This window comes from Paenibacillus sp. YIM B09110, from assembly GCF_037167145.1.
GTDB lineage: Bacteria > Bacillota > Bacilli > Paenibacillales > Paenibacillaceae > Pristimantibacillus.
Genome location: NZ_JBANSP010000018.1, coordinates 1 through 57,671, shown reverse-complemented (window position 1 = coordinate 57,671; position 57,671 = coordinate 1). Strand labels below are relative to the sequence as shown.

At 49.6% G+C, this 57,671-nt stretch carries 51 protein-coding genes and 16 tRNA genes (1 of these 67 running past the window's edge); 12 read left to right on the top strand and 55 right to left on the bottom strand.

Going from position 1 to position 57,671, the window contains the following annotated elements; genetic code table 11:
- The 5 genes from V8F51_RS22625 to V8F51_RS22605 all read left to right on the top strand — a co-directional run.
- On the top strand, positions 1 to 527 hold the 3' portion of the coding sequence (locus V8F51_RS22625) for a right-handed parallel beta-helix repeat-containing protein (RefSeq protein WP_337102767.1). 1,543 nt of this gene lie to the left of the window's left edge; 527 of the gene's 2,070 nt are visible here — the last part of the coding sequence; the start codon falls outside the window, past its left edge; the stop codon is at positions 525 to 527.
- A 31-nt stretch (positions 528 to 558) separates the two neighbouring features.
- The gene (locus V8F51_RS22620; RefSeq protein ID WP_337102766.1) at positions 559 to 2,943 is read left to right on the top strand and encodes a helix-turn-helix domain-containing protein; all 2,385 of its coding nucleotides are present in this window, start codon (positions 559 to 561) and stop codon (positions 2,941 to 2,943) included.
- Between the two features lie 211 nt (positions 2,944 to 3,154).
- Positions 3,155 to 4,135, top strand: coding sequence for an ABC transporter permease (locus V8F51_RS22615; protein ID WP_337102765.1), 981 nt, complete (start codon positions 3,155 to 3,157; stop codon positions 4,133 to 4,135).
- Positions 4,136 to 4,152: 17 nt separating this feature from the next.
- On the top strand, positions 4,153 to 5,043 hold the full coding sequence (locus V8F51_RS22610) for a carbohydrate ABC transporter permease (protein ID WP_337102764.1): 891 nt from the start codon (positions 4,153 to 4,155) through the stop codon (positions 5,041 to 5,043).
- 50 nt (positions 5,044 to 5,093) lie between these two features.
- Entirely contained in the window at positions 5,094 to 6,653 is a 1,560-nt protein-coding gene (locus V8F51_RS22605) for an ABC transporter substrate-binding protein (protein ID WP_337102763.1), read from the top strand.
- 83 nt (positions 6,654 to 6,736) lie between these two features.
- Here the strand turns inward: V8F51_RS22605 and V8F51_RS22600 are convergent, their stop codons facing one another.
- The 5 genes from V8F51_RS22600 to V8F51_RS22580 form a co-directional block, all read right to left on the bottom strand.
- The gene (locus V8F51_RS22600) at positions 6,737 to 6,937 is read right to left on the bottom strand and encodes a hypothetical protein (protein ID WP_337102762.1); all 201 of its coding nucleotides are present in this window, start codon (positions 6,935 to 6,937) and stop codon (positions 6,737 to 6,739) included.
- 56 nt (positions 6,938 to 6,993) lie between these two features.
- A complete protein-coding gene (locus V8F51_RS22595; protein ID WP_337102761.1) occupies positions 6,994 to 7,500 on the bottom strand; it encodes a peptidoglycan recognition protein family protein in 507 nt (168 codons plus the stop codon).
- A complete protein-coding gene (locus tag V8F51_RS22590) occupies positions 7,497 to 9,941 on the bottom strand; it encodes a tetratricopeptide repeat protein (protein WP_337102760.1) in 2,445 nt (814 codons plus the stop codon). The genes V8F51_RS22595 and V8F51_RS22590 overlap by 4 nt, the downstream gene beginning before the upstream one ends.
- A 357-nt stretch (positions 9,942 to 10,298) precedes the next feature.
- The gene (locus V8F51_RS22585; RefSeq protein ID WP_337102759.1) at positions 10,299 to 11,156 is read right to left on the bottom strand and encodes a TrmH family RNA methyltransferase; all 858 of its coding nucleotides are present in this window, start codon (positions 11,154 to 11,156) and stop codon (positions 10,299 to 10,301) included.
- 13 nt (positions 11,157 to 11,169) lie between these two features.
- The gene (locus tag V8F51_RS22580) at positions 11,170 to 11,835 is read right to left on the bottom strand and encodes a potassium channel family protein (protein ID WP_337102758.1); all 666 of its coding nucleotides are present in this window, start codon (positions 11,833 to 11,835) and stop codon (positions 11,170 to 11,172) included.
- A gap of 149 nt (positions 11,836 to 11,984) precedes the next feature.
- Here V8F51_RS22580 and sspI point away from each other — a divergent pair, with 149 nt between their 5' ends.
- Positions 11,985 to 12,221, top strand: a complete 237-nt coding sequence (gene sspI / locus V8F51_RS22575) for a small acid-soluble spore protein SspI (protein WP_337102757.1) — start codon at positions 11,985 to 11,987, stop codon at positions 12,219 to 12,221.
- Between the two features lie 17 nt (positions 12,222 to 12,238).
- Here sspI and V8F51_RS22570 read toward each other — a convergent pair whose 3' ends face one another.
- The 9 genes from V8F51_RS22570 to V8F51_RS22530 all read right to left on the bottom strand — a co-directional run bounded on the left by V8F51_RS22570 (position 12,239) and on the right by V8F51_RS22530 (position 21,341).
- Positions 12,239 to 13,456 (bottom strand): alpha-D-ribose 1-methylphosphonate 5-triphosphate diphosphatase, encoded by a 1,218-nt coding sequence (locus V8F51_RS22570; protein ID WP_337102756.1) that lies wholly within the window; start codon positions 13,454 to 13,456, stop codon positions 12,239 to 12,241.
- Positions 13,457 to 13,601: 145 nt separating this feature from the next.
- The gene (locus V8F51_RS22565; RefSeq protein WP_337102755.1) at positions 13,602 to 14,003 is read right to left on the bottom strand and encodes a PucR family transcriptional regulator; all 402 of its coding nucleotides are present in this window, start codon (positions 14,001 to 14,003) and stop codon (positions 13,602 to 13,604) included.
- A 24-nt stretch (positions 14,004 to 14,027) separates the two neighbouring features.
- A complete protein-coding gene (allB, locus tag V8F51_RS22560; protein ID WP_337102754.1) occupies positions 14,028 to 15,440 on the bottom strand; it encodes an allantoinase AllB in 1,413 nt (470 codons plus the stop codon).
- A gap of 64 nt (positions 15,441 to 15,504) precedes the next feature.
- The gene (locus V8F51_RS22555; RefSeq protein WP_337102753.1) at positions 15,505 to 16,548 is read right to left on the bottom strand and encodes a DUF6282 family protein; all 1,044 of its coding nucleotides are present in this window, start codon (positions 16,546 to 16,548) and stop codon (positions 15,505 to 15,507) included.
- Between the two features lie 45 nt (positions 16,549 to 16,593).
- Positions 16,594 to 17,451, bottom strand: coding sequence for a carbohydrate ABC transporter permease (locus tag V8F51_RS22550; protein ID WP_337102752.1), 858 nt, complete (start codon positions 17,449 to 17,451; stop codon positions 16,594 to 16,596).
- Positions 17,451 to 18,350 (bottom strand): carbohydrate ABC transporter permease, encoded by a 900-nt coding sequence (locus tag V8F51_RS22545; protein WP_337102751.1) that lies wholly within the window; start codon positions 18,348 to 18,350, stop codon positions 17,451 to 17,453. The genes V8F51_RS22550 and V8F51_RS22545 overlap by 1 nt, the downstream gene beginning before the upstream one ends.
- A gap of 69 nt (positions 18,351 to 18,419) precedes the next feature.
- On the bottom strand, positions 18,420 to 19,766 hold the full coding sequence (locus V8F51_RS22540; RefSeq protein WP_337102750.1) for an extracellular solute-binding protein: 1,347 nt from the start codon (positions 19,764 to 19,766) through the stop codon (positions 18,420 to 18,422).
- 87 nt (positions 19,767 to 19,853) lie between these two features.
- Positions 19,854 to 20,516, bottom strand: coding sequence for a GntR family transcriptional regulator (locus V8F51_RS22535; protein ID WP_337102749.1), 663 nt, complete (start codon positions 20,514 to 20,516; stop codon positions 19,854 to 19,856).
- A 258-nt stretch (positions 20,517 to 20,774) separates the two neighbouring features.
- Positions 20,775 to 21,341, bottom strand: coding sequence for a GbsR/MarR family transcriptional regulator (locus V8F51_RS22530; protein ID WP_337102748.1), 567 nt, complete (start codon positions 21,339 to 21,341; stop codon positions 20,775 to 20,777).
- A 241-nt stretch (positions 21,342 to 21,582) separates the two neighbouring features.
- Between V8F51_RS22530 and V8F51_RS22525 the strand changes: the two genes are divergently transcribed.
- The 3 genes from V8F51_RS22525 to V8F51_RS22515 are packed head-to-tail and all read left to right on the top strand — an operon-like array spanning position 21,583 to position 24,530.
- Positions 21,583 to 22,782 (top strand): quaternary amine ABC transporter ATP-binding protein, encoded by a 1,200-nt coding sequence (locus tag V8F51_RS22525; RefSeq protein WP_337102747.1) that lies wholly within the window; start codon positions 21,583 to 21,585, stop codon positions 22,780 to 22,782.
- Positions 22,783 to 22,784: 2 nt separating this feature from the next.
- Complete coding sequence (locus V8F51_RS22520) at positions 22,785 to 23,624, top strand: ABC transporter permease (protein WP_337102746.1); 840 nt, start codon at positions 22,785 to 22,787, stop codon at positions 23,622 to 23,624.
- 33 nt (positions 23,625 to 23,657) lie between these two features.
- Positions 23,658 to 24,530 (top strand): glycine betaine ABC transporter substrate-binding protein, encoded by an 873-nt coding sequence (locus tag V8F51_RS22515; RefSeq protein WP_442956473.1) that lies wholly within the window; start codon positions 23,658 to 23,660, stop codon positions 24,528 to 24,530.
- A 60-nt stretch (positions 24,531 to 24,590) separates the two neighbouring features.
- Here V8F51_RS22515 and V8F51_RS22510 read toward each other — a convergent pair whose 3' ends face one another.
- The 13 genes from V8F51_RS22510 to V8F51_RS22450 all read right to left on the bottom strand — a co-directional run bounded on the left by V8F51_RS22510 (position 24,591) and on the right by V8F51_RS22450 (position 40,687).
- Complete coding sequence (locus V8F51_RS22510; protein ID WP_337102745.1) at positions 24,591 to 25,691, bottom strand: Gfo/Idh/MocA family protein; 1,101 nt, start codon at positions 25,689 to 25,691, stop codon at positions 24,591 to 24,593.
- 61 nt (positions 25,692 to 25,752) lie between these two features.
- Entirely contained in the window at positions 25,753 to 26,475 is a 723-nt protein-coding gene (locus V8F51_RS22505) for a ThuA domain-containing protein (protein WP_337102744.1), read from the bottom strand.
- A gap of 72 nt (positions 26,476 to 26,547) precedes the next feature.
- Positions 26,548 to 27,714 (bottom strand): Gfo/Idh/MocA family protein, encoded by a 1,167-nt coding sequence (locus tag V8F51_RS22500; RefSeq protein WP_337102743.1) that lies wholly within the window; start codon positions 27,712 to 27,714, stop codon positions 26,548 to 26,550.
- Positions 27,715 to 27,735: 21 nt separating this feature from the next.
- Positions 27,736 to 28,755, bottom strand: coding sequence for a LacI family DNA-binding transcriptional regulator (locus V8F51_RS22495; RefSeq protein ID WP_442956474.1), 1,020 nt, complete (start codon positions 28,753 to 28,755; stop codon positions 27,736 to 27,738).
- 175 nt (positions 28,756 to 28,930) lie between these two features.
- A complete protein-coding gene (locus V8F51_RS22490; protein ID WP_337102742.1) occupies positions 28,931 to 29,758 on the bottom strand; it encodes a PIG-L deacetylase family protein in 828 nt (275 codons plus the stop codon).
- Positions 29,755 to 30,594 (bottom strand): PIG-L deacetylase family protein, encoded by an 840-nt coding sequence (locus tag V8F51_RS22485; RefSeq protein WP_337102741.1) that lies wholly within the window; start codon positions 30,592 to 30,594, stop codon positions 29,755 to 29,757. The genes V8F51_RS22490 and V8F51_RS22485 overlap by 4 nt, the downstream gene beginning before the upstream one ends.
- Positions 30,587 to 32,863 carry an AraC family transcriptional regulator gene (locus V8F51_RS22480; protein ID WP_337102740.1) on the bottom strand — a complete coding sequence of 759 codons (2,277 nt, stop codon included), beginning with the start codon at positions 32,861 to 32,863 and terminating at the stop codon, positions 30,587 to 30,589. The genes V8F51_RS22485 and V8F51_RS22480 overlap by 8 nt, the downstream gene beginning before the upstream one ends.
- A gap of 34 nt (positions 32,864 to 32,897) precedes the next feature.
- Positions 32,898 to 34,415 (bottom strand): extracellular solute-binding protein, encoded by a 1,518-nt coding sequence (locus V8F51_RS22475; RefSeq protein WP_337102739.1) that lies wholly within the window; start codon positions 34,413 to 34,415, stop codon positions 32,898 to 32,900.
- Between the two features lie 35 nt (positions 34,416 to 34,450).
- Positions 34,451 to 35,344 (bottom strand): carbohydrate ABC transporter permease, encoded by an 894-nt coding sequence (locus tag V8F51_RS22470; RefSeq protein ID WP_337102738.1) that lies wholly within the window; start codon positions 35,342 to 35,344, stop codon positions 34,451 to 34,453.
- Positions 35,345 to 35,365: 21 nt separating this feature from the next.
- Positions 35,366 to 36,274, bottom strand: coding sequence for an ABC transporter permease (locus V8F51_RS22465; RefSeq protein ID WP_337102737.1), 909 nt, complete (start codon positions 36,272 to 36,274; stop codon positions 35,366 to 35,368).
- Between the two features lie 219 nt (positions 36,275 to 36,493).
- The gene (locus V8F51_RS22460; protein WP_337102736.1) at positions 36,494 to 38,080 is read right to left on the bottom strand and encodes a peptide chain release factor 3; all 1,587 of its coding nucleotides are present in this window, start codon (positions 38,078 to 38,080) and stop codon (positions 36,494 to 36,496) included.
- 47 nt (positions 38,081 to 38,127) lie between these two features.
- Positions 38,128 to 39,684 (bottom strand): glucose-6-phosphate dehydrogenase, encoded by a 1,557-nt coding sequence (gene zwf, locus V8F51_RS22455; RefSeq protein WP_337102735.1) that lies wholly within the window; start codon positions 39,682 to 39,684, stop codon positions 38,128 to 38,130.
- Between the two features lie 142 nt (positions 39,685 to 39,826).
- Positions 39,827 to 40,687 carry a YwmB family TATA-box binding protein gene (locus tag V8F51_RS22450; RefSeq protein WP_337102734.1) on the bottom strand — a complete coding sequence of 287 codons (861 nt, stop codon included), beginning with the start codon at positions 40,685 to 40,687 and terminating at the stop codon, positions 39,827 to 39,829.
- A 152-nt stretch (positions 40,688 to 40,839) separates the two neighbouring features.
- Between V8F51_RS22450 and V8F51_RS22445 the strand changes: the two genes are divergently transcribed.
- The 3 genes from V8F51_RS22445 to mobB all read left to right on the top strand — a co-directional run bounded on the left by V8F51_RS22445 (position 40,840) and on the right by mobB (position 42,618).
- A complete protein-coding gene (locus tag V8F51_RS22445; protein WP_337102733.1) occupies positions 40,840 to 41,208 on the top strand; it encodes a hypothetical protein in 369 nt (122 codons plus the stop codon).
- Positions 41,209 to 41,379: 171 nt separating this feature from the next.
- Entirely contained in the window at positions 41,380 to 41,988 is a 609-nt protein-coding gene (locus V8F51_RS22440; RefSeq protein WP_337102732.1) for a hypothetical protein, read from the top strand.
- A 105-nt stretch (positions 41,989 to 42,093) separates the two neighbouring features.
- Positions 42,094 to 42,618, top strand: a complete 525-nt coding sequence (gene mobB, locus V8F51_RS22435; protein WP_337102731.1) for a molybdopterin-guanine dinucleotide biosynthesis protein B — start codon at positions 42,094 to 42,096, stop codon at positions 42,616 to 42,618.
- A 4-nt stretch (positions 42,619 to 42,622) separates the two neighbouring features.
- On the opposite strand, the gene V8F51_RS22430 is transcribed toward mobB, so the two are convergent.
- The 28 genes from V8F51_RS22430 to V8F51_RS22295 all read right to left on the bottom strand — a co-directional run bounded on the left by V8F51_RS22430 (position 42,623) and on the right by V8F51_RS22295 (position 57,532).
- Positions 42,623 to 43,291: a response regulator transcription factor gene (locus V8F51_RS22430; protein WP_337102730.1), complete on the bottom strand. Its 669-nt coding sequence runs from the start codon at positions 43,289 to 43,291 to the stop codon at positions 42,623 to 42,625.
- 90 nt (positions 43,292 to 43,381) lie between these two features.
- Complete coding sequence (locus V8F51_RS22425; RefSeq protein ID WP_337102729.1) at positions 43,382 to 44,365, bottom strand: sensor histidine kinase; 984 nt, start codon at positions 44,363 to 44,365, stop codon at positions 43,382 to 43,384.
- Between the two features lie 102 nt (positions 44,366 to 44,467).
- Positions 44,468 to 45,181 (bottom strand): PspA/IM30 family protein, encoded by a 714-nt coding sequence (locus V8F51_RS22420; RefSeq protein WP_337102728.1) that lies wholly within the window; start codon positions 45,179 to 45,181, stop codon positions 44,468 to 44,470.
- A gap of 4 nt (positions 45,182 to 45,185) precedes the next feature.
- Positions 45,186 to 45,689, bottom strand: a complete 504-nt coding sequence (locus V8F51_RS22415; RefSeq protein ID WP_337102727.1) for a PspC domain-containing protein — start codon at positions 45,687 to 45,689, stop codon at positions 45,186 to 45,188.
- Complete coding sequence (locus tag V8F51_RS22410) at positions 45,686 to 46,372, bottom strand: PspA/IM30 family protein (RefSeq protein WP_337102726.1); 687 nt, start codon at positions 46,370 to 46,372, stop codon at positions 45,686 to 45,688. Before V8F51_RS22410 ends, V8F51_RS22415 begins: the two co-directional genes overlap by 4 nt.
- A gap of 37 nt (positions 46,373 to 46,409) precedes the next feature.
- Positions 46,410 to 46,703, bottom strand: a complete 294-nt coding sequence (locus V8F51_RS22405) for a LiaF transmembrane domain-containing protein (RefSeq protein WP_337102725.1) — start codon at positions 46,701 to 46,703, stop codon at positions 46,410 to 46,412.
- Positions 46,704 to 46,949: 246 nt separating this feature from the next.
- A complete protein-coding gene (locus tag V8F51_RS22400; RefSeq protein ID WP_337102724.1) occupies positions 46,950 to 48,524 on the bottom strand; it encodes an ABC transporter substrate-binding protein in 1,575 nt (524 codons plus the stop codon).
- A 132-nt stretch (positions 48,525 to 48,656) separates the two neighbouring features.
- Entirely contained in the window at positions 48,657 to 50,204 is a 1,548-nt protein-coding gene (locus V8F51_RS22395) for an ABC transporter substrate-binding protein (RefSeq protein WP_337102723.1), read from the bottom strand.
- Between the two features lie 82 nt (positions 50,205 to 50,286).
- A complete protein-coding gene (locus tag V8F51_RS22390) occupies positions 50,287 to 51,219 on the bottom strand; it encodes a carbohydrate ABC transporter permease (protein ID WP_337102722.1) in 933 nt (310 codons plus the stop codon).
- 158 nt (positions 51,220 to 51,377) lie between these two features.
- Positions 51,378 to 52,355, bottom strand: a complete 978-nt coding sequence (locus V8F51_RS22385) for an ABC transporter permease (protein ID WP_337102721.1) — start codon at positions 52,353 to 52,355, stop codon at positions 51,378 to 51,380.
- A gap of 116 nt (positions 52,356 to 52,471) precedes the next feature.
- Positions 52,472 to 54,085, bottom strand: coding sequence for a helix-turn-helix domain-containing protein (locus V8F51_RS22380; protein ID WP_337102720.1), 1,614 nt, complete (start codon positions 54,083 to 54,085; stop codon positions 52,472 to 52,474).
- Positions 54,078 to 55,829, bottom strand: a complete 1,752-nt coding sequence (locus V8F51_RS22375; RefSeq protein ID WP_337102719.1) for a sensor histidine kinase — start codon at positions 55,827 to 55,829, stop codon at positions 54,078 to 54,080. The genes V8F51_RS22380 and V8F51_RS22375 overlap by 8 nt, the downstream gene beginning before the upstream one ends.
- A 156-nt stretch (positions 55,830 to 55,985) precedes the next feature.
- A tRNA-Leu gene (locus V8F51_RS22370) sits at positions 55,986 to 56,067 on the bottom strand.
- A 17-nt stretch (positions 56,068 to 56,084) separates the two neighbouring features.
- Positions 56,085 to 56,161: transfer RNA gene (locus V8F51_RS22365), tRNA-Arg, on the bottom strand.
- Positions 56,162 to 56,179: 18 nt separating this feature from the next.
- Positions 56,180 to 56,253, bottom strand: a tRNA-Cys gene (locus tag V8F51_RS22360).
- Between the two features lie 10 nt (positions 56,254 to 56,263).
- A tRNA-Gly gene (locus V8F51_RS22355) sits at positions 56,264 to 56,338 on the bottom strand.
- 7 nt (positions 56,339 to 56,345) lie between these two features.
- Positions 56,346 to 56,420, bottom strand: a tRNA-Gln gene (locus tag V8F51_RS22350).
- Between the two features lie 31 nt (positions 56,421 to 56,451).
- Positions 56,452 to 56,527, bottom strand: a tRNA-His gene (locus V8F51_RS22345).
- Between the two features lie 18 nt (positions 56,528 to 56,545).
- A tRNA-Trp gene (locus tag V8F51_RS22340) sits at positions 56,546 to 56,619 on the bottom strand.
- Between the two features lie 10 nt (positions 56,620 to 56,629).
- A tRNA-Tyr gene (locus tag V8F51_RS22335) sits at positions 56,630 to 56,713 on the bottom strand.
- 3 nt (positions 56,714 to 56,716) lie between these two features.
- A tRNA-Thr gene (locus V8F51_RS22330) sits at positions 56,717 to 56,792 on the bottom strand.
- 34 nt (positions 56,793 to 56,826) lie between these two features.
- Positions 56,827 to 56,902: transfer RNA gene (locus V8F51_RS22325), tRNA-Phe, on the bottom strand.
- A gap of 12 nt (positions 56,903 to 56,914) precedes the next feature.
- Positions 56,915 to 56,991 (bottom strand) — tRNA-Asp (locus V8F51_RS22320).
- 35 nt (positions 56,992 to 57,026) lie between these two features.
- Positions 57,027 to 57,103, bottom strand: a tRNA-Met gene (locus V8F51_RS22315).
- A 17-nt stretch (positions 57,104 to 57,120) separates the two neighbouring features.
- Positions 57,121 to 57,196 (bottom strand) — tRNA-Val (locus V8F51_RS22310).
- Positions 57,197 to 57,281: 85 nt separating this feature from the next.
- A tRNA-Glu gene (locus V8F51_RS22305) sits at positions 57,282 to 57,356 on the bottom strand.
- Positions 57,357 to 57,361: 5 nt separating this feature from the next.
- Positions 57,362 to 57,452, bottom strand: a tRNA-Ser gene (locus V8F51_RS22300).
- Positions 57,453 to 57,456: 4 nt separating this feature from the next.
- Positions 57,457 to 57,532: transfer RNA gene (locus V8F51_RS22295), tRNA-Asn, on the bottom strand.
- Between the last annotated feature and the right edge of the window lie 139 nt (positions 57,533 to 57,671).

Here is a 57,671-nt window from a genome sequence, read left to right as displayed (position 1 = left end):
CCGTTACGAACAATGTGATCCGCGGGCTCTATTCAACTGGTGAAGGAAAACTATGGATGCTTATTTTCTCCAAGGGCATCGGCAACCGAATCTACAACAATCTGCTTGTATCCAATCCGCATGCGATCTCGGCTATCGGCTCCCAAGAGATGGCGGACGAGGAGAATAAACATATCGATATTGCCGGTAACATCATTTATAATTCAGGGTATCTCTATTACTTCGTCAATTATAGCGACGAACGGTTCGCTGCCGCCGATCGCAACCTTTACTGGCGCGAGGGCATGAGCTGCCAAGTAGCCGGCAACCTGCCGCTTAAAGCGAGCGGCGCTGACTCTCTTGAGAGGAACGAATATCCGCTCGAGCAATGGCAACGCCTCGCTAACGGCAAATACGACAAGCATACCTTAATTGCCGAGCCTGGTTTCATCGATGCCGACCATGCGGATTACCGGCTGCGACAGGATTCGCCGGCTTACCGCTTAGGCTGGACCGACATCGATTTTGAACGAATAGGTGCGAAATAGTCAAATACCAATCACAGGGGGCTGGGATCGGATGAAGGTATTCGGCTTTTACAAATCCAAAAAGTATTTGCAGCGGGTCATGCTCTCCATAATGGCGTCCATGGTGCTCGTACTTGCCGCTTCATCGGTATCCAATACGTATATTTTAGAAAGATCGGTTAAACGCATCCAAGAAGACTCCAACCTGAAGGTTCTCTCTCAAATCCAATACAATCTCTCTTATATGAACGACATCATTACAAGGCTGTCCAATTTCGTTTATCGCGACCATTTCCTTATACCGCTCATGTTCAACGGCGACTTGCCCAAGATGGATCTCATCCGCGGCTACCGCCAAATGTCCAATATTATGGAAAGCTCTTCTTTCCTGCACTCGATGGTGATCTATAATAAGTCGCAATCGGAGCTATACGGCACGAGCAACAGCTTCCTGCTCGACGGCGGCATTACAAAGGAGAGGATCAGAAGCACGCTGCTCGATCCCGCCAATCCTCAGCCTACGAACCGGCTTATCCCAATGAGCATGTCTCAGGGCGATGAGCGGATCGATTCGTTCGCTTTTATCGTGACCGATTCGCTTAAGCCGTTCTCAAGCAGCCAGTCGGGAATCATATTGTTCATTAAGTCCGACTGGGTGTTCGAAAGCTTGCGGAAGATGAACGTGGCAAGCAGCCGCGATCAAGGGGAAATCCTTATCCAAACGAAGGATGGCCAACTGCTGTCGTCCGATCCGAATGCCTCCTACTTGTCTTCGGAGCATCAGAACAGTATTAACGAACTCGTCCTGAACGACAAACAAGCAGGCCAACATACGTCTGGCTTCGTCATTGGCGACCTGGCGGGGGAGAAAAACATGGTTACGTACATGGACGATGGCCTAGGTTCTTGGACGATTCTGTATATCCAATCCTATGGCAAGCTCATGGCCGACGTGACCAAAACCCGCAATCAATCGTTCATGCTGTCCGGCCTGTTCCTGCTGTTCGCGATCGGCATATCGATCGGATTATCCTATAAGCTGTATAATCCGATTGAAAATATGCTCAAACGAATCAGACCGCATCTTCCGAGCACGCGGAAGGAAGACGCTCGGGAGGATGACGGCCCAGGCTCCGGTTCCGGCAGACACGTTAGTCAAAGCTACGGAGACGAGCTGACGCTGATGAGCGACAATTATATGCGGCTATCGGAGAAGCTGAACGAGATCAGCTCGGAGCATATTGTGAGCAAATATTATATCCGCCGGTTTCTGACGGATAGTCTGCTGTTCTCGCATCGCGACATGCAGCATTTAATCGAGAAGCACGAGCTGAACATTTCTGTTCGAGAACCGCTCATTGTATGCGTGCTTAAAATCGATCAGTTCGCGGTGTATGACCGTATGACGACGGGCAGCACCAAAAAGCTGCACAGCTTCGCAATCGTCAATATTGCCCAAGAAATAATGGGCAAGACTTACCCTTGCGAATCGGTTGAAATCAGAGGCGATCATGTCGTGCTCATCCTCTCCCCAAGCGAGCAGGACGACAACGCGCAATTCAATCAGGTCAGAGCGCTGCTGCGCGACATTCAAGATACGATTGAGCGGTATTACGGCCTTACCTTGTCCTGCGGCATTAGCGATGTGATCTCGCAATTCCCGTATCTGTCGACGGCCTATGCCCAAGCGCTGCGCTGCAGTCAATATTTGATTGTGAAAGGAAACAAGGCGATTATCGCGTCGGAGGATATTAAGGAAAATCTGTCCAGCAAACAAATGTCGCTGCCGGACGCCTTAGAACGCAAGCTAGCCGAGGCGCTTAAGAAAGGCCAACTGACGAATGCGGGCAATGAGCTGGAGAAGGCGTTCTCCCATATCGCAACATTCAGCTACGAGGATATGCTTCGCGCCGTCAGCAACCTTGCCTGGACGATCAAGAACGCTGCTTCCGATATTGTAGAGCATCGGATCGGCACGTTCTCCGTCGATATGGACTATATTCATCAGATTCCACAGGAGAAAGAGACGCTTGAGGAAATGTATCTGTCCCTCCTCTCGCTCTGCGCCAAAATATGTGAAGGACAGCGGCCCGCCAACATGGAGCGGAACGAAATTATGCTCGAGACAGTCAAGGAGCTCATCGAGCAAAAATTCGCCGATATCAATCTGAGCCAGCAGTCGATCGCATCAACCGTGAAACTCTCCTCTGCCTACATCGGCAAGCTGTTCAAGGAAAGCTACAATATGACGATTACCGAGTATATGAACGAGGTTAGACTGAATCACGCGCGGGAGCTTCTCGAGCGAGACAACTATACAATCGCAGAAATAATGGATAAATGCGGATATGCGAATCAAAGCTACTTTTTCCGGCTGTTCAAAGGCAAAGTCGGCAGTACACCTAAGGAATACCGGATGAAAAAATCGATCTCATAATCTGTTTTTTTGCCCCTCAAGTGCCCCTTCTTACACTGCTTAGCAGTCGGAGAAGGGGCTTTCTTATGCCCGTATGACGCGCAATTACACGAAATCGAATATTTTACAGTCTCATACTACAGTTAATCCATCATTGTATTCTATCCGCTGTACTTCTTTCATGGCATGATGGGCATCAGAAAAGGAAAACAACAGAAGGAGGAGATCATAAGTGGCACAAACCAAACTCGCCGATTCTAACGCCGATGCGCAGCGTCCATTGCCGAACAAGCCTAACTGGCTTCGCAGAGAATGGAAACACCTAATCAAAAACCGGGAATTGCTGCTGCTCGCGACGCCGGGTATTTTATTCAAATTCGTAATCGCTTATATCCCGATGATCGGGCTCATTCTTGCCTTTAAGTATTTCAGGTATGACCAAGGCATCTTCGGCAGCAAGTGGGTAGGCCTGAACAACTTCGAATTTCTATTTAAGGCACAGGACGCAGTCCGCATCATCCGCAACACACTGCTTTACAATCTTTCTTATATTGCCCTTGGAACGGTTGCCGCATTGCTTCTTGCATTGCTCCTGAACGAACTGAGCGGCAAATTGATCAAGATTTATCAGACAACGATGTTTCTGCCTTACTTCCTATCCTTCGTCCTTGTCGGGTATATTACGAACGCCTTCCTCGACCATAAGGGCGGTTTTCTTAATACGATGATCGGATGGATCGGCCTTGAACCGCATAAATGGTATTTGGAGACGGCGCCTTGGATATTCATCCTGCCGCTCGTCGCCTTGTGGAAGGGCATCGGCTTCTCCACGCTAGTCTACTATGCGGGCATTACCGGTATTAACACCGACTATTACGAGGCGGCTAGACTAGACGGCGCTTCCCGTATCCAGATGATGTGGCGCATTACGCTTCCGCTGCTCAAGCCACTCGTCATCATCTTGTTCATCTTAGGACTCGGCAACATCTTCCGCGGCGATTTCGGCTTGCATTACTTCGTACCGAATAACGTTGGACCGAACTTCCCGACGACCGACATCATCGATACTTACGTGTACCGCGCTTTGACTAAGCTCGGCGATATCAATTCAGCGGCGGCAGTCGGCTTTCTGCAATCGGTCGTAGGCCTCGTTACCGTCGTAACCGCCAACTATCTCGTTCGGAGAACGGATAAAGACAATGCATTGTTCTGAACAAGGAGGAATTACATATGCAAAGCACCAGATCATTTAATTGGATGAACGGCTTCATCAATGTCTTTCTTACGATCCTTTGCTTGATGATTGCCCTGCCGTTCGTCCTCGTCGTTATTATATCGCTGACCTCCGAGAACAGCCTCGTTCAAAACGGTTATCAGTTTCTGCCGAAGGAATGGAGCGCGGAGGCATACCGAATCATTTTCGAGAAACCGGATCCACTGCTTAAGGGCTATCTCGTGACTCTAGTCATTACCGTCATCGGTACAGTGACTTCGCTGCTGCTCACAGCGATGACTGCCTATCCGATCTCTCGGATGGACTTTCGATACAATCGTCCGATTACGTTCTATGTGTTCTTCACGATGCTGTTCAACGGCGGCCTGATCCCTTTCTACATCATGATGACGCAATACTTGCACTTAAAAAACTCATTGCTGGCAATCATCCTTCCGACGCTGCTCAGCCCTTTCAACATTATGATCATGAAAGGGTTCCTCGACAAAATCTCAAAGGAAATTATCGAGTCCGCAAAGGTCGACGGAGCGAAGGAATTCCGGATTTTCTTCGGCATCATCCTGCCGCTGTCGACGCCTGCACTAGCGACGCTTGGCTTGTTCATCGCCTTCGGCTATTGGAATGAATGGTTCTACGCGCTGCTATTCATCGACAATGACAAATACATTCCGCTGCAGCTGCTGCTCGTGCGTATTTTGTCTCAAATCGAGTTTCTTGCCAATTCCCCGCTTGCCCAGGTTGCCGATAAGCTCGCTTATGCGAACTTTCCGACCTTGTCTGTTCGAATGGCAATGGCGATTCTCGCCGGCGGACCCATGTTAGTCATATTTCCTTTCTTTCAGAAGTATTTCGTGAAGGGTATTACAGTAGGTTCCTTGAAAGGATAAGGAGCGACTATTGTGCCAATATAAAAACAATATAAACGGAGGGTTCACAGATGAAAAAAGCAAAAGCATCCCTATTGGCCAAATGGTTCACGCTTACGCTATGTCTTGCCATTATCGCGGCATGTTCAAACAATGGCAACACGCCGAACGCTACCAATGCCCCAAGCAATGCCGGCAGCAGCACGAATGCCCCTGAAACTGAGACGCCTGCTGAGCCAGCTCTTCCCGAAGTGAAGCTTACCTTCATCTATCCGGTTTCTGCTCAACCTGGTCCGGACCAGCAGCTCGTCAATGACGAGATCAACAAATATTTGAAAGAAAAAATCAACGCGACCGTAGATTTGAAGCCGCTTACTTTCGATGAGTACGAGCCGAAGCTCAACGCCATGCTCGCAGCAGGCGAAGACTTTGACCTCGCATGGAGCTCGAAGGGCTGGCTAGGCAATTATCAGCCTTATATCGATAGAGGCGCTTACTTGGAAATTACGGAAGATATGATCAAGCAATATGCACCGGAAGCCCGTGCGAACATTCCGGATAAATTCTGGCCGGATATGCTTGCCGTAGATGGCAAAGTATACGGATTCCCGATCTATCAAGTAGCCGCTAAGACGAAGAGCCTTGTCATCCAGAAGCGCTTCGTTGACAAATACAATCTCGATATAAATTCGATTCAATCTTACAAAGATCTTGAGCCATTCCTTAAGCAGTTGAAAGAAAATGAGCCGGACATCATCCCACTCGGTCTTGCGCAAAACTCATGGGGCTTGTTCACGGACAAGACGAAGGTCGGCGAAGGGCTTGTGCTTAGCTACGCTAAAGACGATCCGTCGCTCAAATATATCGGTGGGCTGCAAATACTCGATGAGAAAAAAGAATACTATGATACGATGCGCAGCTGGTACCAAGCCGGATACATTAACGAGGATGCTCCGATCATCCAGAACATTAACGATTTGAAAGCCAAAGGCAATGTGGCGGTCGGCCTCGAATTCACTTCTAAGCCTGGCGGCGAAGTTGGTGAAATGGCTGTAAACGGCGGCAATGAAGTCGTCTATGCTCCGATTGCCGACAGCTACTTCACGGGTATCGCCGGCGCTATGCATGTCATCAACAAAAGCTCCAAAAATCCGGAGCGTACGCTAATGCTGATCAATCTGCTTAATACGGATCAGTACCTTTACAACTTGATTTGCAACGGTATTGAAGGCAACCACTATAACAAAACAGATGACAAGTTTATCGAGCCGATCAAAGATTCCGGATACGCGCCGAACGGCGACTGGGTATTCGGCAACCAATTCAACGCTTATCTGAAGCCAGGCCAAGCAGCGGACACGTGGGACAGAACGATCGAGCTTAACGACAGCGCCATCGTCCCTGCGACAAGCGGCTTCGGCGTTAACGAAGAGAGCATCAAAGCCGAGATCGCCAACGTAACGGCAGCCAACAACGAGTATCAAGCAGCGCTTGAATCCGGCTCCGTCGATCCTGCCAAAGAACTGTCGAAATACCGCGACAAGCTCATTGCTTCCGGCCAGGAGAAGATCGAGCAAGAAACCGAAGCGCAGTGGGAGAAGTTCAAGCAAGAGAAAGGGTTAGTGAAATAATCGGATAGCAAAAAGAAGCTTCGCCGGGAGTACTGCTCCTCGCGAAGCTTCTTGCTTTTACGTGATGTGAATCGATGATAACCCTATCCGCTCCTCAGCCGGACCTCGTACCAGCGCTTTCCGTCCGGGGAGACAGCGGTGTCCGTGACGAGCAGGCTGGCTCTCGGATATTGTTCGCGCAAATAGTCGGCCTCCGCCAACGAGAGCCTGAGCTCACGAGCATACACGCCATCCGGAAACGATTCCGCGAAGAACCGATTGATATAATCGATATCCAGCTTCATTAGCATTCCACTCCTTTCAAATGTAAGAAGCCACTTTTATCGCCCTCATCATCGCGTTATCTATTAACCAGCCTCGTCTGCTCTATCCAATTTCGAAAGCCGTCCATGTCGAAGTTCCGTCCTGGGCATGATTTGGAGACGTCGGGAAATTCTCGATGGCCGATAATCTGCGAGCTCTGCAAGTTGCACTGCTTCATAAAGAACAGGCAAAGCTTCCTTGCCGATTCCATCTGAGCCTCCGTCGGATAATGGCTGTCGAAGTCGCCGCTCAGCGCAATGCCCAAGGAAACCCGGTTATACCGATAGACATGGGCGCCGACATAGCAGCCCCTCCCCTTGATGATGGCTCCATCCTCTTCAATGAAGTAATTGTAGCCAATCCCGGCCCACTTCCGCGCCTCCCTATGAAATCGATGGGCTTCGAGCGCGTCCATGCCCTGGGATTCTGTATGGTGAATAGCCAAATATTGAATGTCCTTCAGCGGAACAAGCGTCTCTGCAAAATCCAGTCCGATATCTTGGGCAAAATTCGGTTCAATCAGCGTATTCCACTCCTTCGTCAAAACTCAAGCTGCAACTGCTCTTCGGAGTGCTCCGATCCGGCCGCTAGCTCGCTCAGCCCGGCAAGCCCTTCCAGCGAGCGCCGATAACGATAATGATCCTCGCCATAATACAATTTCTGAATCTCAAGGCATTGCCCGATATACTCAGTTGCCTGCTCCAGCTCCTCCTGCAGATGGGACAACACAGCTAGATTATAATATATTTTACCCATAACTGAAGCATCTTCGCTCTTATGAGAACGCGCAATTCGAATCGCTTTGCTGAAGAAGGTATTAGCTCTAGCATATTGCCCTTGCTGTATGAAAATATTTCCAAGATGATTCAAAGCGTTGCACAGCCCCATATGATTCATGCCGAACAGCTTGATCTTCAACCCGAGTGCTTCCCCACCGACGTGTTCCGCTTCCGAATAATTGCGCTGATCGTGATATAGTCGGGCTAAATTCAAATATCCGTCTGCAAGCTTGTTCGAGTCATATTGGGCCGGCAGCTGGCGAATGCGTATCGATCGCAGATATAACTCCTTCGCTTCCTCCAAACGGCCTCTGCCATGATAAAGCGTTCCCAAATTATTGGCAGACAGAGCAACCGCAAGATGATTCTCGCCCAAGGCGTTCTCCCTTATGCGCAGCGATTCCAAGTACAAAGCTTCAGCCTCGGCATATTCCCCTTTATTTTGCAAAATGGTAGCCAGTCCGTAGAAGGTTTTGCCGATGAAGGCATGTCCTTCAGCATAAGACGCCTCCGCAAGTTGCTTCGCGTAACGGAATTGCTTCTCCGCCTCATCGTACCGAATGAACATGAACAATATGAAAGCAAGATCGTACACGATTACCGCCAGATGCTGCTTATATTCTCGCTCCCGCTCCGGTCGCGGCGACAATTCCAAATAGTCGACAAGCTGTTTATGTAGGGAAATGGACACACCCCAATTACCCTGATTGTAGAACCGGGCATCCTCCTTGCGGAACCACTCGACGAATGCCTTAAGCTCCATGGCACCCTTCTCCAGTAGGCTAAAGCCGTGGAAAAATGCTTCGCCAAGCCAAAAGTCAGGTTGTCCGTTAGCAGAGCGGAAATCATGAGCCTCAAGCAGCCCCGCATAATAGCCAAACAAAAATTGATTGCCGTCATCGAACTTCTCGGCATGCATACTCTCGCGCAGACTGAGGCGCATTAAGGCGTGCATCTCCCAGCGCTTGTCCGAATTTTCCTTCATAAAGGAAAAACGAACGATTTCCTGCATGTCGAGGCCGATACGACCAGAGTTAAAGTGTGTGATCAGCTTGCCGAACAGCGTCCGATCCCAGGAGCGAGTTAGCGCCAGCAGCTCAAGCGCCCTTCTCTCCTCCTTGTTCAAATGCTTCATGAATCGCTTAATCAGCTCGCCCTTCGAATTTTCCAGCTTGAAGTCATCGCGTACAGGCGTGCGGCTGCTTGCAATGCTGTTATATTGGTCAATCGATAGACGCAGTGAGAAAGGTAGCCCTTCCGCACCCGCGATAATTTGCGAGACGATATCGTCATCCGTAATGGCGGACGCTGCCAGTGTAGCTCTGCATTCCTCGTCGTTCATGGACGGCATCTCATGGAAGGAGATCACGTTCTTCCATCCGCTGCGGCTCTCAATCCAACGAAGCTTCTCCCTGCCCAGGATGACCCAAGTCACGCCGGGCGTGTAATACGCCCAGTCTCTTATCCAATCGTCGACATCAAGCTCCTCTGCTTTGTCCCGGTGATTGGTCCATAACGCCTCGTAGGTATCAATAAAAATGTATACGTTGCCGGAATGGCCAGCGGCGAACTTCCGCAAATCCTCGCTAAAGAGTCGCGGAAGATGCTTATACAGCTCCAGATCTCCCTTTTCCTTGAGCGGGTTGAGGTAGGCCATTTTCTTCTTATTGTTGCGCTTGGTGAGTAGATGATAGAACTTGTGGACACTAGAAATAGCCTTAGGCACTAATCCGATTCCATCCAAAGCTGAAATGGTTGTATTAACGATATTTGCCGCCAAATCTCCTTCCTCGATCAGCGGCGGAGCCGATCCATTCGCCGCTGCTTGAGGACTTCTTCCCGTCATATATGTTTCGTAAGCCAAATCAAAAGACGTAAATTTGATTTTGTACCGTTTGCCCATACTCATTCTGAGCAGCTGCAGTGCTGCCTCCGGGGTTCGCTCTGACTGGTTCTCGAAGTTAATCAATCCGATCACCGAGCCCGGAAGCTGCTCCAGGCGCTTTATCAAGTGCTCTCGCAGCGTCGATTTGCCGATTCCGCCCACACCATAGTACTGATGGACACGTCGTGTGTCCACGGGTATTGTTCCCGACTCGGCCTCCTGCATGAACTCGCTAACGATTCTTTCCCTTCCTATGAATATATCGGGCTTAGCTTGCCGCAGCTCTTCCTCGAGACTAACGACTTGTCCGAAATCATCCATCCCGTACTCCCTGCCTCTCATCCGTAGGAACAATATTATTCATCGACATATACTTCTATATGTCCAGCCTGAACCTATGCAGGCCAGTGAGTGATTATTCTACAAAGAGCGAGATATTCCTGCAAATTATGGAAGTGAATTTGTGTTGTTTACGAAAGATGTACTAGGCTAATTTGACGAATTCTAGCTTGTGAGACAAAACAAAAAACCACATGGAGTATTTACACACACATGTGGCTCTATAAACATACTAGATATAATATTACTCATTTACTCCATCATTTGTATCGCCTTGTGATATAAACTCTTCTCTCAGCCAATACCAGTATTCACCTTTCCACCTTGAGTGAAAGACAGTTATTTAAGTAGTTGGACTGGAATTATTGTTTGATTAAACTTCCGTTGCCTTAACCCCTCGAACAGCAGAACCGCCGTAGCGGTTGCGACGTTCAATGACTCTGATCCGCCGGGCATCGGGATGATAACCGATTCGTCCAGCTGCAGGCGCACGTCTTGGGATAAGCCGTCGGACTCGCTGCCCATGAGCAGCCAAGTCGGCTGCTTCCAATCGTAGGAGTAGCAGGTATGTGTAGCCTGCAGACTTGTACCCACGAGCTTGATGCCCCGCTCCCGAGCTGCCGGCATCAGTTCTGTTAGATCGCCTTCGATGATCGGCAGATGGAACAACGAACCCATCGTCGAGCGAACCGTCTTCGGATTGTATAGATCGACGCAGCCTTTGCCAAGTATGACGGCATCTGCCGCCACCGCGTCCGCGCTGCGAATGATCGTGCCGACATTGCCTGGATCACGCACGCCATCGAGCACGACGACGAGACTATTTTCACGGTAAAGCGCGCTTTGGTCATGCTCCGGCTTGGACACAACAGCGAAGACAGGAGGCGGCGTATCCGTCCCTGTGCACTTGGCCATCACGGATCGTGAAGCTTGAACCCATTCCGCTGCCTTCGCAGCCTCATAGCCGGTCGTGCCTAGCTTAGACTCTTGCCTTAGCTCGACAGGGATGCCTCGTTCATTATCATAGATGATGACGCCAACGTCGATACCGCTCTTCAGCGCTTCCATTACGAGATGAACGCCTTCAATAATAAATTGACCGCTGCGGTCGCGATGTTTCTTATCAAGCAACGAAGCCCATTGCTTCACACGTTCATTTTGAATCGAAGTAATAAGTAGATCATAATTAGGATTCATAAGTGTCGTTAGCCTAGCCTTCCGAATATGCATTTTCTAAAATTCGAACATCCGAGTTTTTACCGACAATAACAAGCACGTCATTCATACGAATAAGATCATCAGCATATGGTGCGATGTTCATCTCCGGCCCCGTCTTGATCGCCATAACATTACATTTGTATTTTGCGCGAATGTCCAGCTGCTTAAGGCTCTTGCCCACCATCGCATTGGACGCTTTCATCTCTACAATACTATAATCATCCGATAGCTCGATATAGTCGAGAATATTCGGCGACGCCAAATGATGCGCCAAGCGAAGTCCCATATCCCGCTCCGGGTATATCACTTTGTCAGCGCCTATTTTGGAAACCACCTTGCCGTGAAGCTCGTTCTGCGCTTTGACAATTAACGTCTTCACGCCTAGATCCTTCAAGATGATGGTAGTCAAAATGCTTGCTTGTATATCTTGTCCAATCGCCACGACTACAACGTCGAAGTTGCGTACGCCTAGCGCCCTCAGCGCCTCTTCATCGGTGGAGTCGGCCGATACTGCGTGCGTCACCGTGCCTACAACATCCTGAATGCGATCCTCGCTCGAGTCAATGGCCAGAACCTCGTAACCCATTTCCGTCAAAGCTTTTGCTACGCTGGAGCCGAAGCGCCCCATGCCGACAATCGCGAACTGTTTTTTGGACATAACCGTAATTCCTCCTAAACAAAGCATGGTTCGAAGTGGAATTCTGTATCGTCACTCTAGTATAACATACGACCGCGCCAAGGATGAAACAAGGGCCCGCAGGGAATAGTATTGACGTAACTCAGAACGATGCAGGAGGATGCGACAACATGAATAATGTTACCGTTGATTTGCGTCAAGCCATTATTAATCGTGTACAAGCCAATTCCGTACAAGATCTGACTGAGGTCATCGAGGATTCAATCGGAGCAGACGAGAGAACGCTCCCAGGACTCGGCGTTCTATTCGAGATGATATGGCAGCAATGCAGCCAGCCTGAGCAGCAACGCATGGTTGAAGCATTGCACCAGCAATTGCATCAAGGAGAAAATCCTAGTCCTAGCTAGCTCATTGCCAGCGCCTCCTAATAATAACTTACTGCGCGGTAAACGATATTGCCGCCGACAATCGCACAAGTTACCCATGGCAGCTTCTCATAACGGTCAACAATAATGATGTCCGCCGCTTTGCCTGGCTTGATGGAACCCAGCTCATCATTCGTGCCCAGCGCTTCGGCCGGATGGAGCGAAGCCATCCTCACCGCTTTAGGCAAAGCGGCAATCCCCTCATCCGCCAGCTTAAATATTGCCGCCAGCATCGACGAAGGATGATAATCCGAGCATATAATATGAGCCGAGTCTGCGGAGATTGCATCCACGGCTCTCAGGTTGTTGTCGTGCGATGCGCCCCTCACAATGTTCGGAGCCCCGACACATACGCGTTGCCCTGTACTCGCGGCATAACTCGCCGTTTCCATGTTAATCGGAAATTCGCATACGGTAACGCCAAGCTGCGCAGATTGATCTACGCTATCCCTCGTATCATTATCATGAGAGGCAATCGCTATTCCATTCTCCATCGCTAACTTGCCCAGCTCATGCAGGCGTATCCAATCCACCTGCTCTCTGCGTTTCACCAAATCATCGACGATTATGCCTACTTCCGCTCTGTCTACTCCCTGATTTTTCATAACATATTGCTCGAACGACCCAGCCTTCCGGTATTGCCCTTGCCCCGGCGAATGATCCATGAACGATAAATACTCAATCCGTTTATCACGCAAGCAACGTTCAACAATCGAAAGCCCATTCAAATGCGATATTTCATACCGCAAATGGATACGATTCCGAATGACCGATCTTTTCACCCGGTAACGATTAATCAATTCAATCATTTCCGTAAGCAGATGATCGCCGCGAAGACTAAGACCCACTCCCAGCGATAACGAATGATACATCGTCGTAATACCATGAAGCGGCAGCTTGCGCTCGAATTCCAGCAGCGCCATCTGAAGCGGAAACAGCGTATTCGGGCGAGGCTGTATTTCCTTCTCTATTGCGTCACAGTGAATATCGATCAAACCTGGAAGAACGTATTTATGTTGTGCATCGATAACCAAAGCGTCCAAATTACTGCTCATCCAGCTTCTAATTTCGCCTTCCTGAACAAGCATGGCTTCTATCCGTCCGTCTGTTATTCCAATTGCGACGTCTGCGATCTCGTCCTCCATCACAACCGTACCGTTTCTGATCAATATCGGCCGTGATCGCGAGTCCGGCTTAATAATCGATTGATTATTCATATGACGCTCATTCCTCTTTCTCCTATACATATTCTATACGATTAACATAAGCCCGCATCATTAATCATATCACGCCTAAGCCGCATTAACGTCCGACAAAAAACAGAAAAAGCCTGCGCTCGCGCAGACTTTTTCATTGACTTTGCTATCTTCGGCTATTCAGCATTTCCCGAAACAAAAACGCGAGTTTCAATCGCAGCAAATTATCCGTTTGCCGAAGCGGCAGGCCAAGCACCTTCTCTAGCTTCTCGATTCGGTAAGCAGCGGTATTCCGATGGATGAACAGCGCCCTGGCCATTTCATTCATATTGCCGTCGCAAGCGATAATCGTCTCGAGCGTAAGCAGCAGCTCAGCCCGTTGCATCCTCTCGGTCCGATCCTTCAAATCCCGCCTCTTCTCCAAAAGTTGCGGTTCATCCGGCAATAGCTTGCTCAAGTACTTCAAGGCATAGTCCTCCATGGATGCCTGGGGCAAAGTTCCGAATAGCGCCTTCCATTCGTTAACCAAATCGTCCCCGTCAGCTTTTCTGTTCACAATCGGTTCCATCAGCATCAACCTCCGTGAGCGTTTCTAGAGTGCGTTGCTCTTCTCCTTCTTCCTGGGCAAGAAACATTCCAAACCTGCGCGCGATTGGTTCGTACCGAGTCCTTCTTCATATACGGCCTTTCCTCTAAGCAGCGTCATTCTCACTTTACAGCCGAGCTCCCTGTCCATATAAGGCGTTTGCATATGCCTTTGAAATAACCGATCAGCCGTTAAACGGTATCCGCCGTTTAAATCCACCAGTACGAGGTCCGCGTCATGGCCGACTTGGATCGCGCCCTTCCTGTGATGAAGGCCGAAGCGCCGAGCGGGAGCGCCGGACAGCAATTGGCTAATTTGCGTTAACGGTATGCCACGCTTCAAATACCCTTCGTCAACTAGCAGCTCCAGTGAGCTTTGGGCTCCCGAAATGCCTCCCCAAGCCGCAAACATATCCGTATGCTCCTTGAGCCCTGCAGGGCAAGGCGAATGATCGGAAGCAATGAGATCGATTAAGCCCAGCTCCAGACATTGCCACAGCCTCGCTTGTTCGGCTGCGCTCCGCAACGGGGGCGCGCACTTGGCTACCGCCCCCAAATGCGCGAAGTCATCCTCCGTCAGCGTCAAATAATGCGGACAAGTCTCCAGCGTCACATCCTGCCCGGTCCGCCTGGCCTGCCAAATAACCTTCACGGCTGCTTCGCTGCTAATATGGGCGAAATGCAGACTGCAGCCTGCTTGCCTTGCATAATCCAGCGCTTTCGAGACCGCCTCCAGCTCGGCTTCAATTGGACGTGAAGCCGAATAGTCGAACGCGCCTCTGCGCCCCTCCGATAAAGCCAGCTTGGAAAGTCTCGTTACGATGTCTTCATCCTCGGCATGAAGCACAAGCACTTTGCCAAGCTCCGCAATCCTCTTCATTCCCTCCAGCAGCGTTCCGTCGTCGCTTCGCCGGAACGCCTCCTCATGCTCGTCGCCAGGGGATGACATAAACGCTTTAAACCCAACGACTCCCGCTTTCGCAAGTAGCGGCAGCTGCTCCAAGTAACCTGGCATCAAACCGCCCCAGAAGCCGTAATCAACGAGCGAAACGCCACGCGCGCGCCTCCGCTTCTGCTCCAACGCGGCCACAGTCACGGTCGGCGGCACGCCATTCAACGGCATATCGATGAATGTCGTACAGCCGCCTGCCGCCAGCGCGTTTGAGCCCGTGGCATACCCTTCCCAGTGCCCGAACCCCGGTTCATTGAAATGGACATGCGCATCAATCATTCCCGGCAGAACAGCCAAGCCGGCAGCATCGATCACGCGGGCGCCGCTGCGTTCCAATGATGCTCCAATTTCCGCTATGCGTCCGTCTCGGACGCCAATCTCTACCTTCTCGATACGATCTTCAAGTACGACAAGACCGTTAACAACGACAAGATCATACGGCAATGCGGTTGCCCCGTTATTCAACATCCGTATCGTTCACTCCATTCGTCATCCCTGGCTGCAGTGCCCGCGAGCTCATCTTCCGCTTACGCTAGTCCTCGATGCCGATCAGCTTAGCCGGGTTCTCGGCGATCATCTTATAAATGTCATCCGGCGCGAACTGGTAATCCAGCATCGTCGCTACCATCGTACGCATGCCCTGCACCGGCGACGGCGCGGCGCGGATTCCGTAATCCGTGCCGAGCACGAAACGGTCGATGCCGACCTCCTTGATCGTCTTCATCCACTTAACCGCGTTGGAGAAGCGGCCCAATTCAGCCCCCATGTCCATATATTCCTTCTCCACATAGTAATGCGTTCGCGGAACATCGGGGTATAACCAGTCGACCAAGCAAGCTTCCAGGAACGCGCCTCTCGCGGCCGCTTCCTTCTGCTGCTCGATCGTCATGCTTCCCCTGACCGGATGCGCGATCAGCACCTTCTTGATGCCGTATTCTTCGGCAAGATCGAGCAAGCGAAGAGCTTCCGGCACGGATACATGTCCCGTATTCAAGTAAACCTCCGGCTTCTCCGCCACCATCGTAAGAATTTCGTCCAACTCCTCGGATATTGGTCCCTCTACCGGAATAGACGTCGCAACCGAAAGCTCCTTCTCGGCAAACTTCGGAAAAGCATCCTTGAACGGCACGAGCTTTCCGTCGATCAGCGTGGATTCGCGTTCCGCCGAATGGCGGGTGCAATGCGATCCGAAGCTGATGAATCTGCACCCTTCCTCGATGTGGAGCGCGGTCTTGACCGCCCGCGGATTCATGCCTCCGTGGCCCGAATTCATCAGGTAGCCGCCGTACGTATGGATGCCGGGAACGTGACGGTTGACAACCCATGCCATGCCCGAGGCGCCGCCGAATACGTCGTAATACACGATGCTCTTCATGCCTGCGGCAACCGCCTCTTGCGCGACCTGAATAGGATCGAAGTGTCCCGGGTTGGAGTTCAGCACCGGGCCTGCATGCACGTGGCTGTCGATCGCCCCAATGAGGAGCTCGTCCGGCAGCTCCATCGAGCGGCTGTAAAACGATTCCTTCCATTTGGAGCGGTCCGGCGTGCGAAGAACGGGTTGTTCATAGTTCAGCATTCATATTTCCTCCCAATCGTTATTAGTGGTTTGTTGCAGCGCGAATCAACCTTTTACCGCTCCGGCCATGACGCCGGCAATGATGCGGGAGCTGAATGCGAAATAAATGACCGTAACCGGCAGCATCGACAGTACCATCCCGGCCATAAGCTGAGGATAATTGGTGCTGTGCTGCGATTTGAAAAACGACATCCCGAGCGGAACGGTCCGCATCGCCTCATCCTTCAACAGCACAAGCGCGAACGAAAACTCGTTCCAGCAGGCAAAGAACTGCAATATCGCAACCGTAGTCAATACGGGCACTGCCATCGGCAAAATAATTTTGAACATCGCGCCGCTGAAGCTCAATCCGTCGATGGCGGCGGCTTCCTCGATTTCCTTCGGAATGCCTACGATATAGCTCGTTACGAGTAAGATCGGCAGCGATAAATTAAAAGCAACGTACGGAATGACGAGCGTGAACCATTGATCGGCAAGCCCCGTCTGTTTGAACAGCAAATATACGGGAACGAGAAGCGCGTGAATCGGCACCAGCATGCCGAACAAATAATAAAACACCATGAGCTTCTTTCCTTTGAATTGCAGCCGGGCAATCATGTAGCCTGTTATGAATGCGATCAGCACGATCAGAATAACCGACAACACCGTCACCCTGGCGCTGTTCCATGACAGATCCAGCATGTTGGTCAGCTTGATCGCTTCCGCGTAATTGCCGAACTGCAGCTTCTCGGGAAGCTTCAATATGCTGTTCGAAAACTCCGGCTGCGTTTTTAAAGACGAGTAACCGATCCATACGAGCGGAAAAATACAACTGAACGTAAACAGCATCATGACCGTATTCAGCAGCGTCTTCTTCGCTGCGCGCGAGTACCTCGAATAATTCCTTTCCACCGCCTGCTCCATTAGGCTTCACCTCCGTTATTGCCGCGTTTCCTTTGCAGCAGAAAGGTGCTAAGCAAAATAATGACCATCGTCAGCGTCATAATCGTAATGGCTAACGCCGAGCCATAGCCGTACCGGAACCTTAGAAACGAGGTTTCATAAGCGTATAGCGCCATAACCGACGAGGAATTTCCCGGCCCGCCGCCGGTCATCGCATAAATATGCTCGAATCCGCGCATATTGTTGGCAATGCACAACAGCGATGCAACGATTAAGGTTGGTCTTGCCAGCGGAATGACGATATACCACGCTTTGCGAATGCCCGTAGCTCCGTCAATCTCGGCTACCTCCAGCACCTCTTTGTTAATGGAGGAAAGGCCCGCAAGCATCAGAAGCGTGAAGAAGCCGATATTTTGCCAAGACAGAGGAATCGATACGAGCAGCACGATCGGTCCGGATAGATCGAGCCATGATTGTACGAAGCGCTCCAGCCCAAACACTCTCAGCAGTTCGTTAAGCAGTCCGTTATTATAGTTGTAAATGAGCGTCCATAGAAACGCGATGATTATCGGTGCCAGCGTCGAGGGAAAGAAGCTCATCGTACGATGCAGCCCTTTCAGCTTCACGAGCTTGGACATCAGAAACATCGCGAACACAAACGCCAGTCCGACTTGCCCGACCAATCCATAGATGGTCATTAGAACGTTGTTCAGGAACGAATGCCAGAATACTTCATCCCGAATAATCTCCAAGTAGTTATCAAGACCGGTAAACGTCATCTTCGGCCCGCCAGTCCAAGAATAAAAGCCGTACCTGAAGGCGGATAAAATCGGAACGAGTACGACAAAAGAGTAGATCGCCAGCCCAGGCAGCAAATACAACAGAAGCAGCCAACCGGGAGGGCGCAATGCTTTGCCCATGCTATCACCTCATCGTTATGGTTGGTCCGGAAGCGCCATCGGACTCCGACATCGCTCCCGGATTCACACTTATGGTTTGGACAACAGCGTCTCATACGCTTTTTGCGTCTCTTTCGCCATCTGTTCCGGCGTTTTGGAGCCGGCCATGACGCTTTGAATTTCCGTATTGATCACTTCGACGATAGAAGCATCGAACCACAGATCGAATATCTTCGTCGCATCGGCTGCCGCGCTCGCCTCGTAAGCGCCGAGAGCGACCGGATGCAGCTTGGCCGAGTCGAACTCTCCAGGATCATAGGCAGGGAAACCGCCTACCTCCGCCATCAGCTTCGCGCTCTCCGACCCTGTCATGTAATCGAGCAGCGTCATAATGGCATCCAGCTTCGCACCAGACTGAATGTCGGCATTTACGCTGTAATACACGCCTGCTCCGCCCGATGAACTAAGCGGATTGCCCTTGCCTCCGTCAACCGGCGGAAATACGGCGACCTTCGTCTCGTTCGTCACGGCCTCCGGCGCATTGTTAACAATGTTCATCGCCGACCATATGCCGCTGACGAACGCCGCCGATCTTTCCTCAAAGTAATACGTTACCATCGTGTCGCCGTCAATCGAGTTCATATCTTTGTTCAGGTAACCGGATTCGGATAGATCGGACATGATCGAAATCGCTTTAATGAATGCAGGATCGGTAAATGCCGCGCCGCTTCCCTCCAATATCGATTCTGTCCATTCCGGTCCCGTGGAACGGTCGGTTAACGCGCTGATCCAGCTGGAAAGCGCATAACCCTTGGCCTTGTCTCCATAAGAGAACAGGTTAATGCCCTTATCCGCCAGCTTTTTGCCCGCGTCCATTAGCTCCTCCCATGTTTTGGGGAACTGTTCGTAGCCGACATCGGCGAACATTTTAGCGTTGTAATAAATGAGGTGAGTCGGTCCCGCGGCAATCGGTATGCCGTACACCTTTCCTTCGCGCGTGCCTGCATCAAGAGTGCCCGGTCGGTAGCCGTCGCGCCATTCCGGACGCTTGTCCAGCTCCTCGTTCAGCGGAAGCACGATCTCGTTGTTCACGAAGTTCGTCATCCACGAACCTGGAACGATGAAGACGTCCGGCATATCGTCGGCGGCAGCCAGCGATTGCGCTTTGATCGAGTAGTCTTCGTTCTGCTGCTGCTCTTCGATAATTTCAATCTCGGGATAATCCTGCTTGAACCGCTTCAGCCCGTCCAGCACGGCGGTATCCTCCGGGCTTTTGCCAATGTTCGCATCCATGTAGCGGTGCATGAGGTTAATCTTTATTTTGCCGTCGCCGGACGGCTCGTCCGTACTTTCCCCGGATGTCCCAGCATTGGAGCAAGCCCCTAACACCAGTGCAACAATGACCAACCAGCTAAGAACAAATGGATATTTTCTCACATTCTCCACTCCCTATTTGTTTTGTCGACAGTTACGAACTGTTCTCTATTTGGCATCCGAAATTGGATACAATCTTGGGTAAAAAAATTAGTACTGAAAAATATCCGACAGGTTCAGTACATTCGTCGTCGATACCGTGAAATTGAGCGAGCGCTCAATCTGGAGCAGATGCTCCGTCATAATTCGTGCAGCCTGTTCCCCGTCCTTGCGAACGATGGCTCCAATCAAATCCTCATGATCATGGCAAAAGTTTTGGTTCGTGCCGTATAGAGCAATGATGACGGCCGTTAAGGAAATCAATTCCTCCAAAAAATGATAATAATACGTATTGTCCGCCAGCTCGGCCAGCTTTAAGTGAAAGTCGACGGTTACATCGAGAGCGCCTACGATGTCTCCGGCATGGCTTGCCTGGTGCTCTTCCTTCAGCAGCGCCTCCAGCTGGGCAATTTGTTCCGGTACGACGATGCCGCATAACTTGCTAACCATGGCGGACTCGATAATACGCCTCATTTCGAATACGGCTCTTGCCTCTTCGACGCTCGGGCAGGAAACGAATGCTCCCCGGTACGGAATAACGGTAACGAGCTTCTCCATCGCCAACCGGCGCAGCACGTTTCGAATCGGCGTTCTGCTTACTTGAAAAGCTTCGGCAAGCGAATCCTCCACTAATTGCATGTTCGGCAGCAGCTTATGCTGCGTAATCGCCAGCTTAATGTCTTTATAGATCTCCATTTCCTTCTTTTTAGACATGGCCCTCCCCCTTTTGGTTGAAACATCGTCCATCTCTTCGGCCGAAGATGATGTTAAATATAGTGACATTGTAGTTGTGTTTCTTCCGATGCGTCAATGGCTAAGCGGCAATTTCGGCATTGTGCATAATTAAAGCGATTACAAATTAATGTGATTAATAAATGACAACGCTTCCTTCTTTATAACTAACATATATATAACATAAAAGAACAAAAAAACTACGGCTACAAGAGCCGCAGTTTGCGCAATCGAACTATTTTATTCGGAATCGTCTTCCTTCGGTATGAACTTATAAATATCTCCCGTCTCGAATGAATCGATCAGGCGGTCCAACCACCGATAATATTTGAGCGCTTCTTCGATCTTAGCCGCATCGTTATCGAGTACCTGCACGAAATCCTGCTCATCCTCATGCTGACGCTTAAGCTCCGCAATCTCCTTTAATGAACGGGACAGCACATGCTTATTTTGCTCCAGAGCTTTTCTCCATTTAATCGAGAAGAAATCGGCGAAATTCTGATGCCAATCGGGAACAGCCTCATATAAGTCTTTGCGCGAGCCCTTGCCCCATACCTTATTGATCATTTTCAGATCAAGCAACGTTCGCATGCCTGTACTCATTGACGTCTTGCTCATGCCCATCGTATGGCTCATTTCGTCGAGGGTGACCGGCTCTTGATTGAAATACATATTACCGTATAAGTGCCCAATGGATAATGTAACGCCGTATAAGTCCATATTTTTGCCGATCGATTCGATAACACGTCTGCGCGTACGCTGTAGCTTGTCTATCTGTTCGTCCGTTAACGCTGCAAGTTCATTCATTTTGTTCCTCCAGGAGGGATCGTTATCCCCGTTAAATCCTACAAGAAGTATTGTAATCAAATGCTTGTCTATATGTAAAGATAACGTTTGGATCGAAAAAGGGAGTTATACAGAGCATTCCGTACGAAAAGTTTGTAAAGTTAAAACTGTACGTACATTACGAAGGCTCACGCGTTTTGACCTTTACAGGAATAACCACCTACACTTGTAGGAGACAAATATTGCACAAGGGGGACATTAAATGGCCATTATAGAAGCCAAGAGGCTGACCAAAATTTTCGGAGCCGATCCGAAAAAAGCGATTCCGCTGCTGGATAAAGGATGGTCTAAAGAAAAAATCCACGCGGAAACAAAACTTACCGTCGGTGTTAACCAGGCCGAATTTGCCATCGAGGCCGGTCAAATATTCGTTATTATGGGCTTGTCCGGGAGCGGCAAGTCGACGCTCGTCCGTCTGATCAATCGGTTGATTGAGCCGACATCGGGACAAATCTTATTCAATGGAACAGATGTACTAAAGATGAATGCTGAGCAATTGCGTCAATTCCGCCGTAAGAACGTCGGAATGGTATTCCAGAAGTTCGCGCTGTTCCCGCATCGCACCGTCATTCAGAATATCGAATACGGCTTAGAGGTGCAAGGCATTGATAAGAAGAAACGGCGGGAGATGGCGATGCAGTCCTTGGAGCTAGTCGGTCTTTCCGGTTGGGCGAACAGCTATCCCGAGCAGCTTAGCGGCGGCATGCAGCAACGCGTCGGGCTGGCTAGAGGGCTCGCGAACGATCCCGACGTCCTTCTTATGGATGAAGCGTTCAGTGCGCTTGATCCGCTAATACGAAAGGATATGCAGGACGAGCTGCTCGAGCTCCAGTCGAAAATGAAAAAAACGATCGTATTCATCACGCATGATTTGAACGAGGCGCTGCGAATCGGCGATCAAATCGCGTTAATGAAGGATGGCAGCATCGTTCAGATCGGCTCTCCAGACGAAATTCTGATGCAGCCGGCTAATAAATACGTGGAACGGTTCGTCGAGGATGTCGACTTATCCAAGGTACTGACCGCTTCCCGCGTAATGGAGAAGGCCGAGACGATAACGATTGAGAGAGGTCCGCGCGTTGCGCTTCAATTCATGAGAGATCGCGGCGTTTCCAGTCTGTATGCCGTCGACAAGTCGATGAAGCTGCTCGGCGTTATTACAGCCGAGGATGCTTCCAGAGCGCTCAAGGAAGGACTAACCCTTCAAGAAGTATTGCTTCAGGAAGCTCCAACCGCAGCTCCTGACGCTCTTATTAACGAGCTGTTCGAAGGCATGAGCAGTTCCAAGCTGCCCGTGGCCGTCGTCGACGACAGCAACCGTCTCTTAGGCGTCGTATTGAAGGGCGCTGTGTTAGCCGCGTTAGCAGGGAATACCGTGTTCGAGGCAGGTGATTCGGCATGAGTATGAACATTCCAAAGATCCCGTTAGCCGAGTGGATCGAATCGCTTGAAGCTTGGCTCGAAACGAATCTGGATCCGGTGTTTGGCATCATTCGCACGGTTGTCGGCGGAACCGTCGGCGGACTGGATACCGTGCTGAATAGCGTCCATCCGCTCCTGTTAATCATTATTTTCACCTTATTGGCATGGTTTATCGGCAGATGGAGAATGGCAATCTTTACTGCTATCGGTCTGCTTGTGATCGACAACCTCGGTTTATGGAGCCAGACGATGCAGACTCTGGCGCTCGTATTAACGGCCGCCGTCATTTCCGTCATTATCGGTGTACCGATCGGCATCCTATGCGCACGCAACAATAGCGTACAGAAAGTCGTGACACCGCTGCTTGACTTCATGCAGACGATGCCGGCGTTCGTTTATTTATTGCCTGCCGTCACGTTCTTCTCGCTTGGCGTCGTTCCTGGCGTCATCTCATCGATCATATTCGCGATACCGCCAACGATTCGTCTAACTAACCTTGGCATACGCCAAGTGCCGGCGGAACTCGTCGAGGCGGCCGACGCTTTCGGCTCGACGCCGTCTCAGAAGCTGTTCAAGCTTCAGCTTCCTATCGCGATGCCAACGATTATGGCCGGCATCAACCAGACGATCATGCTGTCGCTATCGATGGTCGTTATCGCCTCGATGATTGGCGCTCAAGGCGTCGGGGCATATGTGTACCGTGCCGTAACGCAAGGCAATACCGGCGTCGGATTCGAAGCCGGCCTAGCCATCGTCATCTTGGCCATCATTCTTGACCGTCTGACGCAGCAGGTCATCCGCCGCACGAAAACAAACGGATAATCGGTAACTATTATTAAACGAAGGAGTGGTTTTTTGAAACTGAATAAATTAACAATAATCGCAGCAGTCGTACTCGCAATGGCAGTCGTAGCAGGATGTTCAACGTCTAATAACGGTGGCAATTCGGGCAAAAAAATAACGCTTGCCTATGTCGCATGGGACTCCGAAATCGCCAGCACTTATGTGCTCAAGGAAGTATTGGAGCAGAAGCTCGATTATAAAGTTGAGCTGATGCAGGTCGACGCAGGCCCGATGTGGGCAGGCATCTCCGACGGAAGCGCGGACGCCAGCGCGGCGGCTTGGCTGCCGACGACGCATGAATCGTATGCCGCTAAGTATGAAGGCAAGTACGACGACCTAGGCGTAAATCTAGATGGAACGAAGATCGGACTCGTCGTACCGCAATATATGGACATAAACAGCATAGAGGATTTGACGGATGAGGTAGGCGCAAGTCTCGACTATACGATTATCGGCATCGAGCCGGGCGCAGGACTAATGATGTCGACGGAGAAAGCGTTCGACGAATACGGCTTGCGCGATAAATGGACGCTGCTCGAGAGCTCCTCGGCAGCAATGACGCAGCAGCTTGAGAAAGCGTACGCCGATCAAAAGCCGATCGTCGTTACCGGCTGGACGCCGCACTGGAAGTTCGCCAAGATGGATCTGAAATATTTGGAAGATCCGAAAAACGTCTACGGCGGCGACGAGCAGATTCATACCGTTGCCCGCAAAGGACTGAAGGATGATCAGCCTGAGGCTTACGCATTCCTTGACGCCTTTAATTGGACACCGGATGAAATGGCCGATGTCATGATCCAAATCCAAGAAGGCAAGTCGCCGGAGGATGCCGCCAAGCAATGGGTGGAGCAAAATCCGGATAAGGTTGCAGCTTGGATCAAATAATAAGTTTTCAATGCAAGAGGGCCGCTCCCGATCGGGAGCGGCCCTTATTGTCATGAAAGACTAATCCAAGCAGAACGGTTGAAGACCAAGCGGCAACGGAGCCGGACGCTCGCAGCTGCTCTTCATCTTGTAGTGCACGCCTTGTTCGGATGCGTCATGGAAGCCATGCATCGCTTCCAGTACGTGGTAAGCCAGCTCGCCGCTAACGCGCGGTTTGCGGCCGGTAAGAATCGCTTTCGCCATATCGGCTGCGCCGACGCCGCGGGCGTTCTCGGAGTAGCCATGGGCAAGAGGGATTTCCTTCCACTCTTTTTGTCCAGGGCGATTAATATAGATCGGGCCGCCGAAGCCGTTCGGATCCGGAACTTGCATCGTGCCTTCGCTGCCGTATACTTCGATACATGGAAGACGCGAACCGCCTTTCACGTCGAAGCTCGTAAGCAGTGTGCCGATAGCGCCGGAAGCGAAGTCCATTACGCCTGCGATATGCGTCGGCACTTCAACTTGCACCTTCTGCCCGTATTTCGGCTGGCTCGTAATCGTACGTTCAGGGAAAGAAATTCGCGCCGAGCCTGTTACGCGGTTAATTGGTCCAAGCATCGCGACAAGCGCAGTCAGGTAGTAAGGCCCCATATCGAACATCGGACCGCCGCCGTGCTGGTAATAGAACTCAGGAGCCGGATGCCAAGATTCGTGGCCGCCGCCTACCATGAATGCCGTAGCGCCGATCGGCGTGCCGATCCAGCCGTCCTCGATTAGCTTAATGCTCGTTTGGATGCCGCCGCCAAGGAAGGTATCCGGCGCGCTACCTGCGTATAGACCTTTCTTGCGGGCAAGCTCGATCACTTCCAAGCCCTCCTCGCGCGTAACGGCGAAAGGTTTCTCTACATACACATGCTTGCCTGCTTCGAGCGCTCTTAAGTTAACGGAAGCGTGAGCTTGCGGAATCGTCAAGTTAATGACCATTTGAATATCCGGATCGGCAAGAAGCTCGTCGACGGAATAACCTTTAATGCCGTGCTCTTCAGCCTTAGCCTTTGCGCGCTCCACATCCAGATCGGCGCATGCCACTACTTGCATAGAATCGAATTTGCTTCCGTTTTGCAAATAAATGCCGCTAATGTTGCCCGTACCGATTATGCCTACTTTAATCTTCTCCATGTTCCTTCTTCCCTCGTCCCATATCATGATTATGAATAATGAATAGCTTCTTACTGTTGTCCTACAATTGATTGTCCTGCATACCTGTGTACGCTCCGCCTTCTACGCCGGCAGCTACGGCCTTTGCCTTGCCTTCCGCGCACCAGAGGAAGCCGCGGCGCATTAATTCCTTAACGGAATCGATCTCAACGATATTCGCTTGGTGACCAAGCGCATTGTAATACACGCGTCCTACGCCCCAACGCTTCGTCCATACGACAGGCATGTCAACCGCTTTGTTAAGCGAGTGCGGCCCAGGCGTAATCGGGAAACGTGTCGTAGCCAGCACTTCTACGGCCGGATCGACATGCAAATAATATTGCTCGGACTTCACCGTGAAGTCTTCCATGTCTTCCGTTAAAGCGCTCGTCGAATTGCGCATGTTCACAACGTATTCCACGCCGTCATTACCCGGATGAGCGACCCATTGCCCGCCTGTCATGAACTGCCAGTCTACATTTTCGCGGAACGAGTCGCACATGCCGCCGTGGCAGCCTGCAAGACCGACGCCGCTCTGAACGGCAGCCGATACGTTATCCACGAGCTTCTGATCGATACGCCCCATCGTCCATACCGGTACGATCAGATCAAGCGCCTTCAACTTCTCTCCATCCTCGAACGCTTCAAGCTTATCGGATACTTCAACCTCGAAGCCTTCCTTCTCAAGCACCTCTTGGAAAATACCAGCGACTTCCTTCGGCTGATGGCCGTCCCATCCGCCCCATACGATCAATGCCTTCTTCATGCTAACTCCTCGCTCTCTCTAGCCCTCTTTAGCTGCTTTCTTGTCTACTTCTTACGCTTTCGATATACAACCCTATTTCAATTCGCTAATCGATACCCAGCGACGCTGCGCAATCGACAGATCAACCGCCTCTAGCACCTCTTGGCATTTCACTCCGTCATTGAAGTTCGGTACAGGCTGACGATCTTCGGCAAGCGCCTGCATAAATTCAAGCACCTCGTGCGTGAACGTATGCTCGAAGCCGATCGTATGTCCTGCCGGCCACCAAGCGTCCATGTAGGCATGCGCAGGATCGGTTGCCAGTACGCGGCGGAAGCCTTGTACGTCCTCTGCATCGTCCGCGAAGTACACTTGAAGCTCGTTCATGCGCTCGAAGTCGAACTTAATGCTGCCTTTGCTGCCGTTGATCTCGAAGCCGTTCGTACAACGATGTCCAGCTGCGAAGCGCGTTGCTTCGAAGCTTCCGAGCGCACCGCTTTCGAAGCGCGTCATGAACAACGTTGCATCGTCAACCGTTACTTCGCCGCGAGGACCTTCCGCGCTGCCTTTGGCGCTAAGTCCGGTCATAGCCGACGCCAATGGGCGCTCCTTGATGAACGTCTCGCTCATGCCGATTACTTCGTTGAACTCGCCGACGAGGAAACGAGCCATGTCGATCAAATGCGCGCCAAGGTCGCCGTGCGAGCCCGAACCGGCAATCTCCTTCTGCAAACGCCATACGAGCGGGAAGTTCGGATCGATAATCCAGTCCTGCAGGAACATTGCACGGAAGTGGAATATTTTGCCGATACGGCCTTCCTCAATCAGCTTCTTCGCAAGCTGTACAGCAGGCGAGAACCGGTAGTTGAAGCCAACCATATGCTTAACGCCGGCTTTCTCCGCTGCTTCGAGCATCTCGCGTGAGTCTTCAAGCGTCAGCGCAAGCGGCTTCTCGCAGAACAAGTGCTTGCCTTCGGCGGCAGCCGCCAGCGCGATCTCTTTGTGCGCGTCGCTTGGCGCATTAATATCGATGAGGTCGATATCGTCGCGCTTAACGAGTTGTCTCCAATCCGTCTCTACGCTTTCCCAGCCGAACTGCTCGCGGGCTTGCTCGACGCCTTCCGGATCGCGTCCGCAAATCGCCGCCATAACCGGCTTCACCGCCGACTTCGGAAAGAACATCGGAAGCGCGCGATACGCATTGCTGTGCGCCTTTCCCATGAACTTGTAGCCAACCATACCTACACGAATTTTTTCCATTTTCATACCGCCTCTCATGAATTAGGTTGTTTCCCTTGCAATCAGGCGTACGGGCAGCAACTCAAGCTCGCCATCCGCGCCGACTGCCTTATATTCCGCATCCAGCAATCTTGCGGCAGCCCTTCTTCCCATCTCGTAAAAAGGGACTGCTACCGTCGTCAGCATCGGACTTATAATTCTAGAACTGTCCGAATCGTCATAGCCGACAAGCGAATAATGACGGCCTGTCTCATACCCTTGCTCGCGCAGCCCTTGCATCAAGCCGATCGCCATCCGGTCATTGGCTGCGAATACGGCATCAATTGCACCTTCTCCAATCGCCTTGCCGATGCGCTCAGCCAGCTCATAACCGCTCTTGCGACTATAGTTGCCTACGAATATATGATTCGCGGTTACCGGCATACCTGCTTCTTGGAGCGCATGCGTATAGCCTTGCTGCCTATCCGTACTATTCGAGTATTGCTCCGGCCCGTTCAGGAATGCGATCTTGCTTCGTCCGCGCTCTATCAGGTGATTCACCGCAGCTATGCTTCCGGCAATATGATCAGAATCGACTGTTGCATAGGATTCCTCGTCATATCGCTGATTAACCAAGCAGAACGGATATCCCTCACGCTTCAATTCCGCGAGCGCAGCCCGCTCCTCCGGCACGTTCTCCGAGCCAAGCACGATGCATGCGTCAATCTTCTGCGTACGGAACAGCTTTGCATAGTCTCTCTCCCCGCCGTATTCTCTGAATATAAGCAGTAGATCGTAACCGCAGCGCTTAGCCGTCTCGCCGATTCCGCTTAATATTTCCGAGAAATAGTAGGTGGAAAACAGATGCACCTTCGGCACGAAAGGCAGGATGACGCCGATGTTGCCGCTCTTCCTTCTTGCGAACTGCTGGGCTAGCGCATTCGGCACATAACCGATCTCCGCCGCGGCTCGCAGCACCCTTTCGCGAGTCTCCTCTTTCATAGGTCCAACATTGTTAAGGACACGAGATACGGTCGCCTCCGAGACGCCGGCCAGCTTCGCTACTTCTTTCCTGCTAATGATCGCTAGCCTCCCGTAAACTCATCTTTTTGCTGTAAATTTTTATTAATGTACACGCGTACATTATGGCATGAAAACGGTTTAGCGTCAATAAACTTATTGGCTTAATTTTATCCGTCGTCTTAATAGACATAAAAATAACCGCCGGGTTAATCGCCCCAGCGGTCTCTTATGCCTATTAGCCGCGCAGCCTTGAAGCGAGCTCCAATTGCCGCTCCGAAAGCTCTCCCGCGTTATAGTCCGCGAATTCGAACGGCTCTGCGAAACGAACGTTCTCCGCATCGTCCACTCCGTAATCCCTCTTAAGCGCCGATTGCATTTCATTCGATACCCGGAAGAACGTCGACCAGCCTTCCAATATAAACTGCCTTTTTCCTTCCCAATCCTGCGGCACCGACTTCGTCATCCTCTGCTCGAACGGCGCGAACTCATAGAATTGCGTGGCATGTGCATGACAAGCCAACAGCTTCTTCTCAAGCGTTGAGCCGATATCGACGACGATATCCGCTTTGTACGATGAGCGCATGGAGTAATCCGGCATCAGCAGAAACAGCGGCGGCTCATCCAAGCAAGGCGTATCGGGAACGATATTCGGCACTTTGGCTACGAATGCGGAAGCGTCAGCTACGACCCGGCCCGCATATCGATTGTCGGTATGCGTCCCTCCTTCCGGATGAAAAGCAATGACGATGTCCGCCTTCCAGGAACGAATGCGCCGAATGACGGCTTCCCTCAGCTCCAAAGTCGGAAGAAGCGATCCGTCGTGATTGTCCAGGATCTCATACTCCGCCACGCCTAAGTGCCTCGCGGCTTCCACCGCCTCGGCCGCTCTGCGCTTAGCAAGCGCTTCGCCTGACATCTCGAAGTGTCCCGCATCCCCATTAGTCAATGAGAGAAATTTCACCTGATGGCCCCTCTCGGCCAACAAAGCCGTCGTGCCTCCGGCGTAAATTTCCGGTTCATCCGGATGAGCAGCAATGACGATAACTCGAATAACGTCTTTCACGCGCCCGCCTCCTCCGCCAGCTTTTCAATAAACAAGCGAACCCTCTCTTCCGTTCCTCCCGAATTGTATGAGGCGATCTCGAACGGTTCCGCATACCGGATACGGCTTGCCCTCTGCTCCCCGTACATTTCCACAAGGGAAGACGCCATCTCTTCCGAAACGTGAAGAAAATCAGCTATGTCTCTCAGCAGCCACTGCCGCCTGCTTTCCCAGGCCTCGGGCACCTCGTCCAGCCTTCCTTTCGTCCACGGCTGATATTCGAAAAATTGCGATTCATGCGCACCGCAGCCAAGCAGCTTGCTCTCGAGCACGCCGTCGATTCCGACAACGACATCCGCGCGATATCTCTTCTTCATGGAATAGTCCGGCATAAGCAAATATAGCGGCGGCTTATCTAAGGTTCTTGTATCCGGCACGACATTCTGAACCAATGCGACGAAAGCAGAGGCATCGCTTACCGCTTTGCCTGCATAGCGATTGTCCGCATGGGCGCCCCCTTCCGGATGGAACGTAATAACGACATCCGCCTCCCACTCCCGAATCTGCTTAATGATGGCGTTGCGCAGCTCTAGCGTCGGCAGCAATGACCCGTCATGGTTGTCTAGAATCTCGTATTCAGCAATACCTAAGGCCGCTTGCGCCCTCTTCGCCTCTTCTGCCCGGCGTTGCACAAGCTCCCCACCCGACATTTCGAAATGTCCTCCGTCCCCATTCGTCAGCGACAGAAACTTCACCGCATGTCCGCGCCTTGCGAGAAGCGCCGACGTGCCCCCGGCATACTTCTCGCCTTCGTCAGGATGCGCGAATATGACGATTACTTTCAATGATTCAGCCATTCATTATAGCTCCCCTCAAATTCGACCTATAATCACTCGGAGTAACGCCTACTTCCTTTTTGAATACCGTAAAAAACGTGCTTCTCGACTGGAACCCGGACTCGGCAGCGATCTCGGCGATCGTCTTGTCCGTCTGCACGAGCAAATATTTGACGAGCTGTATGCGTTCGTTCAGAATGTAGCCTGCTACCGTAATTCCTGTTCGTTCTTTGAAGAGAGTGCGGGCGTAATTGACCGACAGCGATACATGATTGGCCATTTCATCGATCGTTAACATCGGATTGTGAATGTTCACCTTCAAGTAATGAAGCATTTCCTCCACGCGCTCGTCGCGCCTCTCCCCTGTCCGCCGCTCGTATAAGCTGGCTATAATGGCCTCCGTCTCGCCCTTCAGCTTCTCCATCGCTTCATCAAGCGTGTTGAATCGGTCCAGCTCCGATCGGATGCCGTTCATGCCTGATGAATTCATGACTTTCCCGAAAGCTTTGTACAAATGATAGATGAGGAACGTCAGCTGCAGCTTGCATTCGTCGTAAGACATTTGGCGCAGCCTGCTTCCCGCTTCGTCCAGCAGCCGCATCGCCTTATCGGTCTGTCCGAGACGAATGGAGTCGATAAGCCCCGGCGGTATCGCTTCATCCGTTAACGGCATCAAACTTGTCGCCTCATGCTCGTAATCCGTTTCCTGGTATATCCGGCTATTCCCATCGATGAAGCTAAGCGTTGCAAGCTGGAACGCTTTGTCGTAAACAAGCTTCAAGTTGCAATCCGGCTGATGCAAATCGCTTAAACCAACGGTTAGATTAAGCTTGAGCCATTTCAGCACGCGGTCGTTAATTTCCTCGAAATAGAAGCGAAGGTCTTTCATTTCATCTTCTGCGTGAACGCCAACGAGAAAGACGAGATGATTGCCGCCGAAATCGACGCTTTCAACCTTCCATGCCTTATGCGCGGCAACGCTTTCGCTTGCAATATTAACAATCATGCTCTTAAGCGTTTTGCGGGAGGAGAAATCATGTTTCTCCGATAACGCCATATACGAATCAATTCTGCATACAGCCAGAACGATGTACGGATAGTCTAAGATCGTACTTACTTCCTGCAGCCGTTTGCGCGCTGCATCCTCCAGCTTGCCCTCGTTCACCCACTCGCGCAGGTCATCTTCCTTCAGCCTTAGCCGCCCGTCTTGAACGGATTGATTCAACTGCTCGATCTTCTCCGAGAGTATGCCGAACCCTTGTTGAATCTGATGAACTTCAGCTTTTGGCAGCAGCCTTCTTCTCCAGCCGCCCTCCGCGGCCATTTCGAACATGCTGGATACTTGCCTTGCCAGCAAGCTGACGGGACGATGATATTTTCGCGCGTTCCAGAACAAAATCGCAATTAACAATAGCAGCAGCCCTAAGAACGAATACAAAATCTTATGTTTGAACGATTCCACATTGCGGAACCAATCGTCCATCCTCGCCGAATAATAGATCGTCCAGTCTTCGATGCCCGCCAGATCGTAGGATACGATCCACTTGCTGCCTTGGACGCTCGTTCTGAACGTCTCTTTATGCTGCAGTTTCCCCTGCTCGCGCAATTGTTCGTGCAGCGCCTCGTCCGACTGCCCGATGATGGAATCGCCGTTTCCGTCCGCAACGTGAATGAATACGCCGCTATCCTTATTCAGCTGGAGCATGGACTTCTGTATAGCATCGTCATTCAGCCTTATGACCAAGAAGCTCCTCGGACTATTTTTCTCCAGCCCGAACGGCAGCGAGATGGCGAGCCCTTCCCGGCCTTGGAACAGCAGCTTCGTTATGCGGAAATAGTTCGGCGAATCGCCTTGAACGAGCCTTTCCATCGCTTCCTGCATGATCTCGTTAGCCGGCAGCATGCCGGTCTGATAGTCGAATGCTCGCCCTAGATTCGTATTATACAAAATGACAGATTCGATATAAGGCTCGTTGACAAGCCTTTTCTTCAGCAGTTGCACCATGGCGTTGAGCGCGAACGGATCCTCTTCCCGCAACTCAATCCACGTCCGAATTTCCGGTTCTTCGTACAGACTCAGCGTAACCCGCTTGAGCCGGTCGAAGGTGAACAACAGATTTTCTTTCGTCTGCTCCAGCTTATAGCGGTCATTGCGTTCGAGCTCCTGCGAAGCGTAATCGGAATATTGGTTCGACAGGTAGAAGGAGAAGGGGATGACGGCCGCGCTAAACAAAATAACCAAAATAAGAAAGACGTGCAGATAAGCCTCCGCTTGGATATATTTACGCATCGCTTGCTCCCTTCTCCTTCTGTTCGTCTAGACGTTATTTTTTCAAGAAAGCGTCAATTTGCTTTTGTCCTTCTTCTTGAATTTTTTTGAGCGCCGGTCCGGCTTTTTCCGCGAATTCCTTCCAGTACGTGTCGAGATCGACCGCGCCATTGTAGATCGGAAGCAAATACTGGTTTTCCAGCGCGTAAAATTGGGACAGCTCGTTCTGGACGGCGCTCGTATCGAAGTTAAAGCCCGTCAGCACATCAACCGTGAAGTTATCCGCATTCATAATGAAACGGTTAAGTTCGATAGCCGCCGGCTCTTGGTTGGAATCAAGACGGTCGAATTTCGGATTCCATATCCAGTCGTAAGGGAACCATGGATACTTATCCGGCGTCAGCATCTTGTATTGCTGATCCCCTGCATCTTCCCAGTTTACACCCTCGATTCCATAGGCGAGAAGATCATAATTTTCTTGAGAAGCGTTTGCCCAGTCGAGAAATTGGATCGCTTCTTTTTTGTGCTTGCTCGATTTCGGAACGGTCATGAAATTCCACTGCTTGAACGTCGACGAATTTTTTCCCACCGTCGGATCGAACAGCGTATACGATTCAAGCTCCGAGCCCGGCAAGTTAGCCAGCAGCTTCTTCGCCAGATCCGCCTTCAAGCCGAAATCCGTCGCTAAATAAACCGCCGTAGGATGAGTCGTCACCCAGTTGTCCGGATCCTTGATCGCCATGACGTCGGGGTTAATAATTTTGTCCTGGTACAACTTGCGGGCGTTCTCGATTGCACTCCAAATGACTGGGCTCGGGTCGTCCAACATATTTCGGATATCAGGTGAATTCGGTGCCCGGTACAAAATAAAATCAGTCAGCATTGGCGTCATCATAACGTCTGTCCCTTGTGCTAAGCGGAAATGCACTTCAGACATCGGAATTTGCGTCTGCGGGGTCATCGGAATGATGTCCGGGAACTGCTCCTTAACTTTTCTAGCGAAGGTGACAATGTCATCGTACGATTGCATCGGCTGCAGACCTAGCTTTTCCCTCAAATCTTTCCGAATGTAATAGGTCGTCGGCTTATAGAAGGAATTGCCTAGCGGAATCGCAAGCACTTGGCCGTTAATTTTGTTGGCGTCCCACATTTGCTGCGGGCGTGCCGCTAATATGTTTTTGCCGTATTCGTTAAGCAAATCCTCGAGCGGTTCATAATAACCCGCTGACGCCATGCTGTCGAGATGCATCCATGGCGCCTCGAACATCAAGTCGACCTGTTCGCCGCTCGTGAGCATAATTTGCGTTTTTTGATGGATATCCGACCAGGAGGAAAAGATCACATCCAGCTTTACATTGAGCGTACCTTTTATTCTATTCTCGATTTCCGCGATTACCTTATCCATATCGGCAGGCCGGTCGCCGGGCATGACGATCTTAAGCGTCACGGGCTCTGAGGAAACCTTCTGTCCGTTTTCTCCGTTATCGGACTTCTCCCCGGTATTGCCCGAGCATGCCGCTGCGAGCAATGCGGTAATTAGCAGCATCGCGCTAAGTTTAAGCCATTTTTTCATATCGATAACCTCCACGGGGATCTCCCGACAATGTATTAACCTTTCACCGAACCTATCGTCAAACCCTTTACGAAGTACTTCTGAATATAAGGATACAGGAATACGATCGGACCGATCGTCAAGCAAACCGTCGCCAGCCGCACGCCTTGATTCGGCAATCCGCCTCCGTACGAGCCGGGACTTCCCTGAATGTAGGACAAAATGTTTAAGTTGGAAATGAGCTGCCGAATCATGAGTTGAAGCGGTTGAAGCTTATAATCGTCGACGAACAGCAGCGCCAGCCACCAATCATTCCAGTAAAAGATCGCATAAAACAAGCTGATCGTTGCGATCGCCGGTATTGATATCGGCCACATGATCCGGAAGAAGATCCGGTAATCGCCCGCTCCGTCTATAACGGCCGATTCATAGATTTCAAACGGCAGAGTGCGGAAGAACGAAACCAGAATGAACGTATAGAACGGGTTGATGAGCGACGGCAGAATCATGGACCATATGCTGTCCTTGAGCCCCAGCCATACCGAAATAACGATATAGAAGCCGACAAGACCCGTACCGAACAAAATCGTAAAATACGTAAAAAAAGCGAGATGGTTTTTGTACTTTACTTTTGGATGTGCCAGCACGTAGGCGAACATCGCCGTAATGAGCACGGCAAGCACGGTCCCGACCACCGTAACGAAGAGCGTAACACCGTAACTATAATAAATTTGATTGCCTGTAAGTAAATAACGATAAGCGTCGAGAGACCATTTGCTCGGGAGCATGCTGAAGCCGTGCAGCCCAAGCACGCTTTCCGAGGCGAATGAGTTTACGATAACGAGCCAAAATGGAATAAATGAAAACAACGCAAACGACGTAACCGTCAAATATACGATAGCTATGACTAGTTTGTCGGAGGCACCTATGTGTTTAATGGAGCTTAACATGACGTATAGCCCTCCTTCCTTCTAGAAGATACTCGAATCCTTATCTATCTTCCGCACGATCCAATTGAATACGCATATCGTCACCAGCCCGAGCACGGACTGGTACAGTCCGATCGACGATGACATTCCGAAGTTGCCTAACTGGCGCAAAGCGCGGTACGCATACGTGTCGATGACGTCCGTCGTCTCGTACAGAACGCCGTTGTCTCCGACGAGTCCGAAGATCATGCCGAAATCCCCATAAAAGATACGGCCGATCGCAAGCAGCGTAAGCACGATGATCGTCGGCCTTAGCAGCGGCAGTGTAATATACCTTATACGCTGCAGTCTCGTAGCCCCGTCCATTTGCGCGCTTTCGTAATAGTCCGGCGAAATGCCTGTAATAGCTGCCAAATAAATAACAGCCTGATAACCTGCCGTCTTCCATACGCTTATTACCGTTAAGATCGCCGGCCAATAGTGCGGCATGTTGTACCAGGACACCGCATCCAAGCCAAGCTCCTTCAAGGATCGGTTGATTAATCCGTCCGAAGTATTGAGCAGGGAGAACAGCATCATGCTTACGACCATCCACGATACGAAGAATGGAAGAAACGCCATCGATTGCGTGATTCGCTTGAATACAGCCTGCCTGATCTCGTTAAGAAAAATAGCGAGCATGACAGAAATAACAAGCCCGAACGTAATGAACAGCGCATTTAGGAAAAGAGTGTTGAACGTCACGCGCAGCCAGTCGCTTCCCCCGAAAAAAAACTTAAAATTATCGAGTCCTGTCCATGGGCTGCCCCAAATCCCGTCAAAGTAATTGTAGTTTTTGAACGCGATTACGTGTCCGAACATCGGTAAATAAAAGAAAATAACTAGCACCAGCAAACCCGGAACTGCCAACGAATACAAGACGCGATTACGTATGATTTCTCGAAACGCCATTTGGTTTCACCCCCTTCACAACGTTATGATAACGTCATGTTGAGGTCACAATATAGTCTCCGATTCAATGATTCGGTTCAGATTTCATGGATTTTGGCACAACTTGTCCCATTTGCGTCATTATTTCTAACATAAAACTAACACGAAATTCCACCTACCGCAATTTGAATAAAAAAAAGCATCCCTTCATGGGATGCTTTTGATGTATTTATAGATCGTTTAAGGAGCTGTCTCCAAAAACTTCGAAGTCGGGTTTTTGTCCATCGCCGTGCGCATCGCGTACTCGTTCTCGAAGAGGACAACGTAGTTCCCTTTCTTGTCCTTCACGAGCGTCGTGTTAATGCGGAACTTGGACGGATCAATCTTGTCGTCGATAATCCAACGCGCGAATTGGAATGACATCCGGTGCAATTGAATGTCTACGCCATACTCTGCGCGCATCCGATGCTCGAATACCTCGAATTGCAAATGTCCAACTACGCCCAGAATCGTCTCGTCGAAGCCGCCCGTCGAGTGGAACACTTGAATCGTGCCTTCCTCCGTCAGCTGATCGATCCCCTTCTGATATTGCTTATGCTTCAGCGCGTTCTTCACCGTTACCTTGGAGAAAATCTCCGGCGAGAACGTCGGCAGCTCATCGAACTCAATCTCCGAGCCTTGCGACAGCGAGTCGCCGATTCGGAAGATACCCGGATCGAACAAACCGATAATATCGCCTGGATACGCAGTATTAACAATATCGCGATCTTGCGCGAGGAATTGCTGTGGCTGCGACAGCTTAATGTCTTTGCCGTTGCGCACATGGCGAACGCTCATGCCGCGCTCGAAGCGCCCCGAGCAAATACGCAGAAACGCGATCCGGTCGCGGTGAGCAGGGTTCATATTCGCTTGAATCTTGAACACATAACCACTGAACTTCTCATTCGTTGGCTCGACGATGCCCGTCGTACTGTTACGCGACGTCGGCTTCGGAGCTAGCTGCAGGAAGTTCTCAAGGAACGTCTGCACGCCGAAGTTGTTAACAGCACTTCCGAAGAAGACAGGCGTCAGCTCGCCACGCTGCACTTTCTCGTAGTCGAACGGATCACCAGCGACGTCAAGCAGCTCTAAATCTTGAATAAGCTGATCGGTCAGGTAGTCGCCAGCCATCTCGCGAATGATCGGATCATTGTAATCGCCGACCTTCTTGACCTCGATTGTTGAATGATCATTGCCTTGGAACAGCTCGACCTGCGTTTTTGTTCGGTCATAGACGCCGCATAGCTCACGCCCCATACCGATCGGCCAGTTCATTGGCACAGATCGGATACCAAGCACCCGCTCCAGCTCCTCCATGAGTTCGAACGGACTTTGGCCTTCGCGGTCCAGCTTGTTAATAAAGGTAAAGATCGGAATACCGCGCTTGCGGCATACTTGGAACAGCTTGATCGTCTGCGCCTCGACGCCTTTGGCGACGTCGATCAACATGACCGCGCTGTCGGCTGCCGTAAGCGTACGATACGTATCTTCACTGAAATCTTGGTGACCAGGAGTATCGAGAATGTTAATTCGATGTCCAAGGTAATCGAACTGCATCACGCTGGATGTTACGGAGATACCGCGCTGCTTCTCGATTTCCATCCAGTCGGACGTTGCATGGCGGCTTGCTTTCCGCGCCTTAACGCTGCCCGCTTCCCGGATGGCTCCCCCGAATAAGAGGAGCTTTTCGGTCAAAGTTGTTTTACCGGCGTCAGGGTGGGAAATGATTGCGAATGTGCGCCGTTTGTCCACTTCTTGTTGTATTTCATCGCTTAACGTTTTACTCATGCTTGCCTTCCCTTCATTATGTGTCGCTACGGCAGCAGTAAAACGGTTTACTTGCCGCTGTTCGACACCCAAATCACATTATCTTCCTCTTGGCCGTTAACCGGCCACCAACGGAAACCATCCTCTGCGAGCAACTGATTTGCCGCTTCCGGTCCCCACGAGCCTGCCGGGTAGTGTTTCAGATCGCCCTTCTCCTCGCGCCATGCTTGCGCGATCTTATCGACGAACGTCCAAGCTTGGGATACTTCATCCCAACGTGTGAAGTAAGTAGAATCACCGCGAACCGCATCGTGAATTAAACGCTCGTAAGCCTCTGGCGTATTGATGCCGATTTGGCAGCTTTGGCAGAATTCCATAGCAACAGGCTGAACGGAATTGTTCTCGCCCGGCGTCTTCGCATTTACTTTAATATATATGCCCTCAAGCGGGTTAACGCGAATAACGAGCAGGTTCGGCGCTAGATCATGACGCTGCGCGAACAGTACGTTCTGCGGCATCGACTTGAACTCGATAACGACTTCTGTTGTTTTCACCGGGAGACGTTTGCCCGTTCTAATATAGAACGGAACGCCGGCCCAGCGGAAGTTGTCGACGAATACTTTCGCCGCGAAATACGTTTCCGTCGTCGATTCCTCGCCAACCGAATCTTCCTCGCGGTAACCTGGCAACTCCTTGCCTTTCATCGAGCCCGCACTGTATTGGCCGCGAACCACGTTCGCGCGCACATCATCGCTTGATGCGTATTCACGCAGCGAGCGAAGCACTTTCACTTTCTCGTCGCGAATATCTTCGCCATGCAAGCGGCTAGGCGGCTCCATCGCGATCATCGTCAGCATTTGGAGCATATGGTTCTGACCCATATCGCGTAATGCGCCGGATTTATCGTAGTAGCCGCCGCGCTCCTCGACGCCAACCGTTTCGGACAACGTAATTTGTACGTTGGCAATATGATTATTGTTCCACAACGGCTCGAAAAATGCGTTCGCAAAGCGAATCACTTGAATATTTTGAACCATCTCTTTGCCGAGATAGTGATCGATACGATAAATCTCTTCTTCTTTGAACACTTGGCTGATTTGCTCGTTCAGCTTCTGCGCCGAAGGCTGATCGTAGCCGAAAGGCTTCTCGATCACAACGCGATGCCAGCCCTTCGATTCCAGCAGACCTCCATCGCGGAGATTGAACGAAACCGGACCGAACAACGACGGCGCCAGCGCCAAGTAGAATAAACGGTTGCCTGGAATGTTGAATTTCGCATCCAGCCCTTCCGACAAACGGCTTAGCTCGCGGAAGCCTTCCACATCGTTAATGTCCAGCGACATGTATACGAAATGCTCGGCGAACTTGCTCCACAGCTCCGCATCGTCTGCTTTGTAACGGCAGAATTCAACGATCGATTCATATAGATCTTCACGGAATTGCTCGTTCGTTCGAGGGCGGCGCGCAAGACCTACCACTGCAAAGTTCTCGGACAGCTTGCCTTCTTTATATAAACTGAATAGCGCCGGGAACAGCTTGCGCCGTGCCAGGTCACCGGTTGCTCCGAACAGATAGTATACGGCCCCTTCTGAGGAGACAGATTCAACAGCATTATTGTATGTCATTGGTCCCATTCTTTCCTATGAATTTTTATACAGCATCTAAAGTAGTTTATCATATGTGACATCAATCCGCTATTCGACAGCTCATAAAAATTACTAATAAGAAGCGTAAATTGTTCTGATCAATCCGCGCTCCTGCGCCGTTTCATTCGTTGCCTATACTGTAGTCGCCGGTAATAACAGGCACGCCAACAACTAACTCCAGATTTTGCTCTTCCGTGCTGCGATGAAGCGCGATCTGGAGGTTCGCCCGATGTCCGTTATCGACAATAACCTCATTTTTCAATTTGGCTGTGAAAAAAGTATCACTAACCGTTCCACCATCGACATCGACATAGGAATCAACCTGCTTAGCTGCGGCAAGACGAGAAATTCGGTCAAGCGCGTCGCTGTTTCCCGTGAAGCCTTTCACATTCATGCTGCTTTCATACTCGTCCGTGAATACCTCTACCTCTGAAGATACGGCATCCGCTGCCCGTATTAGCTCATGCTTCGTTAATTGCATGCCCCCAGATTCGCTCGCCTGCTGCGTCTCATAGAGCAGCATGATCTGCTCTTTTTCAACGGTTGAAGCAATTAAAGACAGAGTCACTTTACCTCCGTATTTCGGCAGCACGCCCATAACCGACCTCCCGTTCTGGTCTGCCGTTGTACCCGACGGATTGCCTGCGGCATCCGTGAACAACACATGTTCAAGCGAAGCCATCGTACCGTCCCGAGCCGTCAGATTCCACCTTATCGTCCACGCCGCTCCTCCCGATCCCCCAATAATGTCAGCATCGCTTATATCCCATAGCGAGCCGAGATCGTCCAGCAGCATCTGCCGGGCAGGAGCCACTCTCGTCTGATGCTGCGCTTGCCAGATTGCCCACAACGAACAAATGAGAAGTACCAAGATTGCAACCCGCTTGCCTCCCTTTCGCTTATTCGCATGTTTCACATTCGTCAGGCTGGGCTTCCTATTGTTGTTGCTGGCTGGCTGATAGCTTTCATACGCTGCTAGCATGTTCACTAACCTCCATTATCGCTTGATAGCTTCCACAATCGGAATCGTTGCTTTCACTTTTCGGCCTAATCTAGGTAATCAACCATGCGCTTTCGCCCGTAGGTGAATATAATGCTTATTAATTCTTGTACTTTGGGAGGTATCATCGGCTAATGGAACCGATTTATCCTTTACGCGAAGATGTTGTGCAGCAGTTCTGCGGGATGCCCGTATGCGTCATTATGCAAGATGGAACTCGCCATGTAGGCATACTTAGCTCCTGCAATGGCGGCAAGCTCTCACTTAACGGGGAAACAGCCGGGCTTGACGGCAACGAAGCTATTGTATCGAAGGCGCCGGCACAGACCGCGAAGAAGAAGGGCAAGAAGGGCTTGAAGCAAGAATCTGTTACACAGCAATCCGTCCAAACACAAGCTTATCCGTACGATCCGTCTCATTATGAACCCCAAAGATATAACCCATGGGGAGCTGCGTTCGCCATTGATCTTGCCCTTATCGCCTTCCTGTTCTTACTCATCTAAAACCTAAAGCCTAATGAGCAACCGTCCAGCATGGACGGCTTTTCTTTATATAAGCTTGCCCAACTTATTTGACATGGAAGCAACATTTACCTCCTTACAAATTCCGCCAGTATTTGCATATTCGATCTTGTATACTGACAACAAATATAGAAGAGAGGGAGTGAATAGATCATGAGAATCAACGAGAGCATGCGTTCAATCAGAGGTATTGAGAGGTCATCTGCGTATACGAGGATTGCTCCAACTAGCCGTTACGCCGCATACCCATATCGGGAAGGCGAGCCCCAGCTTCCGCCGCAATCATCGAATGAGGATTGGAGCCGCGAGCTTCGAAGAGCGGCTGGCAGCGCCGCGGAATGGCAGCAGCTCGCGAAGCAAGCGCTCGCCTTAGTCGATCGTTTGATCGCAAGCGTGGAACGCGAGCGGCGGCATGCTTCTGCTAATCCCGCTTCGCGTGATAAAGAGCTCGAGCAGCTTGCTGCGCATATGAATGCGCTTCGTACAAGCTATGCCAGTAATGCCGAATATTTAAGACCCGAGACTTGGTTTCCTATCGAGCAGGCACTGCGTCAATTCGATGAGTTCAGTCCTCAGCGGCTGAACGATACCCGCTTGTTAAAGAATCTTAGTTCAGCGCTGGCCTCCTCCTCGGAACAACCTGTATCAGAGTTGATTCGTTTATCGCCTCACCCTTCATTGCCATATGCAGCCTATTACAGCTCTGCGCAATCGTATTGGCCCTTGCCAGTGGTTGGCACACTAATGAATCGCTATTATTAGTTTAGTTCAGCAAGCAGCACGCCCCTAAAGCCCCCGCCATTCGCACCAGTTGTATGATACACTGACACTGTATGCATCTCACAGAAACCTACACAGGAGGCTGTAATGAACAACATTCATCCAAGGCAACTTATCATCCAAATCGTCGGATACAAAAATACCGGCAAAACCACGATGGTTTGCCGGTTAACGGAATTGTTCAAGCAAGCAGGTTATGTTGTCGGCACCATCAAGCATGATGCCCATCATTTTCAAATGGATACGCCAGGTACAGATACATGGAAGCATCAGCAAGCTGGAGCGGATATAACCGCCATCACGTCCCCTGAAGGAACGGCCATACTCAAATCACACTCTGAGCCGTTAGAGCAGCTCATCGCGCAAATGCCCGAAGCCGGTGTCATCTTGATCGAAGGGTTCAAGCTTGCCTCCTATCCGAAGCTAGTGCTCCTGCGAACGCTGGAAGATCTTCCTCTTCTAGAGCTGACTTCGATTATCGGCATTGCGGCATGGCCGGAAGCAGCCGCGTCAATTGACGGCAATCGCCTTCACGCACCGCTCTTCGACATCAATCATAACGAACTTTTATTTCAATTCATTCTGCAAAAATATAAATTTCCTGCTACATAATAAATTAATCAGCAATTCCTTGCTTATGCGCGTAGATAGCTGCTTGCGTTCGATCCTCTACTTCGAGCTTATTGAAGATGTTCGTAATATGGAACTTGACGGTCTTCACGCCAATGAACAGCTCGTCAGCAATCTCTTGATTGGACATTCCTTGCGCCACACGCTTAAGAACATCCATCTCCCGTTCCGTCAGTTCCTCGTACAGCGGCGCTTGCTCCTGCTGCTTCGGCTGGCGGAATCGATTCATCATCTTCGCCGCAACCTGCGACTCCAATACGGACTGGCCCCGTGCCGCAGCGCGAATCGCATCGGCGATCTCGTTCGCGCGCGATGTCTTCAGCAGGTAGCTGAATGCGCCTGCTTCAATAACCGGATATAGCTTGCTGTCGTCCAAATAACTCGTAAGCACGATAACCTTGCAATCCGGATACAGCTCAAGAAGCTTGGCTGTCGTCTCCACGCCGTCCATGCCGTCCATGACAAGATCCATCAGCACGACGTCAGGCCGATAAGCCTGCGCTAGCCGAATGCCATCCATTCCGTTGCTCGCTTCACCAACTACCTCAATGCCATCCTCTGTATCAAGCACAGCCGCAAGTCCGATGCGCACCATCTCATGATCATCCACAAGAAGCACCTTGATCGGCTGGCTCAATTGCTCAACTGCCTCCATACTTACACCGCCTTTATCTCTCTAAAATATATACATGCCTTGCCTCTGCCTGCAACCGTTAATTTCACATATTCAATCAGACTCCACCGCTTAAGCTGGCACCCAGATGAGGATATGAGTCCCTTCGCCGGTTCTCGAAGTCATCTTAAGCGAACCGCCAAGCTCATTCACCCGCTCCTCCATCGTGAGCAGCCCGTAGGAAGTCTGCTTCTTCGCTTCCAGATCGAAGCCTATGCCGCTGTCGCTGATGCTCATCTGCACGCCGCCGTCACTGCGCAGCAGTCTAATATCCATACGTTCCGCCTTCGAATGGCGAAGCGTATTCGAGAGCGCCTCCTGCGCAATGCGGAATAAGTGATCCTCCGCTTGCGGATTCAGCACAATCGACTCATCGACCTCGAGCGTAATCGCGATTGGCACTTTCTGCAGCAATTCATCTACAAGCGCAGACAGCGCTTGTCCTAGGTTTTTGCCGTCCAGATGGACGGGCCGCAGATGCAGCAGCAAAGCTCTCATCTCGGACTGGGCAACCGCTGCCATCTCCTCGATCAGCTGTACCTGACGCTTGGCGCGACTCCAATCGCGCTCGATCGTACGGCTCACAGCTGTCGCCGTCATCGAGATTGCGAACAGCTGCTGGCTTACCGCATCGTGAAGCTCGCGGGCCAGCCGCTGCCGCTCCTCGATAACGGCGGAGAACTTGACCTTCGCCGTCCACGCCGGATCGGGCTGAGCCTGCTCGCTCATCTCGCGCGTCGCTTGTTCTTCATTATCGAGCGTCACATTGAACCGGCGCTTCATTTGCTGCTCAGTCAGCCTCTTGATCGCTTCCTTCAGCTTCGAATTTTGCAAATACCCGTTAATCGCCGCCGCCGCCAGCGCCACTCCGATCACTATAAGACCGATAATTGCCCACTTGCCATGAAGGGTGAACAGCTCTACATAACCAATCCCTTGCAGCATAATAACAACCAAGCTGACTATGATGAGAAGCCACAGTATAGTCTCCGTTATTTTCCGCTTGCGGGCTGTATGATGGGTATCGTTACTGTTGCTTGGCTTCTCTCGCTCCATTCAGCTCACATCCTCTATGTAACAGTATATCCTTTCATGCATACAAGCAAGAAGAGCAGACCGTTATGATACGGTCCGCTTCTTCTTACTCGAAGATGAATCCTATTCTTCTGTTGCTTCCTTCGTCAGGCTTGGTGCGCTAGTAGCGCCGAGCTTAGCTTTCAGTGCTTCAAGCTGCTCGTCAACCTTATGCTTCTTCTCGAGATCAGCTGCAGTTACAGTAAGCGTCTGGCCGCTAGCGCCATATGGCGTACGAAGCACGTCAGCTTCCGCTTCCAGTTGCAAAATCTTCTCTTCCATCCGGTAGAAGCCGCGTGATGCTGTGCCGCTGTCAATCGTATGGTTGGAAGCAAGCTGAGCCATTTGCTTCTGAGCTTTCGCTACTTGAGCACGGGATGCAAGCTCATTGCGCTTGTTGCGAAGCTGGTAGAACTCATCCTTCATTGTATGAAGCTGTTGCATCAAGCCGTCCGCTTGCGTCTTAGCTTGTGCATGAAGCTCTGTGTATTCGCCAACCTTTTGGTCGAAGTACAGCTTCTCTTCAAGCAGCTTGCGGGCAAGCTCCTCTTGACCTGCGCGAAGCGCTGCCTCTGCTTTCGATTCGCGGTCGCCTACGTTGCGGATCGTCTCTTCGAGACGCTGCTTCATGCGGCGCTCATTCGCCATTTGCTTCGCAACTGTTACTTCTGCTTGATGAATCTCGGATTCCATATCACGCAGGTATTGGTTAAGCATAATAACCGGATCTTCTATTTTATCAAGCGCCTCGTTTACTGTTGCCTTCGTCATATCTTTCATGCGTTTGAAAATTCCCATTTTGTTATTCTCCCTTCTCGTATTTAGCTAGTTTGGCTTTCAGTTCCTCAATTTCGCGACGGAGCGCTTTTTTCTCCAAATCATCCATCATGCTATCGAACTGCGAGTTAGCCGCAGGTGCAACACTAGGTTGCGGTCCGTTCCATGCTCCCGGCTGTTGCGGCGGGTTTTTGTATGGACCACCGTAGCTTGGGGGCGTGCCGAATGGAGAGTTGCCATTTCCGCCGAAGTTATTATTGAATCCGCCTTGATTATAGTTGCCTTGGTTGAATCCGCCGCCATAACCGTTATTGAAACCATGCGGGCCGTAATCCGAGTAGATCGGCGGCTCTTTCGGTACGACGAGCACTGCGATCAAGTAGATCAGAATCGGTGCGCCGCCTGACAAGATCGTCACAACAACTAGCAGAATCCGCAACAGTGTAGCATCGACATTGAGCATTCTTGCTAATCCGCCGCATAGGCCGAAGAGCATTTTCTCCTGTCTCGATCGGTACAGTTTTTTCAAGACGTCCAACCTTCCTTCTCAAGCTTCCGTTTTAATTGCTGAAGCTCCCTTTCTATAACGGACTGAACCGTGCTGCCCGCTTCGGATAGGAACTCCTGTCCCATTCTGCGAACATCGCGCAAGCTCTTTGCTTCCTGCTCCATATCGCTGATGCGATCCTCGAGCCTTCTGAACACCGCGCCAGGCTGAACGCCTTGCTCGCCATAAGCGCCGGCGTACCGGCTGTTCATCCGCTGCTGAAGTCTTAGCGACTCCATCCGTGCAGCGTAATATTCACGCTTGTCGTATACCGTCTGATACTCGCTTCGCATTTGGCGAAGCTGCTCTTCAAGATCGATTGTATTTTGTCTGCTTTGCTCGAACAGCTCACGATACTGATTCGAGCGCTCCTCGCAGCTCGCTTTCTCATGCAACGCAATTCGTGCAAGCTGTTCCTCTCCAGCTTTCAGTGCAGTCAGAGCTTGCTGTTCGCGCCGCTCCTTCTGTTGCTCGGCTTGCAGCCACTGTGCCTTTAGGTGGTTGCTATGACCAGCGTATTGCTGGTAAAGCTTCTCTGCTTGAATAATGTCTTCCCGCGTCGACCATAGGAACTGATCAATCAATCGAACCGGGTCTTCCGATTTCTCTAATCTTTCATTCAAGGTAGCGACTGTTATGTCGCGTACACGCTTCATAATGCTCATCTATTGCACCCTCCTATCTATAAATCATCGCTATCTATTAATAGCCGTGTCTGCTTTTCTTAACCATCGATACGCCCCATACGATCGCACCAACCGCAAGGAGGAGCATCAGGATGCCGCCCAGTTTGCCTAGTAGCATAAGTCCACCGATTGCAGCAAGTACACCGCCGATAATTTTCTTCCCGTTCACCCAGCCTAGAATACCGAAGCCGATTAGAATGAATGGAAGCAGGAGACCGAGTATCGCTCCGAAGTTGATGCCGATAAACTTAAGTATTGCAATCCCGCCGACTGCCACTAGCAGGACGCCTAATGCGCTTTTTCCGTTCATAGCTTAGTTCACCTCTTTCTACGATTTTTTTTGGTTTGTTTCATTAATTCTGTGCTGCATTTGTATTGCTCTTGCCTATGTACTTAGTTTAGGTTTTTTTTCAATCGGTTAAAACGGACTTTCGGCGGTTTCTGCACTAGACCTTAGTCGAGTAAACTCCCCGTCCCATGGGGCAAACTATCTTTAAATGCTCTCTTAACAGAAAAATGCTGACCAAGCTATTACGGCAAGGGTCAGCACCTCCGTTTATTTATTCGCAAGAAACGTATCGAATTGAGCCTGCTTTTCCGCAATAATTTTCTCGATGCCCGCGGTTTTCAGCTTCTCTATATACTCGGGCAGAACCTTATCAATATCAACTGAGCCCGTTTCCAGAGCCGTTTGATATTGACGATCCACATTAACGACGGCCGCCACTTCGGCTCTCACAACTTCACCGTCAAATATGAATCCAAGTCCAGGCGACAGCTTTGCATTCTGATTAAATTCTCGGAAATTGACCCATTTATTTGGATCCTCAGTATCCCATAAATAGTTTAAATATTGATTGCCGATCATCCAGCTTGAACCCGGACTATATTGATTCGTTTTCTCGGTCGACTTAATTATATTTTCACCAACCTTGAGGTAGTGCTCACCTTCAATTCCAAAGTTGATTAGATTATTTACGTATGCATCGGTATGAAGCAAATTAATAAACATCATCGCTCGCGCCGGGTCGGGCGAGGTTGAAGATATAGCCAGCATAGCGCCTGCCGTTTCCGCCGTTGCGATCGTTTTGGTATTCAGCTCCAATTGGGCAAGTTTCCCGCTTAATCCGATTTGGTAGGCTACCTCGGCATCCTTTCCCGGTTTAAGAGAAGCGGTTGTCGAGAACACCTCTCCGGATTTTAATGCATCGGTATTCATGATCTGATTGGTTGCCGCGTCGCTGTTAATGTACCCTTTCTTGAAATAATCGCGCGTAATTCGTAATGTTTCTACATATCTTTCAAGCTCATAATTCGGTAAAACCTTCGTACTGTCGCCATCCTTCAATATAATGCCTGGAATAGAGGTGTCGCCAAGAGCATCGTAACTTCCGATGTAATGCGAATTAAACGTTTCACCCATCTTCATGTACAACGGGACCATACCAGGCTTCTTCTCAAGTATCGTTTGATACACGGAATCCAAGTCTGCTAATGTTTTCACCTTTGACATGTCTATGCCAAGTTCATTCGCAATATCAACACGGTATAAAATGCCGCCTTGCGCAGCTAACTCCTTATTCGTCGGAACAGCATAGTTTTTCCCGTCTATTTTGGATCCTTCCAAAAATATCGTGTCGAGTGTCGCCAATATGCCTTGACCATATTGATCTAAGAGCTCCGCAATGTCTAGAAAAGCGCCTTTCGAAGCGTTTAACGCATACTTGCTCCACTGCGCGGTGAATATAATATCAACCTTCTCGCGGGAAGCAACCATCAAATTAATGTTGTCATCCCAAGATCCCCAATCAATCGGAACAAGATCAATCTGCGCGTTTATTTTATCCTTTAAATAAATATTCAGCGCTTCTTCTACTTTCTTTTCATCCGGCTGGGGCGAACTTGGATAGACGAACCTTAACGTGTAAGGCTCTAATTGCGAATTTGAGCGATCTTCTTTTGCATTCGGTTCATTTGAAGCGCTTTCAGAATTGCCTTCATTATTGATTCCTTTCCTTAACTTATTGCCTGTTTCACTATTATCCAAGCCCCTAGTGCATCCGCTTAACAAAATCATAATAACAAAAACAATCATCGGCGCTCGAAATTTATGGCTAATCCTTCGGGTCATAGTCGAATAATCCCCCTAAACAGATGACGATTTGTATTTGTTAGTTTAATTGTATGGAATGCATAAGAAAATGCAAGCACAAAAAAACCGCACCCTTTAGAAAAGGCGCGGCTTTCTTGACCTAAGCGACGATTATTTAGTTGCAAGGAATGCGTCGAATTGCTTCTGTTTCTCAGCGATTACTTTGTCAACGCCTGCTTCCTTAAGCTTTGCTTCATACTCAGGAAGTATTTTATCAACATCAACCGAGCCTGTTTCAAGTGCTCTTTGGTACTGCTTAATCACGTTCGCTAGCGCGCCGACCTCAGACTTCACTGGCTCACTATCAAATACGAAGCCAAGTGCTGGGGATACTTTGCCGCCTTCGTTAAACTCTTTGAATTTTGCCCATTTGTCTGGATCCTCAGTATCCCATACATAGTTGAGGAATTGGCTGCCGAACATCCAAGCCGCGCCTGGGTTATAGTTAGGCGTTTTTTCAGTAGCTGTCATTATTTCGCCGTTGCGAGTGAAGTGTTCGCCTTCAATACCGAAGTTTAGAATATTGTTGATCTCTTTGTCCGTGTGAAGAAGGTTGATTAACATCATCGCACGAGCCGGATCTTTGGATGTGTTAGAAATACCTAACATCGAACCCGCAGTTTCAGATGTTGCAATCGTTTTTTCAGTCATCGTAATTTGCGCCAGTTTGCCCGTCAAATTAGATGCGCTTGCAATCTCAGCGTCTTTACCTGGTTTCATTGGTTCAACTGTAGAGAATACAGTGCCTGCTTTCCAAGCATCGCCTGAAGATACTTGTGTAGTAGCGGCATCCGCATTGATATAACCTTTCTTGAAGAAATCTCGTGTAAGGTTCAGGTATTCTTTGTAACGGTCCAGCTGTTCCATTGCAGTTACTGTTGTAGCGTCTGCATCCTTCAAGATTGCACCCGGAATCGTTGAATCGCCCAAGAAATCATAGTTTGCGAAGAAGTGTGAGTTAAATACCCCTGCCGTTGTATAAAGCGGCGTTAGATCAGGTCTTTTCTCTTTCACAATCGCATACACAGCATCAAGATCCTGCGGCGTTTTTACGTTTGTCATATCAATGCCAAGCTCATCCGTTACGTCTTTGCGGTATACGATACCGCCTGCGGCTGCCAGCTCTTTGTTAGTTGGAACGCCGAAGTTTTTACCGTTGATTTTCGCACCCGACAAGAATGCTGGGTCTAACGATTCTGTAATTCCTTTGCCATATTGATCGAGAAGATCATTAAGCTCTAAGAAAGCGCCTTTCCCAACGTTTTTGGCATGGCCGTTCCATTGAGCCGTAAAATAAATATCGACTTCTTCTTGCGAAGCGATCATGAGATTGACTTTATCATCCCAAGCGCCCCAATCGATTGGTCTAAGATCAATTGTTGCATTGATTTTTTCTGTTAGAAGCTTATTAAGAGCCTCTTCCACTTTTTTCTCGTCAGCCTGCGGAGTACCAGGATATACAAGTGAAATTTGATAAGGCTTCAATTCGGATTCGGGTGCTGCAGTTTCTTCCGATGCCGCTGGTGCTTTCGTAGCTTCATCCACTTTTGCCGGCTCGTTGTTGTTTTTTGCATTGTTGCCAGAACAAGCGGATACAATCAGTACAATGGCCAACATCATTAGGAGAAGCATAGAACTTTTTTGTTTACCTTGCTTCATAGCGGGTGGACCTCCCTAAAAAATTTAGTTTTATATGCTAAACCAGCATTGCTGGCTACAGCCCTAATTAGGCAACTTCTAATCAGCCTTTAACCGCACCTACAGTCAGTCCTTTTACGAAATACTTTTGGAAGAAAGGATACGCGAATACGATAGGACCAATCCCGATGACAACCATAGCCATACGAACCGTTTCACTTGGAAACCTGAACGATCCTCCAGCCGCCGTAATAGCTGCCGCTGCCGTACTGTTATTAGCAAGGAATTGGATGTTAAGCATCGTCTTGTACATTAAGTATTGAACGGTAATATTGCCGTCCTTCGTAATGAAGACTAGACTTAGAAACCAATCATTCCAATACGTAAGCGTTTGGAAAAGAGCGACTGTCGCCAATACCGGAAGTGATAACGGGATTACGATCTTATAGAAGATTGTCATCTCGCCCGCACCGTCAATCTTAGCCGACTCCAGAACAGCGCCAGGTATAGTCGTCTGGAAGAAGGTTCGGATGATAAGAACGAAGAAAGCGGCTACGAGCAGCGGCATAATGAGCGCCATCATCGTATCTTTTAGATCGAGAAGACGCGCGTAGACCAAATACCATGGCACAAGTCCGCCCGTGAAAAGCATCGTTAAAAATACGAAGAAGGTAAAGAACTTAGCATGCGGAAAATCCGTTCTCGAAATCGGATAGGCGTACAGAGCCATCATAATTAAACTTAACGCCGTTCCAGCAATCGTTACTAGAATAGAAACTCCATAGGAACGAATGATTTGCCTTGCATCCTTAAACAGAAACTCATAGGCCCCCAAATCGAACTTAGAAGGTATGAATTTATAGCCTTCTGCGATGACCGTCGATTCATCTGATATCGATATCATGATGATCAAGAAGAGAGGTATGATGCAAAGAAGAGAATAAATAATGAAGAAAATATTAATTCCTAGAGAAGCCGGTCCCGACAATTGATTTTTCGGATTGGATGTACTCGGTATTTTTTCAGCTGCTTCCATAGGTTCACCTCCAAAGGATTTACGTGGTTCAGTTCACGTTAAGTATGTTTGCTCGTTCAAGCGTAAACGGCTGTCGCCGTCCTTGGCGGCGTAAGCTAACGTTTCGCGGATGAAATATAAGTCAGTTTATAAGTGTGAAAGTAATAAAGTCTTATATTTTAAAATAATGCGTTCTCTTTGTCGATTCGTCTTACTACCCAGTTGGATAAAAAGACAAGAGTAAATCCTACAACCGACTGCAGCAAGCCTGCTGCGGATGATAATCCAATGTCCCCGACTGTTAGGAATGTACGGTATACATACGTATCAATGACATTCGTTACTGGGAATAGAACGCCTGATTCTCTTGGAACCTGGAAGAACAGCCCGAAATCCGCATTGAAAATTTTTCCGATTTGGAGCAGCGTCATAATTATAATGATTGGCGTGATAAGCGGGATCGTAATACTCGTTATTTGCTTCCACTTGGACGCGCCATCGATTGTTGCAGCTTCATAGTACTCGTCATCGATGCCGATAATGGCAGCCATATAGATAACCATGAAATACCCCATGCTTTTCCATGTATTCACAAGCGGTAAAATATAAGGCCATACGCTTTGCGTGAAATACCATTCTACTTTCTCAAGTCCGAGAGCAGGCAGCAGCGAAGTATTAAGAAAACCGTGCTGCTCGCTCAAAAATCCGAATACGAGATAGCTGATGACGACCATAGATAGAAAGTAAGGAAGAAACATAATCGTTTGATGCAGCTTGGCCAGAAATCTGTTCTTAATTTCATTGAGCATAATGGCAAACGCCAGTGGAAAGACCAAGTTAAGAATAATAAATCCTGAGTTATACAGGAGCGTATTCCGCGTAATAATCCACGCATCTGATGTTTTGAACAGGTATTCAAAGTTTTTGAGGCCACTCCAGTCGCTTCCCATTATGCCATCCGCATAATTGATGTTCTTAAACGCAATAATGATACCCAACATAGGGATGTAGTTGTTAAAAACAAGCAAAACGATTGCAGGCAACATCATAATATAGAACATCCAGTACTTACGAATTGTTTGCAAATGAAACCTCATACCAGCTTTTGATCTTGGGATGTAGGCGGTTGTTACCGCTTCCGAGGTTTGTCTCGCCATCGCCTTCCTCCTCCTCCTTATTCGTCTCTGTTTAACTTTCTTGTACCTAATTGTAATAAAAAAAAACGCCGACATCTGTCGGCGTTGTGACTGTATTAACGTTCGTGTGACTTTCTTTATACACCCTGGTATTTTTTGCGGTATTCCTGCGGAGTTAAGCCCGTCATTTTTTTGAACAGCTTGGAGAAATGAGAGAAGTTTGCGTAGCCAACGGCAACCGCGACATCGCTTACGCGATTATTTGTTTTCTCAAGCTCCATCCGCGCTTTCGTAATTCTAAGCTTTACTAGGTAATCCGTAAGGGAATAACCCGTTTCTCTCCGAAATAATCGCGATAAATAAGCAGGATTCAGATAAACGTTCTCCGCTGCTCGCTCTCGACTAAAGTCTTCGCCTAGATTCGCCTCCATATAACGTTGAACTTTCTCTACAGCCTGTGAAACATCCTTGCCGTTCTGATTCGCATAATCGGTCAGCTGCACGCTAAGCTGCTGTGCCCACGTTCGCATTCTGGTCAGCGATTTAAGCACATTCTCGCCAACCTCCCACTCACGATTCGTGAATACATCCGTCATCAGAACACCTTTTTTGTTGAACCATTGAAACAGCATATTCATAAAGCCGAAATAGAAGGAGGCCATATACGTATAGTCAACTTTGCTCTCCAGCATCTGATCAAAGCACTCATCGATACGCTTCGACAGCTGCTGCTGCTTTCCAGAATCAAGCAGCAATGCCCAATCGTCGAAATGAACCAATTGAAGATTATTCCCTTCAAGCTTTGGTTTGGTCTCTCGCTCCATAATAATAGCGCAAGTATCGCTTACATTGCTTCGCTCGAGCTCCAGCAGCGTACGAACTGCTGACCGTATTTGTTGTACAGTTCCGACTTCACCTATATAACAAGATAGATGGCAATGCAGAACAAGCTTGCATTGGTTAATGAATAACCTGCATCTCTCTTCTATTGCAGAAGAGGTCTCCTCCTGACCGTCCTGTCCCTTATACAAAATAGCATACATGATGCCGTTTCCATCCTGGACAATATGGCCTGAGGGGGTCGCGAGCACTAACTCCTCGGCAACATTTCTAATGCCGTAGGTCATGATCTCCTCGTCTCTAGCTGACCATTCCTCTCTCCACTGCTCTATGCTTATAAGCACAACTCTAATCCTACTATCCGCCTGTAGAGGCAGCGCATAGTTTTGCAACGCCGAATCGAGGTGCTCAGGCGCTCCTGAGTGACGATAATGCAATACATCCTGCCAAAATCGTTCGATCAAAATAGGCCTCTGTTTATTCCATTGCTCATAAAAGAGACTGTACGTGCTTTTAATTTTGGTGAGCTGCTCTAACTCTTTTACCTTATCAATCGCTCCATTGACGCAGGTTTTGAGTACACCGTGATCAATTGGCTTCAATAAGTACTCAAAACAATCCAACTGAACAGCCTGCTGCGCATATTTGAAATCAGCATGTCCGGTTAGAAAAATCGTTATGCTTGCTGGAGAATGCTCATTTACCCATTCTAATAGCTCGATACCGCTTTGATTGGGCATATCGATATCGGATATGACGATATGAATCGTATGCTCGGTAAGAATCGCTCTTGCCTCTTCCCCATCGTAAGCCGTGTATATATTGGCAATGGGAAGCTCAGACCAATCAATCCCCTTCTCAATCCCTCTTATTGCTATTTCCTCATCATCAACGATCAACAAATTATACAACTGATTTTTCCCCTTCCATTAACCGTGGAAATTTTATGATGACGACAGCACCGGTTCCTTCCGACTGATTGCTGAATGTAATCGACGCTCTTTCTCCATACAACAGCTCCAGCCTATGAATAACATTCGTTACGCCTAGTCCGGTTGTTTCAACCTGCTCCAACGGCTCTCTGCGAGTCAGCTTGGTCAGAACCTCATCGCTAAAGCCGCCCCCGTTATCGCTAATCGTCAGAGTGAATCCACTATCCTTTGTTACCTCAGCCGCAACTTTAATTTGGAACAGCTGCCTGCGATTTTTGAAGCCATGAATAATCGAGTTTTCCACAAAAGGCTGTACGGTCAATGCTGCAATCGGATAATTAAGTATCGTATCCACTCCCTCGAACGTACATTGAAGCTTATCGGGAAACCTCATTTTCTGAATCGTTATATAATTTTCGATATGCGATAACTCCTCCTTAAGCGTGATCGTATCCCGATTTGCTTTCATAATAAACCGGAAATAGTCCGCAAGGTGAAGCGACATATTTTTCACAGACTCTGTATCGTTCAATGCTGCAAGATTATAAATAATATTTAAGCTGTTCATATAGAAATGGGGGCTGATTTGAGCTTGCAGTTGTTTTAATTCACCCTGTTTTACACGAAGCTGCTCCTCATACACGTCAATTTTTAACGTTTTGATCTGTTCAGCCATTATGTTGAATGTATTTCCTAGAAACTCAAACTCCATCGTCTTGTTTTTTTTCAGTCTTACATCAAGCATGCCAAGTGAAATTTTCTTCATCCCTAGAATGAGCTCATGCAGCGGCTTGAAGAGCATATTCTGCATAAAAAATAAATAAATAAGTAAGATTGCAACAAATCCGATCGATGCAAATAACGTCATATTTCGGAAAAATAAAAGGTTGCGAAGCAGCGTTTCCTCCGGAATAACGACACGATACGCAATATCGAGCATATCGCTCATTCGATTCATGACGAGATACGTCTCTCCGGTTTTATGATCCGTCAACGACTCATACGGCTTCTCCGTCATTTCCTCCTTCAGATCAAGAGGCGCGAGGCTGCCAGTCAACGATTGAGTGAGATGATTCTCTTCATGAAAGTAGATGTCGTTAAAGCCAATATCACCGTCACTCCACTGAATGGTCAGCATATCGTTAATATCTTTTACTTTAATAATCGCTCCAACATACAGCCCCTCGGATACTTTAATAAAATTGATTAGAAAAAACTTCCCTTCTAATCGTTCGTCCTCTCTTACCTCCCATCTATGCTGATCGTTAAGCGCCATATCATTATTTACTGTGATATTGTCCATATGTGTTTTAATTATTTTTCTAGTATCATTGTACTCGCTGTCTGTTCCAAAAATAATATCGTCCTGATGATACAGGAAAACCGCGTCTATTAAGCTGTATACTCCAACATCGCGATTGAGCTTTGAATCGATTCTAATCTTGGTTAACGTATATCCGTCGCTGTCTCTAGGAAAAGACATGAGCAGCCCTATATCCGAATCGAGCACTGACATTTTGTATAAATAATCATTTATTTGAGATAAGTTGTTATCGGTTTGGCCTACGAAGATATCGAGTGTATTACGATACGTTTCGGATACCTTCTCTCTAACGATTTCTCTCGAGTAGCTGTTATTAATAAGCATAAATGTAACTACAGGAAGCATAACCGCCATAAACCCGATGATAAGACGAGATTTAATCGATTTGCCGAACTTCACGTGAATCCTCACTCCTGTCCGAACTGGGAATACCTAATATACTATCATTTAAAGCGTTTTCTTAATATCTATTATCCAAAAAAATCTCCATACATAATTTACACATAAAAAAAGCACTTAAGATCAATTGATCTTAAGTGCTTGTAGTTTCGTTAGTGGTGCCGGCGAGAGGACTCGAACCTCCACGGTTTCCCTCACGATTTTGAGTCGCGCGCGTCTGCCATTCCGCCACGCCGGCATATTCATTTGTAAAGATGGCGCGGCCTAAGAGATTCGAACTCCTGACCTTTTGATTCGTAGTCAAACGCTCTATCCAGCTGAGCTAAGGCCGCACATTTTTGAAACTATTGTGGAGGCGCCACCCAGACTCGAACTGGGGGTAGAGCTTTTGCAGAGCTCTGCCTTACCACTTGGCTATGGCGCCAAATAAAGATTGGAGCGGAAGACGGGAATCGAACCCGCGACCCTCGCCTTGGCAAGGCGATGCTCTACCGCTGAGCCACTTCCGCGAAACAATGGCTGGGGATTCAGGGATCGAACCTGAGAATGACGGAGTCAAAGTCCGTTGCCTTACCGCTTGGCTAATCCCCAACAAAGTGTAAAACCTAATTTTTGAAATTAATGGGGCGATCGAGGGGAATTGAACCCCCGAGTGTCGGATCCACAAACCGATGCGTTAACCACTTCGCCACGACCGCCATGTTAAGGTATTCAATTGGCAGGGGCAGCAGGAATTGAACCCACACCAAAGGTTTTGGAGACCTTTGTTCTACCTTTAAACTATGCCCCTAAGGTAAACTTGGTGGAGGATGATGGATTCGAACCACCGAACCGTGAGGAAGAGATTTACAGTCTCCCGCGTTTGGCCACTTCGCTAATCCTCCATGTGGTGCCGTCGAGAGGACTTGAACCCCCAACCTACTGATTACAAGTCAGTTGCTCTACCAATTGAGCTACAACGGCATATCCAATTGTTTCAGGTATTGCTAGTACATCATGGTGGCTCGGGACGGAATCGAACCGCCGACACGAGGATTTTCAGTCCTCTGCTCTACCGACTGAGCTACCGAGCCTGATGTTTGTAATGGCGGAGCTGACGGGATTCGAACCCGCGGTCTCCTGCGTGACAGGCAGGCATGTTAGGCCTCTACACCACAGCTCCACATCATATTCTCGGATCATTCCGAAGGTAAACATTGGTTGCGGGGGCAGGATTTGAACCTGCGGCCTTCGGGTTATGAGCCCGACGAGCTACCGGGCTGCTCCACCCCGCGTCGTTAAAAAGCTATAATGGTGGAGGATGACGGGATCGAACCGCCGACCCTCTGCTTGTAAGGCAGATGCTCTCCCAGCTGAGCTAATCCTCCATATCGTCTTGAGCGACTTTTATATCTTACCATAGGCTCAAGTCTTAAGTCAAGCACTTTTTTTTAAATCTTTTTGTAAAGAAGTTGGTGACCCGTAGGGGACTCGAACCCCTGTTACCTCCGTGAAAGGGAGGTGTCTTAACCACTTGACCAACGGGCCTTATATGGCAGAGAGGAAGGGATTCGAACCCTCGAGACCCGGTTAGAGCCTACACGATTTCCAATCGTGCTCCTTCGACCACTCGGACACCTCTCTACAATGGCTCCCCGAACAGGACTCGAACCTGTGACAACTCGATTAACAGTCGAGTGCTCTACCAACTGAGCTATCAGGGAATATAACAAGGCATTGCGCCCTGAAAACTGGATACGAAAGATAATGCTGCTGAACTTTAGCTGTTGCCTACAGGTTGTATGGACCATATAAGCCTTTTAGGATAAGCCCTCGACCGATTAGTATTCGTCAGCTACACAC

Excerpts from the sequence above, each read along its gene's own strand:
- V8F51_RS22470 (WP_337102738.1), bottom strand. The coding sequence starts at position 35,344 with ATGTTAAGCTCCATTAAACACATAGGTGCCTCCGACAAACTAGTCATA.
- V8F51_RS22530 (WP_337102748.1), bottom strand. The coding sequence starts at position 21,341 with ATGAATGAACTTGCAGCGTTAACGGACGAACAGATAGACAAGCTACAG.
- V8F51_RS22565 (WP_337102755.1), bottom strand. The coding sequence starts at position 14,003 with ATGGAACCGATTGTGAACAGAAAAGCTGACGGGGACGATTTGGTTAAC.
- V8F51_RS22500 (WP_337102743.1), bottom strand. The coding sequence starts at position 27,714 with ATGGAAAAAATTCGTGTAGGTATGGTTGGCTACAAGTTCATGGGAAAG.
- V8F51_RS22480 (WP_337102740.1), bottom strand. The coding sequence starts at position 32,863 with ATGCGTAAATATATCCAAGCGGAGGCTTATCTGCACGTCTTTCTTATT.
- V8F51_RS22475 (WP_337102739.1), bottom strand. The coding sequence starts at position 34,415 with ATGAAAAAATGGCTTAAACTTAGCGCGATGCTGCTAATTACCGCATTG.
- V8F51_RS22485 (WP_337102741.1), bottom strand. The coding sequence starts at position 30,594 with ATGGCTGAATCATTGAAAGTAATCGTCATATTCGCGCATCCTGACGAA.
- V8F51_RS22600 (WP_337102762.1), bottom strand. The coding sequence starts at position 6,937 with ATGAAGCTGGATATCGATTATATCAATCGGTTCTTCGCGGAATCGTTT.
- V8F51_RS22550 (WP_337102752.1), bottom strand. The coding sequence starts at position 17,451 with ATGGAGCAGGCGGTGGAAAGGAATTATTCGAGGTACTCGCGCGCAGCG.
- V8F51_RS22425 (WP_337102729.1), bottom strand. The coding sequence starts at position 44,365 with ATGGAGCGAGAGAAGCCAAGCAACAGTAACGATACCCATCATACAGCC.
- V8F51_RS22450 (WP_337102734.1), bottom strand. The coding sequence starts at position 40,687 with ATGCTAGCAGCGTATGAAAGCTATCAGCCAGCCAGCAACAACAATAGG.
- allB (WP_337102754.1), bottom strand. The coding sequence starts at position 15,440 with ATGTTGAATAACGGGGCAACCGCATTGCCGTATGATCTTGTCGTTGTT.
- V8F51_RS22385 (WP_337102721.1), bottom strand. The coding sequence starts at position 52,355 with ATGGCGAGACAAACCTCGGAAGCGGTAACAACCGCCTACATCCCAAGA.
- V8F51_RS22405 (WP_337102725.1), bottom strand. The coding sequence starts at position 46,703 with ATGAACGGAAAAAGCGCATTAGGCGTCCTGCTAGTGGCAGTCGGCGGG.
- V8F51_RS22525 (WP_337102747.1), top strand. The coding sequence starts at position 21,583 with ATGGCCATTATAGAAGCCAAGAGGCTGACCAAAATTTTCGGAGCCGAT.
- V8F51_RS22445 (WP_337102733.1), top strand. The coding sequence starts at position 40,840 with ATGGAACCGATTTATCCTTTACGCGAAGATGTTGTGCAGCAGTTCTGC.
- V8F51_RS22605 (WP_337102763.1), top strand. The coding sequence starts at position 5,094 with ATGAAAAAAGCAAAAGCATCCCTATTGGCCAAATGGTTCACGCTTACG.
- V8F51_RS22510 (WP_337102745.1), bottom strand. The coding sequence starts at position 25,691 with ATGGAGAAGATTAAAGTAGGCATAATCGGTACGGGCAACATTAGCGGC.
- V8F51_RS22505 (WP_337102744.1), bottom strand. The coding sequence starts at position 26,475 with ATGAAGAAGGCATTGATCGTATGGGGCGGATGGGACGGCCATCAGCCG.
- V8F51_RS22580 (WP_337102758.1), bottom strand. The coding sequence starts at position 11,835 with ATGTCCAAAAAACAGTTCGCGATTGTCGGCATGGGGCGCTTCGGCTCC.
- V8F51_RS22620 (WP_337102766.1), top strand. The coding sequence starts at position 559 with ATGAAGGTATTCGGCTTTTACAAATCCAAAAAGTATTTGCAGCGGGTC.
- V8F51_RS22570 (WP_337102756.1), bottom strand. The coding sequence starts at position 13,456 with ATGAATAATCAATCGATTATTAAGCCGGACTCGCGATCACGGCCGATA.
- V8F51_RS22610 (WP_337102764.1), top strand. The coding sequence starts at position 4,153 with ATGCAAAGCACCAGATCATTTAATTGGATGAACGGCTTCATCAATGTC.
- V8F51_RS22395 (WP_337102723.1), bottom strand. The coding sequence starts at position 50,204 with ATGAAGCAAGGTAAACAAAAAAGTTCTATGCTTCTCCTAATGATGTTG.
- V8F51_RS22430 (WP_337102730.1), bottom strand. The coding sequence starts at position 43,291 with ATGGAGGCAGTTGAGCAATTGAGCCAGCCGATCAAGGTGCTTCTTGTG.
- V8F51_RS22555 (WP_337102753.1), bottom strand. The coding sequence starts at position 16,548 with ATGCTGAACTATGAACAACCCGTTCTTCGCACGCCGGACCGCTCCAAA.
- V8F51_RS22420 (WP_337102728.1), bottom strand. The coding sequence starts at position 45,181 with ATGGGAATTTTCAAACGCATGAAAGATATGACGAAGGCAACAGTAAAC.
- V8F51_RS22400 (WP_337102724.1), bottom strand. The coding sequence starts at position 48,524 with ATGACCCGAAGGATTAGCCATAAATTTCGAGCGCCGATGATTGTTTTT.
- V8F51_RS22465 (WP_337102737.1), bottom strand. The coding sequence starts at position 36,274 with ATGGCGTTTCGAGAAATCATACGTAATCGCGTCTTGTATTCGTTGGCA.
- V8F51_RS22410 (WP_337102726.1), bottom strand. The coding sequence starts at position 46,372 with ATGAGCATTATGAAGCGTGTACGCGACATAACAGTCGCTACCTTGAAT.
- V8F51_RS22460 (WP_337102736.1), bottom strand. The coding sequence starts at position 38,080 with ATGAGTAAAACGTTAAGCGATGAAATACAACAAGAAGTGGACAAACGG.
- V8F51_RS22535 (WP_337102749.1), bottom strand. The coding sequence starts at position 20,516 with ATGTCTAAAAAGAAGGAAATGGAGATCTATAAAGACATTAAGCTGGCG.
- V8F51_RS22585 (WP_337102759.1), bottom strand. The coding sequence starts at position 11,156 with ATGAATCCTAATTATGATCTACTTATTACTTCGATTCAAAATGAACGT.
- V8F51_RS22390 (WP_337102722.1), bottom strand. The coding sequence starts at position 51,219 with ATGGAAGCAGCTGAAAAAATACCGAGTACATCCAATCCGAAAAATCAA.
- V8F51_RS22590 (WP_337102760.1), bottom strand. The coding sequence starts at position 9,941 with ATGGATGATTTCGGACAAGTCGTTAGTCTCGAGGAAGAGCTGCGGCAA.
- zwf (WP_337102735.1), bottom strand. The coding sequence starts at position 39,684 with ATGACATACAATAATGCTGTTGAATCTGTCTCCTCAGAAGGGGCCGTA.
- V8F51_RS22440 (WP_337102732.1), top strand. The coding sequence starts at position 41,380 with ATGAGAATCAACGAGAGCATGCGTTCAATCAGAGGTATTGAGAGGTCA.
- V8F51_RS22520 (WP_337102746.1), top strand. The coding sequence starts at position 22,785 with ATGAACATTCCAAAGATCCCGTTAGCCGAGTGGATCGAATCGCTTGAA.
- sspI (WP_337102757.1), top strand. The coding sequence starts at position 11,985 with ATGAATAATGTTACCGTTGATTTGCGTCAAGCCATTATTAATCGTGTA.
- V8F51_RS22545 (WP_337102751.1), bottom strand. The coding sequence starts at position 18,350 with ATGGGCAAAGCATTGCGCCCTCCCGGTTGGCTGCTTCTGTTGTATTTG.
- mobB (WP_337102731.1), top strand. The coding sequence starts at position 42,094 with ATGAACAACATTCATCCAAGGCAACTTATCATCCAAATCGTCGGATAC.